Source organism: Rhizobium cauense, from assembly GCF_019511525.1.
GTDB classification, from domain to species: Bacteria; Pseudomonadota; Alphaproteobacteria; order Rhizobiales; family Rhizobiaceae; genus Rhizobium; species Rhizobium cauense.
Genome location: NZ_JAEUAT010000027.1, coordinates 1 through 57,671, shown reverse-complemented (window position 1 = coordinate 57,671; position 57,671 = coordinate 1). Strand labels below are relative to the sequence as shown.

Below are 57,671 nucleotides of genomic sequence, written 5' to 3'. Positions count from 1 at the left end.
TTTGGCGAGCTCTGCTGCAAAGTCCCGGTCCTCCAGCCATCCATAGAGCACAAGACGCTCATCAAAGCGGACATCGCCAATTGCCTGAAATCGAAAAGCCATGTTGCAGCCATAGGGGCTGAAGGGTTCGGACCATGTCGCATCCGCCTGGCCAGCTTCAACAAGCGCAACTGCCTCCGAAAACTCAATTCCGGGGCCCTTGATACCGTCGGCCAGCACTTGGCCTGTAAAGCCGATCACCTGACTTTCATCGCGAAAGGTCTGGATGGCGGTGGCCAGCCAGTTTTTGTCGGCAATGAAATCGTCATCGAAGAAGGTGACAACCTCCGTGCTAGGAGCAACATGCTTCAATGCAGTATTGCGTTGCGCGGCAAGACCCGCTGGTCCCGTGACAATCTTCACTCCTGGATGGTCTGCCAGATCGCCAGCATCTGAAGCGTCCACACAAGATACGATCACCGCGTCAGGCTTGAGGCTTTGCGTCATCAGGAGGTGACGCACGCTTTGCGCAACCATCTCCGGGCGTCCGCGCGTTGCAAAGATTACGCTGACACGCGGCATTGTCGGGTCAACCAGTCTGTGGCTCTTGACCTTCGTCGTCGGGTTCTCAAGGAGCTCGATGTAACCTTTCGCGGAATTTTCCCATGAGAACTGGCGAACCTGCTCGTGGCCTCGGCCCACCAGATCGCTTCGCAACTGCACAGAGGCAACAAGGGTACGGATCGCCTTGATCCACTCGCGCGGTTCAAATGGCGACGCGATGAGTGTCGCGTTACCGCAAACCTCCGGCATGCTCGCACAATGCGACGAAATCACCGGGCAGGATCGTGCCATAGCCTCCACGATCGGTAGCCCGAAACCCTCTGTCAGAGAGGGGAATGCAAGACAAAGCGCGCGATCAAAAAGATAGGCAAGGTCGTGATCGGACACGCGTCCGAGGAAATGGACATTCGATCGACGCTGAAGCTGATGCTCGGAAAATATGCCGTCACCGCCGCCCGCAATGACTATATCGAGGTCCATCTCATCAAGTTCGGGCGCGATATCAATCAGGAGCGACAGGTTTTTGTGACGTGCACGCGATCCAAGTGCCAAGACAAATGGCCGGTCACCCTTCGAAGCCAGCTTTTTCGGCGCCAGATCGGCGAGCGCGGGATCCCAGGCCAACGCGTGTTCGTGCCCATTCGGAAGAACAGCAATGTCAGACAGACCGACTGGGAGGTGTCGCGCTATCTGCCGCGCTGCTGCGTGCGACACAGAGGCTATGCGCACAGATCGCCGCGCAAGCAATGGCTGCAGATTATGATAGAGCGCACGAAACGACCGGCTGTAGCTTTCGGGTGCCGAAAAAATATTGGCATCGTGAATGCAAACGATCTGATCAGCTTTTGCGGCTGGAGCAGTGTTGCAAAGGCTAAGAAGCCTGCGATTGCCACTCAGATACGGAAGCTCTATTTGCTCCCAGGCGTGTCCCTTGAGGCGACCGCCCCGTTCAGCCTTCATCCGATGCACAAAGGACTCCGCTGCCGTCGTTGGCAGGATCAATGTTGTTCTGTCCGCCACGGCAGACTTGTCCATCGCGTCGACAATATTGCGCGCATAGCGCTGGACGCCTGTTACGTCCTGCGTCAAAAAGCGGCCATTGATTGCGAATTCCTTCGCGCTCATCGAAAATCTCCTGGCGTCCGCCAATCATTTGCGGTGCCGGTTGAATGCATAAAGCCAATTTGTGTTGTTGGCCTGCAACTCGAATGACAGGGCGCTAACCGCCCCACCTGCCTTTTGAGCACGCGCCAAGTCTCTGAAATCAGGTGGAGGGGCGCGGATATCGCGCCGCTTGAGTTTTCAGTAGCTGCCGCGCGAGCGCAGCACCGCCGGGACCGTCTTCAGCATGATCGACAGGTCGCCAAAAACAGTTTGCTCCTCGACATAGCGAACATCGAGTTGAACGCGCTCACTATAGCTCGTGTCGCTTCGCCCGCTGACCTGCCACAAGCCGGTTACACCTGGGCGAACCCTGATATAGTCGGCGTAGTGAATGCCATAAAGCTCAGCTTCACTTGTAACGATCGGCCGCGGCCCGACGAGGCTCATCTGGCCACGAATGACGTTAAAGAGCTGCGGGATTTCGTCGACACTGCTCTTGCGAAGAAGTGCCCCGAGCGGTGTCACACGCGGATCATCCCTCAGCTTACGCGTTGCGTTCCATTCCGCCCTGAGCGATGGGTTTGCCGCCAGATGACGGCCCAAGACCTCATCGGCATTCTTGACCATCGTTCTGAACTTCAAGCACGGGAACATCACGCCGTACCTGCCGATACGGCGGTGAGCAATGAAAATTGGCCGCCCCTGGAGGATCAGCAGGACTGCCACGAGCATCAACATCATGGGCGACAGAACAAGAAGCCCGATGCTCGAAAGCGTTGCATCAATCGCGTATTTTACGCCGTCCAGAATAGACGAGCGCTTTCTATGTCCGAACAGATCGGACCGTCGGGAAGTCGCCCTGCGAGTGTGCAGCGGCGCCTTGTTGAGCCGGTCGAAATTTCGACCAAGATCAATTTCCCTCATCTGCGTACTCCCCTCGGAAAAGACTTACACTTTGGGCACTTGCAGACAATGCCATCATGGCACGCACAAGAAAGCTAACAAGTATTAAACGATTTGACAATAAAATTATTGCGCTGCACTATATAACTGTGCAGCGCGGGAAATGGACGTCACTTGATGATCATATTTCTGTGTTAACTGCCTAATATAGTTGCCGATAGTCTGATTTTTAATCGGAAATTAGGCAAGAATTACGCCCGCAATGCACGCCACGATGATTCCGATTGTTTCAGTTCGAGGGACTTGGCGTGCGAGTAGCAATTATTCATTACTGGCTCGTTGGAATGCGCGGCGGCGAGAAGGTACTCGAAGCACTATGCGATATATTTCCAACCGCTGACATCTATACACATGTTTGTGATCTTGGCGCGATCTCCGACAAGATCAAACGGCACAAGATACAGACCACCTTTATTGGCGGCCTGCCCTATGCCAAACGCATGTACAAGCGCTACCTACCGTTGATGCCGATGGCCCTGGAGCAAATTGATCTTGGCGCCTACGACCTTGTCATCAGCAGCGAGTCAGGACCGGCCAAAGGCATCATACCGACGTCGCCAGCCCTGCATCTTTGCTATTGCCATTCCCCGATGCGTTACATCTGGAACATGTACAACAGGTACTATGACAGCTCCGGCCTGATGACGCGAATGATGATGCCGCCCTTGGCACACTATCTGAGGACATGGGACGTCGCGACTGCCAATCGTGTTGATGATTTTGTCGCCAACTCGACAACAGTTGCCCAACGGATCAAGAGCTATTATCGCCGCGAGGCGAGCGTCATCAATCCTCCCGTGGACACCACAGCATTTCGTCCGGTCGCCTCCTCTGATGTCGAGGACTACTATTTGATGGTCGGCGAACAGGTCAGCTACAAGCGACCTGACCTGGCGGTCGAAGCCTTCAACCGGATGAAGGCCAAGCTCGTTGTTATCGGTGGTGGCGAAATGCTCGACCATCTCAAGAAAATTGCCGGTCCGACAATCTCGATACTTGGACCGCAGCCCTTTGAGGCGCTCAGGCACCACTACGCACGTTGCAAGGGTCTGATCTTCCCGGGTGAAGAGGATTTCGGGATCGTGCCCGTCGAGGCCATGGCAAGCGGACGACCAGTCATTGCCTTTGGCCGCGGTGGCGCAACCGAGACTGTCGTAAACAACAAGACCGGGCTTTTCTTTGAGACGCAGACGGTTGAGGCGCTTATAGATGCCGTCGAACGGTTGGAACGTCTGGAGTTTAACCCCGCCGATGCCGTGTCCCGTGCTGCCGATTTTCGCCGCGATGTCTTTGTGGATCGCTTCCGTGCACATGTTGCGCGGGCTACCGGCGTCACATTGGCGGCATCCGCCTGATGCCAGCATGCCAAGGCAATTTCAAATGGAGTAGTAGAATGCGGTTTTTCTCCTTATGTGATTTGATGGAAGGACTGTCCGCTGGCAACAACGGGGTCGCCCAGAAACGCAAGGTCCCGGTTGCTACCGTAGTTTTGGCCATGGTTCTGGGTTGTGGTGCAGCCCATGCCGGCGAGGAATATGTTCCCGGGCCGCAGGATACCTTAAAGGTGCGCGTCTACGAATGGCGCCCGAGCACCGGCACAGCGTTTGAGTGGGCGCCTCTGACTGGGGATTTCGTCGTCTCTTCTGCTGGCAATCTGTCGCTACCAATTATCGGCAACGTCCCGGTGGCAGGCAAGACACTCGAGCAGATATCGGAAACAATTGGACAACGGCTTCAAAGCGAAGTCGGCTTGCAAAAGCGGCCAAGCGCCTCCGTGGAAATCTCGTCCTATCGCCCGCTATTCGTGACCGGGCTGGTGGCAAGCCCGGGCAAGTATAACTACAGCCCTGGCCTTACAGTCATACAGGCGCTCAGCATGGCAGGCGGTATTGGGTCAACCGACGCCAGCATGATCAGCCTGCAGCGCGATGCCCTGTCGAGCCGGGGCCAAGTGCGGGAGCTGGAAGCTGAGCGCCTTGGCCTTGTCGCGCGACAGGCCCGCGTCGAGGCCGTCTTGAACGGAGCTTCGTCCGTCGTATTTCCGCAAGAACTGACATCAAGAGGCAACGAGCCACGTTTTTCGAAAATGATGGCGGAGGAACAGTCCCTCTTCGAGACCAGGGAGCGCTCAATGATGACCGAGATCGATGCGCTAAACCGTGCAAAAGTCCTCGCCAACAATCAGATCGACGCATTGAAGGAGAAAGCAGCTTCGCTTGCAAAACAGATCGATCTGGCTGCCAATGACCTGAACTCCGTCAAAAAGCTTGTCTCACAAGGGCTGACTGTTTCTGCTCGGCAACTCGGCGCAAATCAGAACGTGGCCGACCTGGAAAGTCGCAATCTTGACGTGGCGCTGGCCAAGCTGAAGACCGAGCAGGATCTTACCAAGGTCGATCAGGATATTGCCGACGTCCGCAACCGATATCGTGTGAACGCGTTGACCGAGGCCGCAGAGCTGCGCGACCGTTTTGCCTCGAACACCGAAAAGACCAAGACCGCACGCGACCAGCTGAACAACCTTCAGGTGCGTGCGCCGTCGGCAATGGCCTCCCTGGCCGAGGGAAAGGATCCCTACACCTTCCTGATGACGGTCAACCGGGTCATCGATGGTAGCATGCAGACACTCGTTGTCACCGACAATGATCCTGTGATGCCTGGGGACATGATCCGGGTGGAGCAGCGGGAGGAGACGACAGGAGCAACGACAGACGTCAGCAGCAACTGATCTGCTGGTTGTTGTTGCATGTGCGAAATCGCAATTTGAGCTTGCCTCAGTATAGGAGATACACGATTATATCGGGTTAGGGGGAATTCGATTGGGAGGTCGGAGCACCGATGGGCTGGGCGCTTGTAATCTCATTTCTGATCGGCGCAATCTGCGGATTGCGTGTACCGGTCCTCATATTCACACTGATCGTCCTCGTCGTGATGGTCGCCTATGCGGTGGTCAGTTATTCGACGGGAAGCACCGTTGTGCAGGCAATTGCCTGGGGCTTTGTGCTCGCAGCAGTGCTGGAGGCGGGCTACGTCTTTACCCACGTCCTGCTTCATGCGTTTTATACACGACGGGCAAGCGACACTGAAAAGCCGGCGGCTCGCCAGTCGCAATCGAAGTATCCAGCCGATTAGACGGGACTATTCTGGCTGACCAGGTCGGATTGGGCGCCAGTCTTGGCCTCTTTCGCCAATCTCGCGAGCGCGAGCTGTTCGGCCTTCGCCATCCCGAATTTCAGCTGGTATCCCGCCCGCATGAGACGCTCGCTCGAAAAGCGCATGCGCCAGAGAGGGTTTCTGAGTGGCAGCGTGTGAAAACGCAAGAAATCGTGGAGCCAGTCAATCACCCAGGGGACACTGACGACACGGTAACGACGATCCCCGCTTGCAGCCAGGGCCTTGCGCATGAAATCGATGTGCCGGGGCATGTCCCGATCGTCTTCCGCCAGATTGTATACGTCCACCCGACCTGCTTCTCCCCTACCGGCCAGTCCCTCTTCGATTGCCCAGATCAACGCGTCGGAAACATCCCCAACATAGATGTGATGAGCATGGCGGTGTGAAGCCAGCATTCGCTTGAACAGGCTCCACTCGCGCACCCCGATAATCTGGCCGATGTCGACAACAACGGCAGGTCTCAGCACTGCGCATCGCATCCGCGCGGCGACCCGCATAATCGCTCGTTCGCCGGCAAGCTTCGTGCGTCCATATTCACGGACATAATCAAGCGCCCAATATTCGGAGGCGACGTCTTGATCAATGGATAGAACCGGTGAACTCTCCGAAATTTCCACCGAGCGACCACTCCCATAGACTGCGATCGAGCTCGCATAGCAGAAGGCCTTTACGCCGGCGTCCTCGGCAGCATGTGCCAAGCGCTCGGTGGCGCCTTCGTTGAGTGGTCTCATGCGGCTCTTCTTGCCGAGTTCGGCGGCAAGATGGATCACGCCGCTGCAGCCCTCGACAAGCCACCCAAGATCGCCATCCTTTGCAAGGTCGACCTCACGCCATTCAAGCCCCTGGTCGTCAGGCGGCGGATTGCGCGAGGTGGTTGCTCTCACGCGATAGCCGCGCTGAAGAAGATCAGTCACAACGAAGCGGCCGATCCGGCCCGTCGCGCCGGTGACCAGAATAATATCACCCGGCATGGGCCATAACCTCCTCAAGAAGTGGACGCTGCAGCCGGTCTTTCAAATGATCGGACAGCCGGATCGCCATGGCAACGATCATCTGTGTCGGATTGCAATGGCCCGCCGTCGGGAACACCGAGCTCCCGGATACGAAGAGGCCTTCCACGCCGTGAACCTGACAATCGATATCGACAACGCCCTTGGCGGGATCGCTGGACATGCGCGTTGTACCGGTCGGATGGGCAACGTCGACGAAGCTTTCCGGGATCGGTGCCTTGTCGCGAACCCAGTCGGCGATGACGGGAGCTGGAAACCCTATCCTGGAAAACTCGGCTGCGACCAGTTCGGCCATGCGGTGCATGGTGCGCGCTTCATCCGGATGGCTCCGCCAATCAACCTTGGGCAGGCGCATGCCAAATCGATCCCGGCGATCCGATAGGCTCATGCGGCTGTTTTCGTCAGGCATTTGCTCGCACATGCAATCGAGCGTGAGCTCCTGCAGCTTGCGCGGCAGGCCATTCCGCGCCCCGAAATAGTCCACAGCCCCCTGGACCATCAAGGGGGCATTCCGCACGATGCTAAGGACATCCTCAGGTAGCCTCGGTTTTCGGGCCGCCAGGCGCCGCAATGCGTCCCATGGATCGTCTGGCGCAAGGATTTCCCCCAGCCAGCCTGCGCAATTGAGCAGACGCTCCTCTCTTTGAATGTCCGGGCTTAGCCTGAGGCCAGCGCGGAAGAAACGACCGCGAACATTGTAGCGTCCAAACCTGCGACGCAGTGCCTTGGAATCTGACAGGGAGAAGAACGCAGTTGGCCCACGAAGATGGTCCATCAGGTGACGGCCTACCCGGTCACGATCGTTGCCGAGCGCAGGACGATCCGGTTCGTGAGAGTTGAGAAGGATGCGGGCGTTCTCAATGCCCCCAGCGCAGAGCGCAACGGATCTTGCCACAAGGCGATGCTTTTGTCCGTCGCTCGTCGCAAACTCCAGCCCACGGGTTTTGGTACGCGCCTCGTTTGCGAGCACTCTTAGCGCCGTCGCTCCGGTTACCAACGTCACATTTGGACCGAGGTGTTTGGCGATGTGCCGTCCAAACCGCATGTACTCGAATGGATAGGATTCGGCGTCGTCCCTGCTGAACTGCCAAAAGAAGGGCAAAAGGAGGTTCGCAGAGACCTCGGCTTTGGGAGCAGTTCGCCCCGCGATCGACCAGAAGCGCTCATCGCTATAGCCGCTGCCAAGCACAAGCCCAAGATGGTTGGCGCTGCGATCCATGAAAGGGTCGAGCTCATGCATGGCGATCGGCCACCCCGAGTGGTCAACCCATTCACGTTGCTCGAAATCGATCGCGTCGAAGGGGCCGCATCTGCCTCCCCAGGTGTGTGAACTGCCACCGAGGATACGGTTGCGCACCGACCACTGGTCGCGGACGCGCGGACGCCCGATGTTCTCGATATCGTTCAAGGCATCATTTTCTGGATCACGCCGATCCCCACCGCTCTCCAGGAGCACGACACTCAGGCCAGAGTGGGAAAGTTCGCGCGCCAGTGTCGCCCCAGCCGGACCAGACCCAACAATACATACGTCGCAATGAAATAACGGTACCACCGTCTCGCCAGGCTGCAGATCAATAGTTGGCATGGCCCATAACCCCTTCCGTCCCGAATTCAAAACCGTGCGTGCTTTGCTCGATCTCACGGGAGGTTGAATGACCCGATCTTCGATGCATTTTGGGGAGAGTTCTCTGTTTCATCTCAAGCTTGCTCGTATGGATGTGAAGCTTCACGCAACAATTACCCTCAACTTGACCCCCTGAACTGGGGCAAGTCGCTTTGCTGGCGTAGCGCAAGAAACGGAGCTGGGACCTCGGCCATAGCGTTCGGCCGGCTGGCCGCAAGACCGGCAAGAATAAAGAATAGGAGGCCAAGGTCGACTGTCGGGCCAACGACGAGCGAGCCGGTAAGAAGGCAAAGGCACCCGTTGCGCGCAGCAAGCTGGACATCGGCAACAAAGCTTCTTGCCGGGGCGCGACCGGGGCCGAGTGCCGTCAACATGAAGAGGAGAAAGAACAGTGCACCGGGAACACCGACATTTGACAAGACCGCCACCGGGAAGCTGGACGTCCTCGCCGTGCCGAGACCAACGCCCAGGCCATAGGTATCAATAAAATTCTGCAGCCCGTAGGTATTCCACGAGCCGCGTGCGACGGCCGAGCTGGAGGTCGATTTGCTAAGAATAAGCACGTCTACGTAGTTATGGATCGTGTTGAAAATATCCTGCTGCAACAGGACAATCAGTGCGACAAGTACGGTGAGGAGTGGCGCAAAAATAGTGACGGCAGTGCTGCTGCCGGTCCCTGGACCAACGCCGCTCCGCAGTACGGCCGTGATATAGAGGATCACGAGGCAGACCGGGGCGGCCAGAAGCCCAGCCGATGAGGTCGACAGAATGATCAACGCGAGAGAGATCACCCCGAGCGGCCCGGTCCATCGTGAATGGCGCTGGCAAAGCCACAGTGTCGCCGTGAATCCAAATGCGCCAAGCGTCGTGCCGGCAAAGGCCGAAGCCTCCGGCCACGAGCCAACGATACGCTTCATACCGTTGACTTTGTCATTGTCGTGAAAGGTGTATTGTGCGTTGCGCATGAATTGCAGCAGGTCTTGCGCACCAATGGCACCAGTGACGACGTCAAGGAGTGCAAAGATCACGTTGAGCGCGGCATAGGCAATAAGCCCGACAACGATGGCCCTAAAACCCTGTGGCGTTGAACCGATAGCCGTTACCAGCATGAAGCATACGAGATCTGCAGCCAGATAAACCGTCTGGGTGAGGTTACTCGATACCGGCCCAAGCGGAACCACACCACTTGTCAGGGGCTGAGCGGCAATTCCGAGTGGAATGATCGTTGTCGCATCGGCAAATAAGCGCGGCAGAAAATAGGCGGACAGACCACCATAAAGGACGAGACAGGCCAACCAGAAGCCGGGACGACCGAAATGAAGGCTTTCAAAAAGGGGTGCGGTTTGCCGCCGCCCGCGAAAGGTCGAGAGAGCAACAAACAGAAGGAAAAGATGGGCAGGCTGGACGCTGGATGAACCGAGGGCAAAAGCTGCCGCCGCCCCGAGCAACGTCAAGGCTACAAACGCCTTGATTGTCGCGTCCTGACCGAGCGCCAGGCAATATAGGCCAAGCGCTATCGTGACTATGCCAATCGGTTCAACGCCCATCGCCAGCCACACTTACCCGCGCGCCAGTGACTATCGATGGTGTGGCTGGTCGCGCCTTGCCGCTCTTTCCTGCGATCAGGCCCTTCAGTTTGAGAGCATGTTTTTCGACAGCATGCCATGAAAATATCGCAAGCAACATTGTGATCGGTAGCGCCAAAGCGATGTTGAGGTACCATTCCCTATGCTGGGGAAAGAGGTGAGCGACCGTTTGCTGAACCGGAAAAGCGTAGAGGTAGATTCCATAGGAATAGTCGCCGCTGGCGAGAAAACGATGCTTGGGTGGCCTCGTGAGGCCGAGGGCGACCGTGACATAGGCGACAGGAAACGCGGCGAAGTATGGCGCGTATGGCAGGTTCAGCATCACGAAGGATACGATAGCGGCAACAATCGCACGCAGGGGCGTAACCTTGATGTGGTCGCGGCATATAAACAAGACAACGCCGGCCAGAAAGCTAAGAAGCAAAATACGACCGGGCAATGCTCCGTCCATCGGCAACTCAGCGGCACCTCGCCACAGATCCCGCCCGATCACGGCGAGGTGAGCAAGAACGACAGCGGCGATCAACACCGCAGGTCGATATATAACGCCAATCACCGCAAGCGCAGTCAACGCAATGTAGCACTCCAGTTCATAGGGGATCGTCCACAGCGACACATTGACGGCCTGATAGTAAGGATTGTCCCGAAACAGCCCGGGAAGCAGGTAGTGAATATGGCCGACGATGTTCCAGAAATAGGCCAGGAACTCAGGGTCTGAAAAATAGCTCACAAGCGGCAAGGTCGTGAAGACCGGCCCTAGTAGCAGAGCGCACAATGTTACCTCGACCGCGAGTGCCGGTACGAGGCGAAGTGCCCGCAAGCCGAGGAAGCGGGCAACGTTGCGTGTCCTTAAAAGACTGGCGCTGACCAGAAAGCCACTCAAAGCAAAAAAGGCCGGCAAGACGAAGGTGATCAGCCCACGCAGCGGCGGCTCGAACAGGAAGACCTCTCCCACCTTCCCGTAAGAAACCGCAAAGCTGTGAATGCACAACACCGCGACCGCGAGCACCACCCTAAGGTAGTCGAACCCCGTGGCATACCCATTCGCAAACCGCTCTGCGATCGACATGGTCTTACTCCAGTCGTTAGCGTTTCAAACAGCAATGAATACTACGCTGCGGCGCACAATAGACGCGAAGTCAGTATTTGCAAAGTCACATATTGCGATGCGACAAAAATTAAACATGGAAATAAAAGTTTTGAGGGATGCCAACGCCGGAAACCCTCCGTCGGCCAATTTTCAGGCGAGCGTTTCGGTTCCATAGACATTATCGCATTGATTTTATTATTGTCACTTTCACGTAAGATTCCCAGCGATACTTCCCTGAAAAAGAGGGAAAATGCTGCATTGCGCCATTTTGGATCGGTGTTCTTCGGTCAAACAGCCGGTTTGCCGCAGGTGACACTCATTCATTTCTGTTGCAAAGTTCAATTGAACGTGAAACCATTACTACAGTCACTGGAAATAACCATGTCGCGTTTTGTCAAACTAATGCGTGCTCCTGGTATCTACTTTCGGATGCTGGTCGCTACGCTTGTGTTCGCGCTGATCACATATCTGCATTATAATTCCGTAACATTGACGATATACTATAGCATTATTTGCATATTTCTTATGCAGCTTGGCTATGTAGGCGGCGTTTTGTTCCTGATCTGGAGGGAAAGGGCAGAACGGAAAGCAGACTAAAGGTTGTATCGAGAGTTTGTTGTGTTGCTTTCCGGAAGGAGGAGAAGCCGGCCACAGGCACACACATTAAAGGGTTGATGTGTGATGAAATTCGGTACAAGTGGGCTGCGTGGCCTGTCTGTCGACCTCAAGGGTCGAGCCGCAGCGCTCTATGCGACAGCGTTTGGACGCTATCTCCTGGAGAGCGGCATGGCTCGTCCTGGCGATGCCATGCTGATCGGTCGGGATTTTCGGGATTCCAGTCCTGAGATCGCAGCAAACTGCGCCGACGCCCTGACGTCTCTCGGTTTCAAAGTCCGCGACTGCGGCACGGTGCCGACCCCTGCGCTTGCCCTGGCAGGGCTCCGGGAAAAGGCGGCGTGCCTTATGGTGACGGGATCGCATATTCCGGCTGACCGCAACGGCATAAAGTTCTATCGCCCGGATGGGGAAATCGACAAGACAGATGAAGCGGCGATTACTGCCGCCGCCACGGAGCTTGATCGCGCCGGCTTTGCCTTTGAGCCCCGCAATACAGAGCCGCAGGACCGCTCCGCCGAGTGTCTGGCTGCTTTCCGCGAACGGAACGCCAGCATTCTGCCATCAGGGTCACTGGCAGGGCTAAAGGTCGGTGTCTACCAACACAGCACGGTCGCCCGCGACTTGCTGGTGGACCTCCTGCAGCATTTTGGTGCCGCCGTCGTGGCCTTTGGCCGGTCGGAGGCATTCATCCCCGTCGACACCGAAGCCGTTTCTGAAGAAACGATCCTGAAGCTCAGGGAGATGGCGAGCCAGCATGGTCTCGACGCCGTGGTCTCGGCTGACGGCGACGGCGACCGTCCGCTAGTCGCCGACGAGACAGGTACGCCGCTGCGTGGTGATCTTCTCGGGCTGATCGCCGCAAACTTCCTCGGAGCCACAGCAGTGGTGACGCCCGTAACCTCAAATTCGGGTATTGAGACGGCCGGTCGCTTTCGCGTCATTCGCACCCGTGTCGGCTCTCCCTTTGTGATATCGGGCATGCAGGAAGCTCTGGCGGCCGGCGAGAACCGCGTCGCAGGTTTTGAAGCAAACGGCGGCGTATTGACCGCGAGTGACTTCGAGATCAACGGCCAGCGCCTGCAAGCGCTGCCAACACGTGATTGCTTCGTACCGATCCTGGCGACGCTCGCGCTTGCGGGATCGAGACGCCAACCGCTTTCAGCGATCGCCTCCTCCCACCATCTGGCGTTTGCCGCGGCCGATAGGCTGGAGAACTTTCCAGTCGAAACCAGTGCGCGGCTGATGGCGCATCTGCGTGCCGATCCTGCCAACCTTGCCGCGTTTCTGCAGCCGGTCGGCGAGGTCGCAAGCTTCAGCGATCTCGACGGGCTTCGTGTCACGTTGAAGAGCGGACGCATCGTTCATCTGCGCCCTTCCGGCAATGCTCCCGAGATGCGTTGCTATGTCGAGGCGGAGGATGAAGCCGCGGCGGTGGCGTTGCTGCAGGCCGGATTGGAGCGCATCCGCTGGTGGGCGAACGCAAATTGATTGACAAGACAAAGAGACATCCAAGGACAGTCCAGATGACACAGAAGATCGTTCCCGTGATCATGGCCGGCGGCAAGGGTACTCGCCTTTGGCCGCTTTCTCGTGCGGCAGCCCCGAAACAATTCATTCAGTTCATCGGCGACAAGACGCTGTTTCAGGAAACGCTGCTGCGCGTCTCCGATCCAACCCTTTACGAACCTCCCGTCGTTCTCACCAACGAAGAGTTCCGCTTTCTCGTTGCCGAGCAGGCGCGCGAGTTGGATATCGACCTTGCTGCCATCCTGCTTGAACCGGTTGCCCGCAACACGGCTGCTGCCGTTGCAGCCGCAGCGACACTCGTCCGCGATCGCTTTGATGAAGATACGGTCATGCACGTGCTCGGCTCGGACTACGAGATCCTGGCCGACGACACCTACTTCGACAGTGTCCGCATCGCAGCCGCCACGGCCCGTGAAGGCAAGCTCGTGACCTTCGGCATCGAGCCGACCGAGCCGGCAACCGGATACGGCTACATCGAAGGTGGGAAGACCTTGTCAACAGGCGCGCGAGCGGTAGCACGCTTCATAGAAAAGCCGCCGGCCAACAAGGCAGAGGACATGGTCGCTTCTGGAGGATTCTACTGGAACTCCGGCATGTTCATGTTTTCGGTTTCCCGCCTTCTCACAGAGATGCGGACCTTTGCGGCAGAAAGCTTGAAGGCAGCGGAGATGGCTGTTGCGAAAGGGTCGAGCGATCTCGACTTCATCCGCCTCGACAAGGCCGCGTTTGCCGCAAGCCCCAACATCTCGATCGACTACGCCATCATGGAGAAGACGAGCAACGCCGCCGTTGTTCCCTCGCCCTTCAAATGGTCCGACCTCGGGAGCTGGGATTCCGTCTGGAAGAGCGGTACGCGCGATGCCGACGGCAACGTGGCAGCAGCCAACACCACCGTCGTCAACACCAAGAATTCGCTGATCATGACCCACGGCGTGCACCTCGCCGTCCAGGGCATGGACGACATCGCCGTCATCGCGAGTGAGGACGCTGTCTATGTCGGCCGGCTGCAGGACAGCCAGGATGTCGGAAACATCGTCAAGATGCTCGCTGCCGCGCCCTCGACGTCGCAGCTGACCGAGACGCATCCTACCTCCTACCGCCCCTGGGGTGGGTACACGTCCGTTCTGAACGGCGACCGCTTCCAGGTCAAACGTATCTTCGTCACGCCGGGCAAGAAGCTGTCGCTGCAGAAGCACCACCACCGCTCCGAGCACTGGATCGTCGTCAAGGGCACTGCCGAGGTGACCATCGGCGAAAACGTGCAGATGCTCAGGGAGAACGAATCCGTCTACATCCCCCTCGGAGAAATCCATCGCCTCGCCAACCCCGGCAAGATCATGCTCGAACTCATCGAGGTGCAGACGGGATCCTACCTCGGCGAGGACGATATCATCCGCATCGTCGATGAGTTCGGACGCAGCTGATCGACCTATGGGCGCTCACCACCATTCAATTATCCGGAACAGGAGGGCAACGCGAGAATGGACAATAGCCTGCTAGACAGACGAACCTCGGTGAGAGCACGAACACCGGCATTCCAAGGATTTGTTCGTCGGATGCAACGTGAAAGGCGATTCTTCGGCGAGAGTGACTTCGAGCGCGACCTTGATGATGAGGGGGAAACGATTGAATCAGCCCCGATGCAGTGCCTCCGGATAGGCAGGGTCGATGCCTGACGATCGTGTCGCAAAATCGAGATCACGTATCTTCCACGGAGCCTGGACTGAATGCTCTCCTATATAAAGACGCCATGGTCGGCATTGTGCAGCGGAATGGAGCGGGGAGAGTCTGCAGGACATCGGTATCTCGGCCTGGACCTTTTGCGAGGTGCGGCCGCCATTGTCGTGGTTCTCAAGCACTTCAAGACGAGACTTGATCTTCCCTACCTGGCGCCAAACGGCTACCGGGCAGTTGACTTCTTCTTCGTCCTCAGTGGCTTTGTCATTGCAAGTGCCTACCAGCGTCAGTTGAAGGAAGGATTGCTGGCGGCAACTGCCTTTTTTCGCAAGCGGTTGATCAGGCTCTTGCCCCTTATCATGATAGGTACCACCGTTGCTGCCATACTGGAGATCGGCCGACGAGATCTGGATCAAATCCAGCATTTAACGGATGTGGCCATCGCCTTCGTCCTGGGATCGGCAGTACTACCAATCCTTCAAACGCCGGCGCTTCAAACGCCAACCCTCGAGCAGTCGGTGTTTCCACTCAATACCCCTACCTGGTCACTGTTCTTTGAAATTTTCGCGAACCTGGCCTTTGCGGTTCTCGCCCGGTTCAAACCATTGTCCGGAATACTTACGACTGTGGTTGCTCTAAGTGGCATCTGGCTGCTTTTTGCAATCTTCAGCTCCGGGACCGTAAATTTTGGTTTCAACCCCGCCGGATTTTGGTTGGGATTCCCTCGCGTAATTTGGTCATTCTCTGTCGGTCTGCTGATCTACAAATATCGTTCGTTCGCGCCTCACGGAACATTCATCCCGGCATCCATAATCTTGCTCGTCTTTCTCATGCTGCCGGACATGGGTATTCCAACGGCTACCATGGACACCATAGCCGTGATGATCATCATGCCCGCTGTCGTCTTTGGATGTCTCACCGCAGATCTCGGCCCATTTGCGCGCCGATGCGCGATATGGGGCGGAAATCTCTCATACCCGATATATGCTCTTCACTACCCGTTTGTTCACGTATTCAGTTTCTTGGCTAAAGGCATGAACCTGTCGCAGACCCTGCAATTGGGTGTGGCTCTCGTCGGAACCGCGCTCATCACCGCCTTCTCCGCAGTTGTCTACGTCTTTCTTGATCTGCCGATAAGACGCAGGCTGTCATGGCGCGCCAACCGCTTGTAGCTGCGTGAGGCCCAGGCGCACTTCTATCAACGCAAGAGATGTTAGTGCTGGTTTGATCTTGCGTGCCAGTTCCAGGCAGACCGGATGATCTCAGACAAATCGTACTGCGGCGTCCAGCCGAGAATTTCCCGCGCCTTGTCGTTGTTGGCGACCAGTGTGTGTGAGTCACCTTCACGGCGGCCGACATATTCCACGGGAAACGGCCGCTCCGACACGCGCTCGATCGCACCGAGCAGTTCTTTCACCGTCGTTCCAGTGCCAGTGCCGAGGTTGAGAGCAACGGAGTCCCCGCCGCGTAGCAGATGCTCGACAGCGCGCACATGCGCGTCGGCGAGATCGAGCACGTGGATATAGTCGCGGACACAGGTGCCATCACGCGTCTCATAGTCGGTGCCGAAGACCTTGAAGCCTTCACGGCGACCAAGTGCAGCGTCGATCGCCAGTGGTATGGCGTGCGTCTCCGGCTGGTGCCACTCGCCGATCCTGCCTTCGAAATCAGCGCCAGCGGCGTTGAAGTAGCGCAGTACCACCGATCGGAAGCCCGTATACCTGTCGTAGTCGGCAAGCGCCTGCTCGACGATGTATTTGGTGCGGCCGTACGGGTTGATGGGCACCTGCCGGTGCGTCTCATCGAGCGGCACGCTTTGCGGCAAGCCGTATGTCGCGCAGGTCGATGAAAAGACGAATGCCTTGACGCCGGCCGCCTGGGCGGCAGCCAACAGTGTCAGCGTACCGATGACGTTGTTTTCATAGAAGGCAACCGGATCCTTTACCGATTCTCCGACCTCGATAAGGGCGGCAAAATGCAGGATGGCGGCGGGTTGGTGCTTGGCCAAAACTTCGTCCAGACGAGCCCTGTCCCGGATATCCCCCACTTCCGCGGGTCCCCACTTTACGAATTCGCGATGACCGTTGGAGAAATTGTCAAAAACGACGGGCTTAAAGCCCTTGTTGGCGAGATCGAGACATGTGTGCGAGCCGATATACCCAGCGCCGCCCACGACCAGAACCGTTTCACCTGCCATGCACCACCTCAGTTGAGTTTTGTTTGCTCGCTGCCGACGCGCGGGCATTCAGTAGTTATTGCTTGTGGTCGGGCCCATGCTCGATCTCAACCACAATGCCATAGCGGGCTGCTTCTTCTCTCGTAGCCTCGATTGCCTGCTGCACGCGATAGACAACAATGTCCAATTCCGGACCCTCCCAAGAGGCAATTTCCCGAGCAACGTTCAATGTGAAAATCAACTGCGCGATTGTGCTCTTGTCCATGTGTCACCATCCAAAGAGGACGCTATCACGTTAGCTCTTTTTTGGAATTGCTGCAACGCACAATAGTGCAGGCAATTGCGGGCGCAAGCTATCAAGCGTTGCGACGTTAGCACGGGAAACGACAGCGTATTTGTCGAATCCGATCGTGAAATCCAACGCTGTTCGGCAGATAGAAAGGCAGCACTATTCCTTGTGCCCCGCTGGCAAGATAATCTCCTGAACTGTCGTACAGCTTTGCAAGGAGGTCGGCAGCAAGTTTTGCCAACCGTCAGCGATTGCTGACAAACACGTTCTAAGGCAGATCCTGGCAAGCGGGAGCCTGGAGGAAAAAAGCAGATAGAACTTCGCACCTTAGCGCTTCTGCTCACGACGAAGATGCTCAGGATTGCAAAGCTCCAGAGCGGGTCTAGCTCCTACCGTGGAACTTATGGAGTTAACAATGCTCGTCCTAGCTGACCATATGCCCACTTCGCTTACTTGGGAAGATGTAGCCATTCGGCTCCTAGCGACCGTCGTCGCGGGCGCTGTAATCGGCGTGAACAGGGAACGAGGCGGTCATGCTGCCGGCTTGCGGACTACTGTCTTGGTGGGAGTGGCGGCCTGCGTTTCGATGATCCAGGCAAATCTGCTGCTTTCGACCAGCGTGGCCACCAACGGCTCTATGGACATCCTGCGTTTGCCTCTCGGAGTACTTACGGGTGTCGGCTTCATTGGTGGCGGCGCGATTCTGCGTCGCGGCGATATTGCTACCGGCGTAACGACGGCAGCAACCTTATGGCTCATCACCGCGGTGGGATTGTGTTTCGGTGGCGGACAGCTCGTAACTGGCACTATCGGCACGGCCGTCGCGATTATCATACTGGCGCCATTCAAGTGGCTGGACCTTTGGTTACCTATTGAACAAAAAGGATCCGTCGGCGTCTTGATACCCGAAAGTAAGGTTCTTCCCGACATCAAAGACGAACTTCCAGCCCGAGTAGAGGCATGTTTTGTCGCAATTCGGTTGATTGATGCTCAACGGCGCGAAGCCGTTTACGAGCTGCGCTGGTTCGCGAGGCACGGGGCGTCTATCGCGAGCGACATCGTGAACGCGTTAAGTCGTGAGCACGAGCTCACCCATTTCGAACATCGACGCACAATGACCTAGTGTCGGGGTCATTTTCGTGGAGAGCGGTGATCCTGCCGAAGCAGCTTGCGGACCGGCTAGTTACACCTGACGTAGTCGAAGCCTGAGCTGAGCTCCCTCGGCCACATGATGGTCAAGGGATCATAAAGAGCGCCGGCTGTCAGCGCTGCGTCCTCATCTAGTTGGAAGTCGTCGAGGCGATAGGTTTTGCCTCTATGTCTACACTCTCACCTCAAATCTCGACACTGGCCCAGGCGATCATTGCTAAAATCAGTTCACAGACATCACAATCATAACTTGCTTTCCCCAAGGGCCTTGTCAGGCCCAATCGCAGTTTCCGAAACGGCGTGCCGGTCATGCTCAGTGTTCGCCAGGGTAACAACTTCAATAGCCGCCGACGATCGGAAGTATTTCCCCGGTGATGTAGCTGGACATTTGGGCCGATGCGAGGAAGACGTATGCAGGCGCGATCTCTTCCGGTTGGGCCGCCCGTTTCATCGCGGTCTTGCTGCCGAACTCCGCCACGTCGTCCGCCTGCTTGTCGGATGGGTTCAGGGGGGTCCAGACAGGGCCGGGAGCTACCGCGTTGACCCTGATCCCCTTTGGCACGAGCTGGCTCGATAGCGCCTTGGTGAACGCGTGGATGCCTCCCTTGCTCATCGAGTAGTCAAGCAGTTCCTTGGACCCGTCGATGCCAGTAACTGAGCCGGTATTGATGATGGCGGAACCAATCCCGAGATGCGGAATCGCAGCCCTGGCCATGAAGAAGTAGCCGTAGAGGTTCGTCTTAAGCGTTTCGTCGAAGTGATCGTCCGTCAAGTCTTCGATATCGGCGGTGTGGACCTGGAACGCGGCGTTGTTTACGAGAATGTCTAGCCTCGAGAACTGCATCACCGTCTTTTCGACTGCCTTGCGACAGAAATCGGGATCCTTGACGTCGCCGCGCATGACAAGACACCGACGCCCCTCCTTCTCGACAGCCGCCTTGGTGTCGGCCGCATCTTTCGCCTCGTCAAGATGAACGATCGCGACATCCGCGCCTTCACGGGCGAATAAAATAGCGATCGAGCGACCAATACCAGAATCACCTCCGGTGATCAGCGCCACCTTGCCGTTAAGCTTGTCTGAGCCTTTGTAGAACGGCGCGTCATACATCGGGGCGAGCGGAAGATCTGCTTCAAAACCAGGCTTGGATTGATGAACTTTGGGAAACGGCGGCTCCGGATAACGGCGGGCGCCTGCCTGCATCGCCCCACTGTCCTTCGGCCGCTTTTTATTATCAGCTTTCGCAACCTGTTCCTGGATTTCACGCTGTTTTGCGGACGTGGCTTCGGACGACATGAGTACCTCCCTTGAATTCGTATACAAAACGCAGGTGGAAGGAAAAGGTTACAACAGTCGCTCGACAAACTGTCGCTCGGGCCGCCTCTCATTGCGCCCCAAAAAATTATCCCGGCCCTTAAATTAGACATCCATGGCCGGCCAGCGTTTGAACAGAACATCGACAGACGGCACTTGTTTAGTGTTGCCCGAAGTGGCTGATTTGATGACTGGCTCACTGAAGCCGGGAACTTTCCGACGGCCTTACCGCTTCTAAGGGACATCTCAATCCCGGAGAACACCCATGTCGTCCATGACACTTGTAGATCTGTCGTCGCATCTAAGGAAGATCGACTTCTGCATGCTTTGCACCCACACCAGGTCTGGAGGGATCGCCACCCGACCAATGAGCAACAACGGAGACGTAGAGTACGATGGCGACTCGTGGTTTTTCTCCTATGATGCCACCCGAAAGGTCGAAGAGATCGAGAGGATCGACGACGTCACTCTGACATTCACGGCACCGCCGAGTCTCCTCGGAAAACCCGGCATCTTCGTCGCGGTTGAAGGGACTGCCTCCATTATCCGGGACAAGACCGTGTTTGAAGATCACTGGACGTCGGGCCTTGAACGTTGGTTTCCTGACGGCGTTGATACAGCCGGGCTCGTTCTAGTAAAGGTTTCAGCCTCTACTATCCAATACTGGGATGGCGAAGAGAACGGAAAAATCACCCTGTAGGCTTCGCAATCTCAGCTTGGGCGTGATGGCGTCACCTCAGCGCGCCATTGGGGCGCGCATTGCGCTCCAGGATTGGCCGTAGAACTGCTATTCGGTAGGGTTTGCTCGAATTTCCGATGGCGGGATATCAACGCTGCGCACCGGGAACAATGCGTGGGCAGAAGCATTGTGGGCCCGGAGGCATCTGCCTCCCGTCTCTGTGTCTCAACGGCAGCCGCCTTTGGCAGATCTCCTTGGTAAGCAGAGATGTCGCTCATGAAGGATGTTCGAATGTCCCGGAAAAATATCAGGCGTCGCGATGAACCGCTTAACCTCGACGACCTGCGCAAGTGCTACAGGGTCCTGGGTGGGATCTATTCGGATTTCGGAATAAACCCAGGTTCGGACGAAGCAGATCGCATAGCCGCCATTACAATCGAACTCTATCAGCAGGGCGTGCGCGACCCAAGGCAGCTAAGGCACATCGTGGATGCAGCGCGCGGTCTCGATCTTAGGGCGGAGGTTCCGGATACAATCGTGCACCCGATCAAGACGGATATCGCCGCAGTTGACGCGGCTGGAAACCTCTCGTGCAATTAAAGGTCGCACGTGAACGTATCTGCGGTCCGATCGGTCAAGTCGACCGGAACGCTGCATCGGTCAATCGATCGGACGACGGCCCAACAAACATGCTAGGCGGAGAAGGACTCACTCGCAATGACGGACCACAATTAATGCGCGAGTGACATGAATCGTCACTATCCGCTATTGGACGGGGCTGCCGAGCCTGGCGACCATTCCCATGGAAACAACGCAACAGCGAGAACAACCATGGGAACTGTCAAATGCCACATCGCCTATTTAGCACTTGCATCCGTCATCCTTGGGGGGGAGCTGCATGCTGAGACGCTTGTCGTCAACAGCTACGGCGGCCCCTACGAAGCCATCATACGCAAAACAATACTGGAGCCGTTCGAGGCTGAAACCGGAATCGATGTGGTCTACGACGCAGTTGGTTCTGCGTCGCAGGACTATGCCAAGATCAAGGCGACTAGAGGTCGTCCGGGCTTTGACGTCGCCATTATGACGGCGTCGCAATCGCTCCAGGGCTGTCAGGACGGCGTTTTGGAAAAGCTGGATGAGAAAGCAATTCCCAACCTTGCCCGGCTGGCGCCCAAGCTCGCTGCGACGGCGGGCCCCTGCGGCGCTGTGCACGAAGTCCAGTACATGTCGCTTCTTTATCGCAAAGACAAGATTCCGGCTCCGGACTCGTGGTCGGTCCTTGCCACACCCGAACTGGATGGGCGCATTGTACTCCCCACATTCCAGAACATCATGGCGCTTTACCTGGTCGAGATCTTCTCGGTGATGAACGGCGGCGATCTTGTCGACAACCTCGATCCCGGCTTCAGGGCGATGTCCGCGGTTGCTAAGCAATCTATCGGCTTCGAACAGAGTTCGGCAATTCTCGAGAGCTATATCAAGGACGGCACTGTCTGGGCGATGCCATTCTGGAACGGACGAGCCCAACTGCTTGTCGACAGTGGTCTGCCGGTGGAATACGTCAGGCCAAAGGAGGGAACGATACCCCTGGTTGCCACGCTCAATATTCCTGCCGAAGCCGAGCACAAGGAGTCTGCTCGCAAGTTCATAGATTTCTTCCTCGAGAAGTCAAACCAGGAGGCCTGGGTCCAAAGCTACAAGGTCGGCAGTGCACGAACTGATCTCGACATACCTAACGACGTTCGCGCCCGACAGATCACATCCGAGGCGGACCTTAGCTCACTCTTGTTGCCCGACCTTTCCCTAATCGCCGCGCGGCTGTCGAAATGGGCGGATCAATGGGAGCGCGACGTCGTCGCGCAGGCAAACTGAGGAGGCGTCATGAGCGTTACTGCATTGGACTTCCCTCGTTCACGCCCGGCCTGGCACCCGAATTTTCGCTGGCTCGGGCTGACACCAGCGACACTGCTTCTGGTGTTCTTCTTTGCTCTGCCTATGGGGATGATGGTTGGGATCAGCTTTCACGACCCCGCATCAAATAGAATCGGACTGCAAAACTATTCGCGCTTTATAACAGATGGACTATCGCTGGCCGGCCTCTGGCGAACGGCGGTCATGTCGGCGCTGGTGGCGATCTGCGCGACGCTGCTTGCCTACCCCGTCGCATATTTTCTCGCGCGGTCGAGAAGCAAGTGGCGATCGGTTGTATTCGCACTGGCCCTGGCTCCGGAGCTTGCCGGCGTCGTTTTGCGCACGTACGGCTGGCTTATCATTTTGGAGGACCGGGGTTTCATCAACGATCTTTTAATTCACAGTGGACTGATCTCCGCACCACTTCCATTGTCGAAAAATTTGTTTGCAGTGGTCGTGGGCCTTACACATGTCGTGCTGCCCTTCGCAGTATTGTCACTCACGACAAGCATCCAGGGAATCGATAGCAACCTCGAACGTGCAGCACAGATGCTTGGTGCTTCGCGCCTGCCCGTGATCCGGCATATTCTCGTACCACTTTCAATGCCCGGAATTGTCAGCTCGCTGCTCCTCTCCTTCACGATGGCTGCTAGTGCCTATGCAACACCAGCTCTCCTCGGTGGCGCAGGTTTCAAGGTCCTCGCGACGATGATCTCGGAACAGGTGCTCTTCTACGTCGACTGGCCGTTTGCGGCCGTCATGGCGAATGCCTTGCTGCTGCTGATGCTTGCGTTCTCCTATCTCGGCATCCGAATCGAAGCGCGCCAGCGTGCGCCGCGAGACACTCGACAAGGAGGTGTACGATGAACCGGTTAATCTCGGTATTGTTCTGGATTGCCCTTATGGCAGTTCTCACCTTCATCACTCTCCCCCTGCTGGTCGTCATTGCGGCGTCCTTTAGTCCCACTGCCGAAGTGACATTTCGACCGTGGGCATGGACAACTCGCTGGTATGCGGACCTTGCCTCCGAACGCTGGCTGCAACCCTTCTGGCTAAGCGTTCAGATTGCCCTCATTGTGTCGGCTGTCAGTGGAGCCATCGGCGTCGTCGCGGCGTACTTTGTTGCCTTCGAGAAGGTTCCCGGCCACGACGCGATCATGGCGGCACTTCTGTCTCCCCTTTCAGTGCCGCAAATCGTTAAGGGTGTGGCGATCGTATTGTTCATGTCCGTGATCGGTCTGCAGTCGTGGCTTGGAACGCCGGCACTCATTGCAGCCCATTGCGTACTCGCATTGCCCTTCGTCGTGAGAATGGTGGCGACATCAATTGCCAATTTTGACGGCAACCTTGCTCGAGCGGGTCAGATCCTGGGCGCAAATCGCCTGCAACGGGCGAGGTTTATTCTCTTACCGGCCATCAAGCCTGGTGTACTTTCCGGGATGACTTTCGCGTTCATCATCTCCTTCAACAACATCCCGCTCTCGGTATTCCTCGTCAGGCCGGGCGACACCACACTCCCGATCGCCGTCATCAACTACCTCGAGTACAGCCTTGATCCCGTCATGGCGGCAGTCAACGTCGCGTCGATGATCTTCATCCTCCTCGTTATTTTTGCGTTCGAAAAACTCGGCGGCTTCTCCGCCCAACTCCATGGTGGCAGCAAATGAGCAATCTCGACATTGAACTCGTATCCGTCAGCAAGGCTTACGGTCCGATCTCGGTTGTGAAAGACATCGACCTCAAGATCCCTAAAGGCGAATTCGTAAGCATTCTTGGACCGTCCGGATGCGGAAAGACGACAACCCTCAACATGATAGCCGGGTTTAGCGAACCATCGGACGGCGACATCCGAATCCGGGGACAGAGCCAGGCGCACGTCCCTCCTGAAAGGCGGAACATCGGCCTCGTCTTCCAGAACTATGCGCTGTTCCCGCATATGACGGTTGCTCAGAATGTCGCCTTCGGCCTGAAGATGAAGCAAATGCCAAAGTCGGACATTGCATCGACCGTCGACGCGTCGCTGCGTAGTGTCCACCTCGAGCAGCTTGCGGATCGGTATCCCAGGGAACTTTCTGGCGGCCAGCAGCAGCGCGTCGCGCTCGCCCGTGCGCTTGCCCCTCGGCCGTCCGTTCTGCTCTTGGACGAGCCTCTGTCCAATCTTGACCTCAAGCTACGAGAGGCGATGCGTGCCGAGTTGAAGGAGATTCAGCAAAGGCTGGATATGACCTTCGTTTACGTTACGCATGATCAGGAAGAGGCCATGGCGATGTCGGACCGTATCGTCGTCATGTGGAAGGGGGTCATCGCGCAGGAAGGCGATCCGGCATCAATCTATGGGAATCCGACGTCGACCTTTGTTGCAGACTTCATTGGCAAATCCAACATCCTTGATATCGAAGGCGTGACGTCACAATCGGATTTCACAGAGGTGAGGTTGGCCAAAGGCGCTGTCGTGCTACGCGCCTCACGCAACTCGGCGACCACCATGCCTCGCTATTGCGTCATTCGTCCGGAAGACGTCCAGGTTCTGTCCTCGACAGGCAGCAAAGTGCAGGACAGTGTCAACCATCTACATGGTCATCTCCGCAGGGTCGTCAACCTGGGAGCATCATTGGAGCTACTTGTCGAACTCACAGCGGACCTTTCGCTCAACGCACTCGTTCGTTCGGCGGAAGCAGACGAACTCCCCGCCATTGGAGACGCGATCAGAATCGCCATCGATCCGACCGCCGTGAAGATGTTGCGCGAATGAACCATGGGTTACATTGATCCGGCCCCGCGATCCGCAAAAGCCACACACTGTAGGTAGCCAGCCCTGCCGGTATGCCCGGGCGCCGGTGGGGCTTATCGTGACGATACCCATAGGATCGCTCACAGCGCCAGATCCAGACGGAAATATGGAAGATTCGAGCAACCGATCAAAGGCATCGCGTCAAAACAGACAAGCGGTTCGGCTGATGGGTCGCGCCCTAGGCTTTATGTCCCTCGACTCGGCCGTACGGGTTCGATCCCGTCACTCGCACCGCATTGAAGTTACATATCAAAGCCAGCACCCCTTCTTCGGGTAGCAATCCCGAACGCGGGGCAAGGGTGCAAGTCCTCCGTCAGAAGGTGTGGTCGACTGTAGAGCCGACCGACCCCGAGTCCGATATGCAGACATTGGCGCATTGGAGACACTTTTGACCGCGTGTTTTGGGCTTGTCACCACTGGACGATCCAGGAAGGGTGATACGCACTACACGGCGTCTCCACCAGCGCGTCGGTGATCTCGTCGATCGATCCCCGTCACTCGCACCAGACTAAAAATCGTTCTTGTCCAGAGCGACATTCTGATGCGCATTTCGGCCTGCGGTGGCCGAGGGCAACAGCCGAGTTTAGCGGGTTGGCAGCCGCCCGCAATTGATTGGCAGCCCAAAACAAACGGTCCTTCCGTTGGGTAGCTATTTGTCTCTCACCGAAGACGAACCCAAGGACTGCCAGAACATGATGCGTCTGCTTAAAACCACTGCCAAAACCGTTGCTTCTGTTTTGGCTGTTTTCGCATTGCTTTCTTCTACCTCCTACGCGGGCCAGAAGCCGCGCCACCATGAACAAACTGCCACCGCACTGAGGAAGGATTGCCGATGGGTTTTCCTCTTCTGGAGAAGCTGCACCTACAGCTATGTTGGCGCCAACCAAGTCTCTAAAATTCACGCAAAGCTTCCAAATTCGGAGATTGCCGTGGGCTTCTACACGGGTAGCGTTTCCGCCGGTCGCACCGGACGACCCACCAACAGAAGCTCCTCTGCTCGCTGGGGCAACACCTCTACCGACGTCGGATTCGCCCGTGGCAGCACCTTCGGATCCTCTCATGGTAGTGGCTCAGGCGGCACCACCGGCGGCTCCCTCGCGGTCAACAATGGTCAGCGGGGTAGCGAAGCCAGCAATCAGGGTGGAAGCCAAGGTGGCCACGAGGGCGGTAGCACCAACGCCGGCAGCACCCCTAGTGGAGAGGATCACCAGCAAGGCACAGGAAGCACGGCTGGCGGCAGCCACCCGGGTTCCGGGACCGGCGCGGGCGATACGCCAAGCAGCCCAAGCAATACTCCGGCACACAGTGATAACGGCAACGGCAATGACCCTGGCCACAGCGACCCCTCCAATCCAGGTCAGAGCACTGGGAACGGATCCGGAAATGGAGTTGCGAATGAGAATGGGAATGACAATTCCACACATGCTGATAACGGCCATGGCAACGATCCCGACCATACCGATCCGTCCAACCCTGGCCAGGGCGGCGGCAACCATGGTGCTGGCAACAAGGGCAAATAACGTCACATAGTTCAGATAAAAACCACCTGATCAGGAGGGCCGAGACCGATAACGGTCTCGGCACAATATTTTTTCCGCTCCCATAGCGACATCGGAATCCACACTTGCGATGCTTGTGAGGGTGGTCGACCACAATGGGAGGTATCCGTCGTGCTCTCGTTCCCACCTTCACGGACGGCCGTTGGCGAGTGCAGACGGTAAGGTACCACCATCGAGCCTGGCAAGCGGTACGCCACGCACTCGCTGCGCGCTTCGTTACTCCGTGAGGTCATGCGTATTCCGCATTACATTAGCCGAATTTGTCACAATATATTCTGATCGCTTGGGAGATATATTGCGACATAGGCATTAATCCGCTTATGGCTCCTGATGGAAATTGTTGCAATTGAGCGGATAAACGAGCGTAGCTTAGCCTTGTTTTCATGCCCAGCTGATTTGATTGCGCGTCACATGATACCTTACCTTGAACCGCCCTCCCCTAGCTCGATCCCAACACGTAGCCTGCATCAACGACTTGTAGAGGCGGGATTTAGGGGAGATATCGAATTCCGCGCCGGCGCGCGTACGGCGTTCGCGACCGACAATTCGATCTACCAAGTGGAGCCGGCGGGCATCCTTTTTCCGAAGAGCGCAGACGACCTCAAAGTCCTAGCGAACGTTCTCTCGGAGCCCCCATTCCAAACGATCGTTATCGCTCCACGCGGGGGCGGAACGGGGACAAACGGGCAATCGCTGACACAAGGCGTGGTCGTCGATTGTTCGCGGCATATGAACCATATCCTGGAGATTGATCCGGTTCGCAAGGTGGCCCGTGTCCAAGCTGGCGTAGTGAAGGATCAATTGAATGTCGCGCTCAAGCCCTACGGACTCTTTTTCGCGCCTGAACTGTCGACATCGAACCGGGCCACGATCGGAGGGATGGTATCCACCGATGCCTGCGGCCAAGGCTCTTGTCTCTATGGCAAGACTTCCAACCATGTCCTGGGACTTCGCGTCATTTTGACCGACGGTTCAGATTGGTGGTCACGCCCAATTGACGAACCTTTGCTAAACCAGATCATGGATCGCGACGATCGCGTCGGTGCTATCTACCGGACTGTCGACCGGATAGAAAAGGAGGAGCGTGAGCGGATCAAAGCGATTTTTCCCCAACTGACTCGCTATATGACTGGCTATGACCTTGCGCATATCCGCCGCGCGGATGGCCGGTTTGATCTGAACGCCATCCTATGTGGCTCCGAAGGAACGCTGGCAATGATTGCCGAAGCGGAACTAAACCTTCTTCCCATACCTGCCTGCGCTGCGCTCATAAACATTCGTTACAACGATTTCAACGCAGCACTCGAAGACGCACGAACCTTAACCGCGATCAATGTTGCGTCCGTCGAGACCGTTGATGAAAAGGTGCTTGGCCTTGCAAAAACAGACATCGTCTGGACAGAGATTGCGCACTTCTTCCCCGACGATAAAGGACATCCCGCGAACGGCATCAATATCGTCGAGGTGCTTGCCGATAACGACCAGGAGTTGGAGCTAAAGCTCCTCGGAATTAAGACTGCACTCGAGCGAGAGGTGAATGTCAGCCGGCTAGGCATGACAATTGCACGAACAAACAGAGACGTCGAGGCGATCTGGACAATGCGGAAGCGGGCTGTCGGTCTTCTCGGCAATGTCGAGGGCCCCGTTCGTCCCGTGGCCTTCGTAGAGGACACGGCGGTTCCACCCGAAAACCTTGCCGCCTATATCCGAGAATTTCGTGCACTTCTCGATGATACCGGGGTGTCGTACGGCATGTTCGGTCACGTTGATGCAGGCGTCCTGCATGTAAGGCCCGCACTCGATCTCGCTCGCGCAGAAGACGTTCCAAAGGTGAGGCACATTAGTGATGCAGTCGTGTCGCTCACAAGGAAATACGGCGGTATTCTCTGGGGAGAGCATGGAAAAGGCGTTCGATCCGAGTACGTGCCAGAGTATTTCGGCGACCTTTACCCATGCCTCCAGGATATCAAGCAGGTATTTGATCCGGAGAACCGACTTAATCCAGGAAAGATCGCAGGCCCGACCCCCGACTCGCTCTTAAGGATTGACGAGGTACCGCTTCGCGGCGATGCCGACCGTGTGATCGGAAACGACATTCGTGCAGCTTTCGACAACGCGCCTTATTGCAATGGCAACGGTGCGTGCTTCGACTTCGACGCGACCACTCCAATGTGCCCGTCCTATAAAGCGACGCGTGATCGCCGGTTTTCTCCCAAAGGGAGAGCCTCACTCATGCGCGAATGGCTACGTCTTCTGCGGGAACATGGCATTGATCCGCGAACGGACGCCCAACTTGTCCGTCGTTCAAATCCCATAATTGCATTCCCCAGACGCCTCTGGAACAGTCTAAACCCTAAGAACCGGGACGACTATTCACATGAGGTCCGGGAGGCAATGGATACGTGTCTCTCCTGCAAGGCCTGCGCCGGACAATGTCCCGTGAAAGTGAGCGTTCCGGCGTTTCGATCGAAGTTCCTCGAGCTCTATTACGGGCGCTATCTTCGCCCGCTAAAAGATTCGGTGGTAGGTGCAATCGAGACGACACTTCCTCTGATGAGTTATGTTTCGCCAATCTACAACCTCGTCGTCGGCACCCGGGTTGGCAGCGGATTACTAAGAGCTATTGGGCTTACCGCGCTTCCACTTTTGCCACGTCATTCGCTGTACAAAGAAGCTTCTCGACTTGGAGTAGCGATCGCAACCATCGACACGATCGGAGGGCTTTCACCTGACGAGAGACAGCGATCAGTGGTGTTTGTCCCCGACAGCTTTACCGCTCACTTCGAACCGAGCGTTGGCATCGCAGCGATCACGCTGGCACGGAAGATTGGGAAAGTACCGTATCTGGCCGTGAACCATCAGAACGGCAAGGCACTTCACGTCCATGGATATCTCGCCCGCTTCGAGACGACTGCGAAAAAAACGGCGCGGTATCTTCGAGCTTTGGCCAACACTGGGATTGACTTGGTCGGGCTAGACCCATCCATGACACTGGCTTTTCGAAGCGAGTACGACGCCGTGTGGGGGCCAAATGGTAAGGTGGCTGTTCTGCTTCCCCAGGAATGGCTTGGCGGCATCTTGGCAAACAGTCCCATTCCAGTCGATGGTGCTGTACAATACCGCCTTCTTCCCCATTGCACGGAACGCACCAACGCCCCTTCCTCTATCGCCCAGTGGAAATCGATCTTTGGAAAACTGGGTGTCCGTTTGGAAGTCGAAAACGTCGGGTGCTGTGGTATGGCCGGTACGTTTGGCCATGAGGTCCGCAATCGCGAAATTTCCGAGACGCTTTACGCGATGAGCTGGGCAGGTGCCATTGCCTCCGCTTCGGAAAGCAAAGTCGTGATGGCTACCGGATACTCGTGTCGATGCCAAGTGAAGGTGATTGATCGGCAGACAGTTCCGCATCCATTGGAAGTAATCGAAGGTCTTGTGGTTTAGTGACCCACCAGATCGATGCAAACATCTCATCAATGGCGTCAGGCGGATGAAACTCTCTCCCGTTGGGCGCGGGAAGTAGCTGATTGCCGCAAAAGGAAAGGCGTCGGTCAAGGCTACCCCCACTCGCTTACCCGAAAGCCCTAGTATCTGATTTCAGGGCGTGCTTTACGCGTATGACGGTGAGAAAAACCGCGAAGATAGTAATCGGAATACACAACAGCATAACCAAGGGGTCAACGTGAATTCCAGCGTGCTCCAACGCTTCGATCCCCGTCTTTACGAGGCTAAGCAGGTAGTAGCTGATCGCGATGATCGAGAACCCCTCGACTGCCCTTTGTATTTTAACCTGCACCGCCGCACGATCAGCCATGGCCTGGATTTGAAGGGAATTCTGGTATTCTATCTCGACCTGTATTCGGGTCTGCAGCAGGTCAATTAAATGCGTCGCTGCCATCGACAGCCGATCCAAACGCAATGCTGTCGCGGCGCAAGATCGAATTGCTGGCTTGAAACGCCGGGCAACGAAAACACCGAACCGTTGGAAGCCTTCAACATGGGTCTCACGCAACTCAGTTATGCGCTCCTCTACGATCTGAGCATAAGCAGCTGTCGCGCCGAAGCGGTTTCGAGTTGCGGCCGCCGCCGAGATGATTTCCGAGGATAGGGATGTGATCTCATCGAGGAGGCTCTTATGTTCGGATGGCGATGTTGCCAGGTTTTGCTTTGTAAGCTTTACAAGTGTGCCATCAAACGCGTCCAGATGTGGCGCGAGTCTGCGGGCCTCAGGCAGTCCGCGCAGGGCCATGGAGCGATAGGTCTCGATCTCGCATACCCGCCTCACCATCCTTCCAAGTCGATAGGCGTTAAGCCCTCTGTTGAACAGAACTATACGACTTGCCCGGTCGTCTCGCACTCGAAAATCGGAACAGATTGTCGCGTCCCCTCCACCGACTTGTGAGACAGCGGTGTCACCAAAATTAAGTCTCTCCAAAGCCTCTCCAAGGGATGGAGGCATGGCGCTGGAGATGAGGATAGATGTACGGCAAACAATCTCGGCGTCGGGAGCATCCGCCAGCAAGTGGATGTCATCGAGTGAGAGCTCACTGTTGGGCCATTCGGTGGCATCCTTATCCAGTTCCCGCACCACCGTCAGCGTGATGAACTCTGTATGATACTCGAGTTGGCTGCGAACTTTCTCGTTACCTTCCGTCACCACGACGGGATCCGTTCTACGCAGCCCCGCAAACTGCTGAGGTATAAGAGCAATATGATCGATGAATGCTGGGCCCGAGAAGTATATTGACGGTCTAGCATGGAGTTCAGCGTTGAAATCGAAATTCATCAATTTACTCCCCACCCGGCCCCGATTGTGTTCTCGACGATCTGACGTTGATATGTGCCATTTCGGACAGGAGGAACGGAGTGTAACGCAAGCGAGTGAGCGCGCGTGCTGCTGACAAGGCGATCATTGGTCTCATCGACTGTCTGGTACATGGCCCGTATCCCAAGTTCCCACTCCCGTTCTGGAACGGCTTATTCGCGAACTTTCGCTGGCCAACGACCAAATTGGATGACCTTTGTCCAGTGTAGACTGGCTCAGATGTGTTGGTTTTTGGCGCGACTTGAGAACTCTAATCGATTTTTATTTTCTTGGGATTGAACGGAATGTCGCAGACCGCGTGTGATATGCGGGAAACGGGGTTTCGTACGATGCAGTGGAATGCGCGACGCGTTTGTGACGCCAGTTTGCCTGCCACAGCGACCAATTCCAAGTAGGCAGCGCAGATCCCAGTGGCGGAGGTTGACAGAGCGAGCGCGACCCTCACGGCAACAGCGCACCGAGCCTGTCAATATCTTTTCATTCTGACCCCTCGCTTGCCCGCAGCGAACATCGCTTCCTTTATTGCTCCTATTGCTTCGTCAATTTTATGATTAAGACATCGTCAACGGAGATGACGGCGGCAGCGGGATGGTCCTACAGAGGCTCACCTCGGGCCACGCAATTTTCGATGAACTCGAGCGCCGGCGTAGTTGTCCTGGCGCGCCTATCCTTATTGTGTGCAGTATCGATCGCAGCTTCGCGGATGGGGCAGCAGTAACCCCCGGTCGACAAAGGTCGTACGAAAGTCGGAACTTTTGGCGCTTGTGGTGGGCCCTTTGTGCTGTCCCAAGATAGCACAGGCATGAGATACGCAGAATGTACGAAAGCGGACGAAAGCAACTTTTACAGGTATAAACGTCTTCCTTTTTTAGCTTCATGACATAATCTCAACCATAGGTTCGCTGGCCAACATCACCCATCGCGCCGTCGAACTGCGAAGCGCGCGCTTCCATTTATCCTAAGCCGAAGCCGGAGGCTCGGTTGGTGCAAATGGAGGAAAGAAAATGAAACGTTTGAAGACGGCCGGCTTGGTGCTCGGCTCCATCATCCTTGCGGTTACAACGCAAGCGAATGCTATTGATATCGGTGGCAGCAACGGTATCAGCGTAGGAAGTAGCGGCGGCGGCCTCAGCGTGTCAGTTGGCGGCTCAAATGGCGTCAATGCAAGCGTTGGCCAATCTTCAACTGGCGGTCTAGGCGTCAACGCGTCGGTCGGAGGCTCGGGCGGCGTAAATAGCTCCACCTCGGTTGACGGTACCACTTCGAATGGTGGGCTGGGCGCCGGAACGACAGCCAGCGTGGGCGGCTCAAGCGGCGTGAACGCCAATGTGGGCGCGACGGTCGGCGGTCGAAGCAGTCTTGCAAACGTCGACACCACCGCCAGCGTCGGCGGCTCCAGGGGGGTAAACGCGGACGTGGACGCGACAGTCGGTGGTAGCCGGCTCGCCACGGCGAACGCGAACCTTGGCTCAGGTGGCAACACTCTTCTCAACCTTATGCTCGGGATTCCGTCTACCTCCAATTCAGGGGCGAGCTCAAACGGGTCTGGCGGTGGAAGCAACGGTGGCAGCGCTGGTGGTAATAACGCCAGCAATGGCGGCAACAACAGTGGTAGCGGCAACGGGTCCAACAGCCTTAATTCTTCCCGCGCGATGATGGCGATCAACGACATGTCGCCTGCCGAGCGGGCGAAAGCTCGAGTTCGGTGCAAAGACGTGATCCGGTCAGGCGGCTACGACAGAAGCTTGGTCAAACTCTGCAAGATGGTGGTCGCAGCACGATAACAATCTTCGCTTGCCGAACGAGAGGTTTCGAAGACCTCTTGTTCGGTAGGCCGCTTCGGGTTCCATAGATGACTGACAACATTATCTATCTACACAACCTCAAGGTTCGAGAGCTGGCCGATAAATTGTACCGCCTGCGAAACCACGCCAATACCATCCACAACTGCGAGAAGGTTGTGTACTTTATCGACAAGGCGCTCGCGGAGCTTGATGCAAATGTTGCCGGTCAGCTTGCTGTGATATCCACGCAATCAAGCGACGAGGTTCATTAGACGGCGGGAGTGCGCACAACTCGGAATAGCGACAAGGAACAAAATGGGGACATCTGAGATGTACCACTAGCGTATGGAAGGCCCCGCAATGCTCTCACGCGGACTGGAGACTCTATTGGTTGGCGCACTTGTCAATGCGATAGCTATTTTCGAGGTGGGATGTACTTCGATTGGTTTTCTTGTCACCGAGGAGGAAGCTTGGACGCGTAGCACTTGTTATCTCCCCCGGCGATGACGCGGTCAAGCAAAGCTTAGCTCTCGAGGTTCCGCGCTTAGATGCCCAAGCCAAATCGAGGATGAGGCCCAGACTTATCTTCATCCTGCCCCACGAGGGCCAGCCGCATTAGCGTCTTTCAGGCAGCCGACTGATGGCCTCAACAACCTCTAGCATGGCCACCGGCTTTTGCAGTCGGAGAATTTCCGTCATGTCGTCCGGGATGATGTCGGGGTCGTAGCCGGTGAGGAACAAGAATGGAATTCCCCGCTCTTTGAGCCGTCGGGCGATTTCGAAGCGCGGCCCTCCGCCTCCGAGATTGAGGTCGAGTATGGCGGATGTTGGAGTTACGGTCTCAAGCAGCGCCTCCGTGGTGCCTTCGCTTGGACATGGACCAAGTACATCAGCTCCTGCTCCCCGCAGCGCGGCCATTATATCCGAAGCCATATAGTAGTCATCCTCCACGACGAGGATCGACATGCTGCTGAGATCGGGCGCATTCATCATGTCAAGACTTCCTCCGTGTATTGTCACTGGTGCGGGAGCATCCGTTTCGAGGATGCTCTCTGCATTGTGCAATGGAATTTCCACGTGGCAGTGCGCCTGTCCGTTATCAATCATGAGCCTACCTCTTCCTCGCAGCTCATAAGGGATTTTCATCTCGATCAGCTCACTCCCGAAGCCGCGGCGCTTCGGAGGTTCGCGCTTGGGTGCCTCATATTCCGTCCAATCAAGAACCAACCATGGCGCATCGCTATGCTCGACGATTTCCCACTCCACGACCACCTGCCCCTGAGAAACGGATAGGCCACCATACTTCAGAGCATTGGTGGCCAACTCGTGAAACGCTAGTGTGAGGACTTCGACGGCCTTAGGGGACAGAAAAACGTCTGGGCCTTTCAGCACATACTGACCGGCGTGATGCGCCTGAGCCGCGACCTCGCTTTCAATGACAACACGAAGCGACCCCCCTGCGTTCGCGTGCCGCGTTAACAAGGCCTGGACGCGGGCGAGTGCCATGAGGCGACCCTCTAGTAAGGAGCGGTAGTCTTCAACGTTCAATGGTCCGTCCGCACTGCGGTTAACCATTGATCGGATCATGGCCATGATGTTTCGGACCCGATGCTGCAGTTCAGAAAGCAGGATTCCCTGGTGCTCCGCGGCGATCTTCGCGTCCGTCACGTCCTCGGCAATGCCCCCGATGCGCGTAATTCTGCCGTCTTGGGTAAGTGGAAAATCCGTATTCTTGATCCACCGGAAGGCACTATCCGAAGGGCGCTGAATGCGGAACTCGTGCATAACCGAGCTACCGGCCCGTGCCTGGTTGAGGTGCTCGAGTGCGGTTTCACGATCTTCAGGAACGATCAAGGCGGCCCAACGCTTCACATCACCGAGGAGCGCGTTTGCATGGACGCCATAGATTTCCGAGACGGCAGGGCTGGTGAATTCCATCTCCAACTTCTCCGCATCCCTTATCCACAGACCGGAGGCGGACGCTTTCGCAAACTGGGCAAAACGCTCCTCGCTCTCGCGGGCGGCCACTTCAGCCCGTTTGAGGTCGGTTATGTCTAGTGTCGAGAGAAGGATACCATCGTCGGCCTTGGCAATTGTCTGCAGAAACCAGCCGTCGAATTGTTCATGGGAGTAATAATGCTCGTGCGTCATCGGGACACCTGTTTCTATAACCTTCAGAAACCTGTCCCAGACGCCGGACTCAACGACCGCTGGGTTCTCGTGCAATAAGCTCCGCCCGGCCCTCGGGCCCCATCGGTCATTCCACTGCTTATTGGTAAGCAACCATTCAAAGTCGACAATCGTATCCTGCTCGTTCCGCACGGCTTTGAAGAGCTGGATAATCTGCAGCGAGCTGTCGAAGGTGGTCCGCAGAAGTGCGTTTACCTTGAGCAGCTCCTGCTCTGCGCGTTTTCGCTCTATCACGTCGCGGAACAGTATGGCGACGCGACGTTGTTCGGGATCGCCTACAGCAAACGCATAGACGTCGTACCAACGTCCGAGCGCGTCAGCGCGGTCCTCAAATCGCTCCGGTGCTCGTGTTTCAGCAATACGGGAATAGCGTTGGAACCAGTGCTCTTCGTGATCGGGCTCCATTTCTCGCATCCGGCGACCGACGGCACACCGTAGTCCGGTCTGGCGTTCAAAAGACGCGTTCACTTCGAGGAAGATATAATCGAGCGGCTCATCTCCTCCTCCAATCACCTCAATCACGCAGAAACCTTCATCGATCATATCAAACATGTTTCGATATTTTTCTTCGGTTTCCAGGCGAAATAAGTCGGCGGCCGCACGATCTTTCAGCGCCGCCTCCGCTTGCGCGAGGCGAAGTTTCAGCTCTTCAATTTCAGCGTCGGTAGCCATGTTCCGAATATAGAGCAACCGGAAATTATGTCTGTAGGATGCAGCTTCCTCACTTGAATTAACGGCAGCCCGTAGTGCTTTTCTGACGTCTCGCCGGGCATGTCCCCGTTCTCGCTCCGCCTGAAAGCATAAAATCAATGTGGGAGTGGAACGGCATTTACCTTCGATTGAAAGCAGAGGCAGCCGTCAACGCACATGAAGCAGACCGCGAATGTCGAGCCAACACAGAACTGCAGCACAAAGCCGAACTACCAGGGGATGCTGCGTACGCTTTGCTACTAGCCCGTCGCGCTACCGAGAGATTGCCTTGTTGGATTGCCCCGAAGCTACGCCAGCCGAGGTCGCCCTGTTTGGCGCTCCCGAACGCACTGACGGGCGGGAAAATCAATGCTGTATCATGCGAGCTTATACGAAGAAACCACGGCTGGGGTAGGGCTGAAGCCGCGGTTTCTTCGCATAGGCGATGGCGGAGGGGCCGCCCGCGCTCAATCACGATAAGTCGCTTTCGCATTGTGCGAAAGCTAGACTGAAGTCCCATCGCCGTGGGAAAGGGTAGTGGAAAGCCTGCGCCAAAAAAACCAATATATCAGTGACCATCTGTGCTACACAATGGGGGGGTTTATCGACGGCACGGATGCCTGCCCGCCAAGTTCGGCATCGTCGTCATCTTGAGGAAGGCGGCCGTCCGGGGTGAGACCGTCAACGGCGGCCGGAAGATCACGGCTCAAACGGGCAAGAATTTCATCCTCGGTCAAGCCTGTACGGCTCGCGAGGTCGGCGAGTACTTCCGGCCCTAGAACTTCGGAGAGCTGTCGGTCGTCTATGGGTTTATTCTCCCCCGTCTGGACCCAGGAGTTAGCTGTTTCGCCCTGACCCTTCTGCTCGAACTGTCGCAAAAGATCGCCGAGACTTCCCGCAAGTCCACCTACGCCGCCGCCGCCAAAACGGCCGCCAAGTCCGGCCCCGCCGTTGCCAACCAGCCCGCCCAGGATATCGCTAAGCCCTCCAGACTGCGCCTGGCCTTCCGGGCCTGCCTGCGACGGATTGCGGAGGCCGCGAAGGATTTCGGCGATCTTGTCCCTGTTCTGATACCCGGCGACGGCGAGAACTCCGAGAAGGGCTTTCAATGCATTGCTTACCATGGTCGTTTCCTTTCAAAAGAAGACCGGAAAGCCCAGAGCCTCCGGGTCGGACTAAACAATGTTGGAAATCAGACGCGATGCGTCACTGTCTCCGAGACGACGACGTTTCGCTTCGTTCCGAACGAACCACCGAACCACCCGTCGCTCCCAATGGGAGAGTATCGCGGCCGTCGAAATGGCCGCGGTCGCTATCTCGGCCGCTTCGATTGGTAACGATCTGGAACATAACAAGTTCCAGCGTCGCTCGCCTCAAAGGTCGAGTTCGGTGGAGCGGGCGGATTTGTTAACTGCGCGACATCTCGAAGGCTCGGATGACAATCGCCTCTTGTTCGAGCCGTTACTCCAGTTCCCGGCGATACTCGGCCGACCATTCGCGGTCCATGTGCTAGACCATAATCGCTGCAACGACTCGGCGTCCATCGCTCCCCCGAACCGTACAAAACGTTGCCCCCGAAGGGCGACTAGACGAGCCGCACTTATCCTGCCCCGCGAGACACTCCGATGGAAATCCAAGGAATGTACGCGGCATTGGCGACCACTGATATCAAGCGTGCCGAGGAGTTCTACTCCTTTCTGTTCGGCAGGGAGCTGGACAATCGTCCATCGCGGCAAATTGGCGTGAAACTGAAAGCAACAAGTATGCAGTAGCGCGATGGCTCTTTGGTAAGCCTTTCGCGGTCGTAGCGGCTTTATATTAGCCGTCCTTCTCTATTTCCTCGGAAGGCCCGGCCCTTCCGCAATCAACCGGCTGGACCAATAGGCATCACTTATCAATGCCGGCGCTTCTCTATTGGAGACGTTGCGAGCGAACGTCCTACGATTGTTGCACCTCCGCAGAGAGGTTCAACAGGAGTTGGAAGATGCTTATGAAAGAAAGGCTTAGAGCCGTTCAGCACGATAGTAATGTATGCGCGGACATCGAAGGATTTGACTTCGATCGTTATGACCAGCGAGACATTGAAGAGATCCGGAAGTATTGGCTCCAGTACGGTGTCATCCGCTTCAAGAAGACCCAGATAACCGACGATCAGCAGGTTCGATTCTCGCGCCACTTTGGGGAGTTTGTCATTCACCCCAAGCAGCTTCAGGAGGGTGGACATCCAACCCATCCGGAAATTCTCGTCATCAGTAATGCAATGAAGGATGGCAAGCCCAGCGGAGCCATGGGCAACAGCGAGGCAACTTGGCACACGGACACCTGGTTCTATGAAAAGCCCCCTGCGGGCGCGATCCTACGGGCGGTACAGATCCCACCGACCGGCGGTGATACCTATTTTCTGTCAACCTACATCGCCTATGACACCCTTCCCGGAGCCCTGAAAACGCTGGTGGATGGGCGGCAGATCTTTTTTCAGAACGTCTATGACAAGACCGGAAAGCTGAGACTCGGAAAGTCGGCCCCGAAGAGCCAGGACTTCCGCGAATGGAGCGGCATCGTCCATCCGCTCGTGCGAACGCACGGAGAAACCGGTCGGAAGGCGCTTTACCTCGGCGGCACTTCGGAGGGTGCCTGGATCGTTGGGATGAGCCGAGACGAAAGTGAAGCGCTCCTCGCAGAGCTCTGGGACCACACGACCAACTCGAAGCATGTCTTCGTGCAGAAATGGGACGAGGGCGACATCATGATGTGGGACAATCGTTGCACCATGCATCGCCGAGACTCTTTCGATCCGGCCTTCGTTCGCGTCATGCATCGGACAACGACGTCCGGTGAGCGTCCTATCTAGTCTTCCCTTCCTCTGAAAAAGGCATCTACTCATGGCAGCGCCATATCACCTGATGGATCGCCATCCACCTCTCGATCCTGACCTGGTCGAACTGCTGTCGTCAGTAGAGACGGCGACGATCGGTCACGTCGAGCATCTGGGGTTTGTGGGAGACAACGTACGCCCAATAGCCCCTGCCCACGTGGCCGGCATCGCCGTTACCGTCGCGGCACCTGGCCGCGACGGTAACATCATCTACAAAGCCATTGATACGCTGTTGGCGGGCGACATTCTCGTGATATCACGCGTTGATCGCGATGATATTGCCTGCGTGGGCGGTGGCGTTGCCACTGCCGCGAAGGCGAAGGGCGCCGCTGGCATCGTTATCGACGGCCCATGCACCGACATTGATGAAATTGCTAGTATTGGCCTTCCCGTTTGGTGCCGGGGCGTTTCATCAAGAACCACAAATCGAACGCAAAGCGTCGGAGGCTCGCTGAATGTTCCCATCGCCTGTGGCGCGGCTGCTGTCTTGCCAGGCTATGCGGTTCTTGCCGATAGCGCAGGCGTATTCGTGGCCGAAATAGCGCGGATGAGATCTTTGGCAAAAGCAGCCCTTGAGCGGCAAGAGAGGTCTGCGGCAGTTCGTGCTCACCTCGCTCGAGGACAATCCATTTTTAACTTTCGTCAGGAGCCCATACCGTGAAGATCGCCTTGATCCAGATGAATTCGCAGCCGAACCGGGATCATAACCTGGCACAGGCCAAACGCCTGATGTTGGAAGCAATGGTCGGTAAGCCCGACCTCATCGTGCTGCCCGAGCATTTTGACTGGATGGGAGGTACGGCGGACCAAAAGAGGGCAGCGGCCGACCGTGTTCCCGGTGGTGAGGCATACAGCCTCATCCAGTCATTCGCCAAGGACAACAGTGTCTGGATCCATGCCGGCAGCCTCATGGAGCGCAATAGCAGTGCGGGAACCATTCACAACACAACCATAGTGTTCAATGCGCATGGCGAGCACGTGGGGCTCTACAGGAAAATCCACATGTTCGACATCACGGCGCCGAATGGTACTGTCTATTCCGAATCTGCCATTGTGACGCCGGGCGACGATCTTCTTGTCTACGAATTCAATGGCTACAGGATCGCCTGCGCAATTTGCTACGATCTACGCTTCTCCCGTCTCTTCGACCGCCTGGCGTCGGAAGAAGTCGACATCTTTATCCTCCCAGCGGCCTTTACCCGACAGACCGGGCGCGCTCATTGGGAAGTGCTATGCAGGGCAAGAGCCATCGAATACCAGGCATATTTCGTTGCTTGTGGGCAATGCGGAACATACTCTATGCCAACGGGTAAGCGTCGCGAAACCTTCGGAAAATCGCTTGTATGTGATCCATGGGGTGCAGTCATCGCACGCGCCGGCCACCACCCTTGCGTCCTCCATGTGGACATAAGCCCTCATCGCCTGACAGAGGTCCGGCGTTTGATACCGATGGCGAGCCACCGGGTCTCAATGGACGGCAGGAAGGTGCAGGTAAGGGCAAAGGGTCGCTAGCCCAGTGACTGTCGAGCGACACCAGCCACGTTATCTATAGTTTTATCAAAGCTTCACCCTGCGGTTTCCAACAATCCCATACGCTCGTATCCGAGTAGGGATCGGAGGAAACCGTAATGCCAAAATGTTTGGAGCCGACGACAGAGGTCTTCTTTCTGAGTGCCCAGCACCTCTTCGAGGTGGGGGCGGACCTGACAACGGCCGAATTGCTGGAGGCGATGGGTACTGCGTGGAGGGATATTCGGGCCGGCTCATCATTTGGAGGAAAGGCTGTTCTCTCCCTGCCCGAGGACGCCTTCTGGGCATCAGGAACCAAGCTGCCGTTCAGGACCCAATATGTGAACGAGCGCCTCGGCTGGAAGCTATCTTGCCTCTACAGCGTCAACGATCACTATGGCGGCGTCAAAGTGATCGGGGCAAATGCCTTTAACCGAAATCTCGGACTGCCCCGATCCACCTCGACAATCCTTTTGCTGGAGAAGCAAACACTTCGCCTGCTGGTCGCCCTGGACGGAACGCTGCTTTCGGCCCGTCGGACGGGAAGCTATGCAACAACAGTAATGGAGTGTTTTCTCAATCAAGCGGAACCGTTGGACGTATGTATTTTCGGCACAGGTCCGATAGCGCGTGCCATCATCGAATGTCTGGACTTCGGCTTCGGGGAGAAAATCACGCAATTCATCATTCGCGGACGCTCGGAGGAAAGTGCAGAGAAACTGCGCGAGGACCTGAGCACGTCCGTATCCGCTCCGCTGGTGGTTGCGAAGGACAACAGCGCGTTGCGCGGCTGCGGATATGTAATTACAGCCACAAACGCACGCAGTCCTGTGTTTGCAGACGATGAGCTTGCTAGAAGTGCCGTAACGCTCCATCTCGGTGGCGATGAAGTCCCGGAAGCCTATCTGCAGCGCGCCCTGAGGACCGGGATCGTCGTCTGCGATGACATAAAGACCGTATCAAGGCGGAACTCTCAAAGCGTTTCGCTGCATTTTTCGCGGCGGGGCCTCTCGCTCGAGGAAATCGGCCCCCTTGTCGGAGTAAAGGAGCTATCTGTCCAAGACAGCTGGGACCAGACAGGCGGTGGGCCAATCTGCGTCACCTGTGTCGGCCTTCCAATGCTCGACCTCTATGCGGCACAGGCAAGCTACGAGAAGTATCTATCCCTCACGTCAAGTCAGCACAGTGGCGCACGTGGATCGTAGGGGGCTGCGATGCATCTGACGAAGAAGCTTGCCGAGCACATCGCCACGATCGCGCGGATCGGTCCTCCACCAGAAACGCGAGACATCGTTTTGCGATCGATACTCGATCTTATCGGCGCGGCGGCTGCTGGTCGAAGTGCCAATAGCTCAATCGCAGCTCTTGCCATGGCGCCTGCTTTGTTTGGCGTGGGAAACGCCCCTATTTGGCTGAGCGGTAAAAGCTCGACTCTGCTCGGTGCTGTCGTCGCCAACGCAACCGCCGCTTCCGCCCTCGACATTGATGATGGGCACCGCGCTGCGCGTGGCCATCCCGGTGCTGCAGTCGTTCCGACGGCTCTGACCCTTGCGGCAACTCATCACTGCGGTTCGCAGGCAGTCATCGCGGCGATTGTTGCGGGCTATGACATTGGCGTCCGGGTGGCAGCCTCTCAGAACCCGCTCGGTATCTCCACGCGCCAATCTGGGCGCTGGGCAAGTCTGGCGACTGTGGCAACGGCAGCAGTGCTTTTGAAAGTTGATCCACCCACCATCTCGCAAGCACTCTCCATTGCCGGGGTCCTGGCTCCCAATCAGCAGGCAAACGGGAGCTCGGGCTACTCCAAACTGACGGGAAACGACGTGAAGGAAGGCATTGCTTGGAGCAGTGCGACTGGTTTGATGGCACTGGAGCTTGCGATCCACGGACATACGGGACCGGAAGATCTCCTCGATCATCCAGATTTCTATAAGGCGGAGCGCATCCTCGCGGATCTCGGATCGCGTTGGGAAATATTGGGGACGTATTTCAAACCTTACGCCTGTTGCCGATACATCCATCCATCTCTGGACCGATTGTTCGAATTGATCGAGCGGCATTCGCTTCGCGCTTCGGATGTCATCGCGATCGAGGTGGAGACCTTTGAATGGGCGCTAAAGCTCGGCAACAAGACCAATCCGACCAATCTGATCGAAGTGCAGTATAGTCTGCCCTACTGCCTTGCCATTGCGTTCGTCGATGGACGGGATTCGTTGCTACCGCCTACCCACCAGTGCCTCGACCGACAAGATCTGAGCGAACTCGCAAACAAGGTGAGACTATCGACCCGTACCGATATTGATGGGATCTTTCCGACCGAGACCCTCGCTCGTGTTACGGTCGAGACCAAAAGGTCCAGATTTGCCTCCGATCTCGGTGGTCCACTTGGAGATCCAAGACAACCATTGCTCTGGCATGGGATAGAAGAGAAATTTCGGCGTCTGACCAGAGATCATCTACCGCCTCGCAAGCAGCAGGGAATTATCGACGGCGTGGTTTCGATGGCCTCTGGTGATACTGGCCCGATGTTGCTTGAGTTAGAGAGCCAGGAATACTCGAGGTCCTGACGCGCGGTTTTGCTTCCGGCACCTGCGTTGTATGTCCTGCCGTCCTGGCTCCTGATTAAATTAGTATTTTCTGAAAAAGGCGCTATCGTAGGCACTTCCGCATGTCGAGGCTAGTGATTCGGAGACGAGCCTACATCTTTTGAGGGGCAATCCAATCCCTTTTGCCGGATGTGCGTACCAAGCCTTTTGGTTCACTCTTGCCGCTCGACCTAAGGGGGAACCAAATGGCGAGCAATTACCGTCTGCATGCTAGCGACGCTACGTGGACCATAATTGACAAGGCGACTGACGCACCTGCCCGACTGGATGGCATCCCACTTGTAACCATGGAGGCTGTGGAGGCCAAGCACATGCTCCGCATTCTCGACGGCATTGATCGAGTTCAGGCAAGCTCGAAGTGGTGGGCGAAGCAAGCCAGAAAGCGCGCGAGGATGCTGACATCATCTGAGGCTGACGAACCTGTCGAGTTCCAGTCGTTGCGGCCGTTCCGTTGGTTTAATTGGACAGGAGAAAATGAACCACGTCAGTGAAGCCGAAAAGCAACTCTGCAGGCCAGTCGGTCGCCTCCTGGGCGTAATCGAGCGTGAAGAGGGTATTTATGAAGGCTACGTTCTTCCCTCGTTTGCAGGAGAGGATCGCGGCATGGTCTTCATCAAGCGGCCTACGCGGCTCGACAGGTTTCTCAGGTTTTTCGGGATGACACGTGAACCTAGATTTTGGCCGCCATCAGAGATTGGTCAGACGGCGTATGAAGCACACTCGTGCAAAGTCGTCACATCAGGCGGTTCTGGCGCGAAAGAAACTGTCGATGACTCATAGGATGGCAATCTATTTTCGTCGTAATTGAGAGTACTCGTCGGCTGGGCGGTTATTAAGGACAGTCAGAGCGTTTCAACGATGACAAACCAAAAGGGCGACTGCACCCGCCAAGTGCCCAGCCAAAACTACTCTGGCGGCCTTGATGCAATCTCGTGCGCGCCCGCTTCAGAATATGGACGTCAATGCCCTTGAACTCACGCAGTTCAGAACTCTCATAGAGTGGCATTGTAAGATTAATGACGCGCACAATCATTTCTGCTTCTCAACAACGATTACCTGGATCAGGCCACCTTTTGAGCCCAGCATCATATCGCTGACCGACGTTACGCCCACTATCCTTCCTCCGACAGACATGATGCCCTCCAGCACCCCATCTATCCATGCGGTATTCTCGTCCTCCGTGGCAAAGTCTGCCTGATGACGTTGCACTTCACCTCCGTTTCGTCCTGCCCGTATGCCCTGTTCCTTCCCCAGGTCATACCAGTCTTTGTATTTCGTGGCAGGTTTCATATTGGGCTCACTATCTCCGATCGTTCTTATTTAGCATTGTCATCTGTGCGGCTTTCCCGCTGGGGGGATCCATTGAGACTGAGGCAAGACGGAAGGAAATGCTACCCTCTCAAATCTGAAGGAGTCCAGGTCCTTCTTACGCCGTTGAAAACCACGGGCACCCCGTTTGAAAACAAGTGTCTGACCCGGGCGAGATTATGGCTCTCCACAATGGCGACGTCAGCACGCTTACCCTTGGCCAACAAACCGCGATCGCCGGCAACCTCGGGAAGGATCCGCGATACGTTGCCGGTCGCGAGCGCGACTGCTGCGGGCAGGCCAAGCTGACCGAGGTGCACGATACGCTGAAGCGCCGCCAGAATGCTGTCGAAATCGCCGCCTGCATAGTCGGTGGAAACCGTGTCGACCACACCGGCTTCAATCAGGGCGTCGAAATTCTCGGGACCGTTTCGCCATTGGGTCGAAATGCAGTCGAGGGTCGAGACATCGATCGCAACCCCGCGCGACTTCAGCGCACGGGCATGCCGGACACATTCCTCCGGCTCAAACGATGGGTGATTGGCGTGAGCCGCAACCATTCGGGCTCCAGGATAATCCTCGGCCAGGCGCAGAAGTGTCTTGGCCGTGGGTACAGCGTGATGATAGATCCCCGCCAGTCCGAAACGCTTAGAAGCTCGGGCCAGTTCCTCAAAACCGTGCAGTGACAGGCTGACTGGCGGCATGACCGTCGTGACAATCAAACTGGTCAGATCTTCGGCGCTTATCTGGTTATCAAGGCCGCAGCTGCGCAGTAGCTCCTCGAGAAGTTCGGGTGAAGCGGTGGTGCCATCAAGCTCCCGGCCAAGGACGGCTTCCTTGAGGGCCCGCGCAGATTTCGGATGAATTCTCACACCAGTGGCTGCAAGAATTGCTTCGGGTATGAACCGGTAGTCCTGCGCACCGCCTCCGAGTGTCTGTCCGCCCCCTGCCTCACCGAACGCCTTTGCACCCTGCTCGATCGTCTCCTCGATGGTTGCGTTGAGGTGACGACCGGTCAGCCCCTTGCCGTCAATGGCCATTGCAGCTCCAAGGTTGCTGGGTGTGTGAGCGGTTGTCACATGTACGTCGAGAGGATGGTCCAGGTGCCCTCGGTCTTCGATCTCGTCGGGAAGTGAGAGGCCGCAAACGTTCAATAATGTCGTCGTACCCGAGAGGAGATGCCGGTTCCGAAAATACTCTACGTCGGACGCCGCAAGCGGCAGCGATCCACTCGGCATGGAGGGGCCGTGCACACATCCATGCGCATGACCATTGATGACGCCAGGCATGACAGTGTGGCCAGCTGCGTCGACGACATTGTTATTTTCTGTGCGCTCGGCAGTACCAGCGGCTACATCGATGATCGTGCCGCCACGCATGCGGACGCTTCCGACGTCGAAAACCGTTGAGCCATCGCCGGTAACAACGCGACCGTTGATGATGAGTATGTCGTCGGTAACGGTCATCGCCATTCTCTCGCCTTCGACACGACATCGAGCCCGTATCCAATGCCGCGCACAGATCGGATCGGATCATCTCTCCCATCTGCGGTCAGGTGTTTGCGCAATCGCGCGATATGGACGTTGACCGTCCGAGGTTCGACATGAATACCTGATGGCCATGAGCGGGCGATGATCTCCCTCCGAGCAAACACGCGCTCGGGATTAAGTAGGAACTGTTGGAGGATCGCGAACTCGATCGTTGTCAGATCGATTCTTTGTGTCCCTCGCCAGACGCGTCGTGCGGCAACGTCCATTTCAATGTCGCCATGAACCAGGCGGCCAGTTGACGAGCTAGTCAACGCGCGAATGATGAGGCTCGGCACCATCGGCCGGGTAAAAACCTCATTGGCTCCAGCATTGATGAAGTCCAAGGCTTGCCTGTGTGCTCGGGGATCGACGAGGGCTACGATACGGATGCGCGTTGTTCCGACCAATTCGTGCACTCTTTGACAGACCGCGATGGCATTTCGGACCCTTCCGTCGATCAGCAATGCGCACACATTGTCGTTGCCGGTCGCTGCGATAATGTCGGCGGACCTTCCCTGCAAGCTTGCCGCAAAGCCTGACTGCTCAAGTACGTGGCGGGCTATGAAGCACAGATCGACATCCCTTGAGCCGATGACGATGGTCGGTCTCATGGCCTAAACTCACAATCGTTATTGTCGTAATTTCGTACAGATACAATCGCACGTAGTTGCGACCGGTTCAAACGATCTTTTTGCTCGGACCGTTAAGAAATGTTTCGGCGTCGCGGGTCCACGATTAAGACAATTGCCGCATCAATCCGGTGCTTTTCTCGCCATTGATAAGCCTGGCGGAAAAATGAGCAAACGCGGTGATTGGAAACGTGGAGTGTTGTGCTGCGATGATCGACTTAGTCAACAGCCAAGTGGAAAACGATCATGTGCAAACCGCCTCTTTCACTCGATGGTCGCCATCAATTTTCTCTACCCTCGCCCCCGGCCGAAGGCACCACCTTGGGTCTCGACCGTGGCCCATGCACTCGATGCAGTCGGGGGAAATCGAGATGTCCTTTCCTTGTCAGCGAAAAGCCCGTCGCCACCCCTGCTCCCCGTGCTCTTCATCCTGCCGTCAAATATTCCACCGATGAAGACGGATGATAAACGACCCATGGTTGCGCGGTGAAGCATCTTGTCCGTCAATGTCGAATACCCGCAATTGTGACAGTTGGCACACTCAAAAAATGCCGCAACTATAGGTTCATTCGGCAAGATGAGTAGTGTACTAACTGATAGGGGTCTAGTTTGGCATGCGACGCGCTGGTGTAACACCCCCGATTGAGATTGTAGTTGCAGATCGAAGCAGTCCGCAGCTCGAGCCATTGCGCGAAGCGATCGAGCGCGAGGGGATGCACGTCTCGCTGGCGACCTCCACACTGCAATTGCGTCGCCTTCTCATGATGCGATCCAACCTCGTGATCCTTGATGCCCATGCCAATTCCGAGGAAGCACTCAGTCTCTGCCGCCAGATCAGGGCCAATAGTACGGTCCCGATCATGCTGCTCCTGCCACCTGAGCGGCCGGACCTGATCTTGTCTGCTCTTGGTGCGGGAGCCGACGATTGCATTTCAATACCGCCCGCGCTGGCGGAATCTGTCGCCAGAATACATAGCTTGCTCAGGCGTGCCGCTTTCTCTTACGCGCCCAGACGTACCGACAATCCGGTCCTGACCTTCGCGTCCTATACGCTCGATCCCGCAGAACGCGTGCTGCTCGACCCAGACGGCGTGGTTGTCAATCTCACGGCGGCAGAGTTCGATCTTCTGCTGGCGTTCTGCAGAAACCCGGGCCGAGTCATGGGTCGCGAAGAATTGCTAGAATTAACCTATGCCGGTCTTGGTGGTCCCGTTCGGCGGAGCATCGACGTACACGTCAGCCGACTACGTCAGAAGATCGAGCGCAATCCGAGAAACCCAGTCCTCCTAAAAACTGTCCGTCTTGGTGGGTATGTGTTTGTCGCAGATGTGAAGCCTCTGACTGACACGTCGTGAGCAATCAGCGCAGGATCCATTCATGGAGAAACACCGAAATGCTCAGACACCCTTGCGCAGCTGGGATTACCTTAACAACTCCGCAGTCCACGCGCCAGGTTCTGCAGGTCCTTGAAACCTTGGTAACGCAGAGTATGAAGGTCTGCTGGCGCGCCTGACGTGGGCTGATAGGTTCGCTCGGCGCCTGAAAGATCCCTCATGGCGATGCGCATGTCCGGGAATGCACCACCAGCGACGGCGCCAAGGATGGCAGCGCCGAGCAGGACCGGTTCCTCGGCCTTCGTTGCGATCACCGGCCGGCCGCTCGCGTCGGCGAGGAGCTGACGAACGAAATCGTGCTGGCCGGCGCCACCGCTGATCACGACACTGTCGATAAAAGCTCCCGCTTCCGCCTGCGTCTCGATGATCTGCCGCAGCCCATAGCCAATCCCGCAGAGCCCCGCGACATAGAGCAGGACCAGACTATCGAGATCTCTGTCCATACCGAGGCCGGCGATAATCGCGCGTGCGTGCGGATCTGCAAAGGGAGCTCGGTTGCCGAGAAACTCCGGTACGACGTGGAGCCCGGTCACGAGGGTTACGGCTTGCGTTGCAGTGACGGCGCGGTCTGCCGCCATGTCGGCAAGGAGAACCGGAAGGGCCACGCCCATGCTCTTTGAAAGCTCCCGTGCCTCAGAGGCGGCAGGATGGAAGGAGAGGAGATGGTCGATGGCGGCGCCCGCTGCACTCTGTCCGCCCTCGTTGAGCCAGAGCCCCGGCACCATCGCCGAATAATAGGGTCCCCAGACGCCCGGCACGAAGACCGGGTCGGTAGTCGACGTCATGGTGCAGGATGACGTCCCGAAGACGTAGGCAAGGTTGCTTTGCGGCCCGCTGCCGATCCCAACCGTCCCGATCCCGCCCGCATGTGCGTCGATCAACCCGGCGGCTACCGCCGTACCGGACTGAAGCCCGAGCTCGCTTGCCGCGGATGCTGTCAGCCCTTGCCCAAGAGGTGTTCCCGGCTCGACGATCGTCTGGCCGATGCGCGCGAAACCCTCATCCGCAAGGCTGCCGAGGCCGGTCTGCTGGAAATAATCCGGATCCCAGCGCTTTTCATGGGCAAGGTAGGTCCATTTGCACGTAACGGTGCAAGTGGAGCGCGAAAGGTCTCCTGTCGCCCTCCAGGTGAGGAAGTCGGCAAGATCGAAGAATTGCCAGGCGGTGTCGAAGATGTGGGGACGGTTTTCCTTAAGCCACAGAAGCTTCGGCGTTTCCATTTCCGGAGAAATGCGCCCGCCCACATATCGAAGGACATCGTGACCGATCTCGTTGATGCGCTCTGCCTGAGGGACAGCGCGGTGATCCATCCAGACGATGATGTTGCGATCCGGATCTTCCGATGGCCCGACAGGGAGCGGCACACCACCTTTTCCGAGTACAACAAGCGAGCAGGTTGCGTCAAAACCCACGCCAACAACGCTAGCTGCATTGACGCCCGCGTTCGAAACAGCTTCACGAACCGCTTCGCAGACCGCGGTCCAGATCTGCGCACTCGATTGCTCAACCATCGAGCCGGGTGCGTTAAACAGCGTGATATCGCGCTTGGCGGACGCAAGCATTCGCCCGGTGAGGTCAAAAATGCCCGCGCGGGCACTTCCGGTGCCGACATCGACGCCAATGACGTGTTTGCCATCGGCTTGCGGCTTGTCAGGTGTGTCGCTCATGGTCTCGTTTCCACTCGGCATCAACAGGGGCGAGCTCAAAGGGCTCAGAGATCGACGCTATTGGGCAAAATCACCAGATCGCGAACCGTTACGCTTCGTGGCCGCGACAGCATGAAGAGCACGGCCTCAGCAACTTCCTTAGGCTGCATCAGGCTGCCATTTGCAAGCGCTTCGTCCAGCTTTGCCTTTGGCCAGTCGTCGAGCAATGCGGTGACAACAGGACCTGGCAAAACTGCGCCGACGCGCACGCCATGGGGCGCTACCTGGCGACGGGTGGAATGCACGAAGGCTTGAACCGCGAATTTCGAGGCCGTGTAGATCGGCTCCCAGACAACAGGTACGACGCCAGCGATGGAACTCGTAAAGAGGATGTCGCCAGATTTCTGCTCGATCATGTGCGGCAATACTGCGTGCACCGATCGAAAAGCTGCGTTGATGTTGAGATTGAGCATGCGATCCCATGCATCCGGGTCGCCTTCCGCAACTTGGCCGCCGATGTATGCGCCGGCATTGGCGTGGAAAATGTCGAGCCTTCCAGCGATCTCCAGAATGCGCGGCAGGATGCCGGAAACCTGCTTGCCGTCGAGAAGGTCGACGACGAGCGGCAGCGCACCCTCGCCAATCTCCTTGCAAAGCACGTCGAGCTTCTCTTTCGCACGGTCGATGAGCACAACGGTTGCGCCCTCGGCATGCAGGGTACGGGCGCATTCCAACCCAATGCCCGATGCAGCGCCGGTGATGGCGGCAACCTTGCCCTTCATGAATTCGGTCATGACAAATACTCCTTCAAGGAATGTGGATCAGGCGCGGCCGTGGCTGACACGAGAACGGCGGGCAAGTGAATCGACGATAACGGCGATTGCAAGGACGCCCCCTGTGATCATGTAGCGCAAAGACGAGCTGAGATTGAGCAGCGTCAGCCCATTGGAAATCGCCTGGATGACGATGATGCCCAACAGAGCTGAATAGGCGCTTCCACGGCCACCGAAAAGGCTGGTTCCACCGATCACGGCTGCAGCAATGGCGTTGAGGTTGACGTCGCCGGTGCCCGCCTGCTGGCTGGACGAGGCAAGACGCGAGGCCGAGAGAATGCCGCCGATGGTCGCCAGCGTCGAGCAGAGCATGAAGGCGCTTAGATAAATGCGGCGAACGTTGATGCCGGCGCGCCGTGCCGCCTCCCGATTGCCGCCAACGGCAAACATTGAGCGTCCCCATTGCGTGCGTGTCAGCGCATAGTTCAAGACGACAGCGATCGCAACAAAGAGGCCGAACATCCAGGGAATGCCGCGGCCGAGGTTGAGGTAATAGGCGGCGAACTCCAGGGCCGCAGTCAGCACTACGGCCTTGATGACCAATGCGCCGAACGGCTGCGGCGAAAGGTTGACAGCCTGGCGCTGCTGGCGCTTGCGCATGCCGTTGACGACCATGATAAGGCCAGGCAGTAGCGCCAGGAGATGGGAAAGCCAGGATGGCATCACGAGGATCTGGCCGAAGCGCACGAGCGGTGAGGCAAAGGGCAGATTGATGCTTCCCGTCGGCCCCAGGATATAGAGTTGCATGCCGAGCAGCGCCAGAAGTCCAGCAAGCGTCGCAACGAAACTCGGCATCCCCAACCTGTTGTACAGTACCGCGTAAAGGCTACCAACCACCATCCCGGCGATGATCGCGACGACGATTGCCAGCGCCAGCGGCCAGCCGCTGTTGACCCATAGCACGCCAAGAATCGCCGAGGACAACCCGCTCATCGAGCCGACTGAAAGGTCGATTTCGCCGAGCATCAGCACGCAGACGATGCCGAGCGAAATGACGCCGACTGTCGCACAGTCAAACAGCAGATTGACGAGATTGTTTGGCGCAAGGAATACCGGATTAAGGATTGAGAAGACGGTCGAGATGACGATCAGGCCAACGGCGACCGGCAGCATGCCGAGGTCACCCGAGCGCACGCGATCAAAGAAAGCCCTTATCATCGCACCGATGCTGTCGTCGTGGCGAACGCGTTCGTCGCTGCGGTCGAGAGCAGCGCCGGCGGCGTTCAGTGTATCGGATGGTTTCTGGCTCATGCCGGTCTCCCGCTATGTTCCTGGGCAGCACCGCTCTTACGCTCAAGCCGCCGGGATACGGAGTTTTCGGTCGCGCCGGTAATGGCGGCGACAAGTTCCTGGTTGGAGGCGTCAGGCGTGAAGACGCCGTTGTTACGCCCAAGACGAAGAACGACGATACGGTCGGCGACTGCGCGCACATCTTCCATGTTGTGGCTGATGATGATGACCCCAAGGCCGCGCTCACGCACCCGCTCGATCAGATTGAGCACTTCGGCAGTCTGGGCAACACCAAGGGCAGCGGTCGGTTCGTCAAGCATGATGATCTTCGGGTCGAGTAGCAGCGAACGCGCGATCGCCACCGTCTGGCGCTGACCGCCGGAAAGCGAGGCGATGGGCTCGCGCACGGACGGGATGCGGGCTGCAAGCTCCCGCAGCAGCGTCCAGGCACGTACCTCCATTGCCACTTCGTCGAGGCTCCAGGGGGAAAGCTCGTGGCCGAGGAAAAGATTGGCGACGACATCAAGATTTTCGCAAAGCGCCAGATCCTGGAAAACTGTCGCAATGCCAAGCTCCAGAGCCTTGCCCGGGCTCTCGAGCGTAACGTTCTGGCCGCAGAACTCGATTGTACCTGATGACGGCTGGTGTACGCCCGCAAGCACCTTGACGAGCGTCGACTTGCCGGCACCGTTGTCGCCAACCAGCGCCACGACCTCACCGGCTTTCACCTCGAGCTCGATGTCGGTCAGCGCCGAAACTGCGCCGAAATTTTTGGAAACATTGCTGAGCCGGAGGATCGTCTGTCCCTTCTCCGGCATACCCTTATCGGTGACCATGGCTGAAGCCCTTATTGCCTGGAACCGTCCGGCCGCGAACGACGCGGCCGGACCGATTAGGCAGTTTTAGTTGGTGATGCCGAGCTTCTTGCAGCCTTCGGCATATTCGCCGGTGCAGATCTGCTCGGGGGTTTGGATCTTCTTGTCGAAGATTTCGGCCTTGATATTTTCCGCAGTCACGACAGCCGGGACGAATAGCTCGGACGGCGTGTTGTAAAGCGTTGTCTTCGCAGGCGGGGTCTCACCCTTCAGCATCTGTACGGCGACGTTGGCCGCAGCCGCAGCAACAACCTCAGAAGGCTTCGAGATCGTGTTGTACTGATCACCCGAGATGACCAACTGCAGGGCTGCTATCGTTGCGTCATTGCCTGTCACCGGTGGAACCGGCTTCACGCCTGCCGCCTTGAACGCAGCGATCGCACCACCACCGGTGCCATCATTGGCAGCAACGACGCCCTTGATGTCAGCGCCGAAGCGAGTGATCTGGCCGGCCGCCCATTCCTGAGCCTTCGGCGGCGCCCATTCGGGCGTGTCGTATTCGGCGAGCGTTTTGTAGGCCGACTCCTTCAGGCCGCGATGAATGCCGTCACGGATCAGGCCGGCGGCTGCATCAGTCGGGGAGCCGTTGATCTGGAGAACACCGGCGCCATCTGCGACGCCCGACTTCTTCAGATGCTCGACGAGCGATTTGGCGATCGCATAGCCAATGCCTTCATTGTCGAATGAAACGTAATAGTCGGCCGGCTTGTCCGGGATCGGGCGGTCATAGGCGATCACCTTGACGCCCTGCGATTGCGCAATCTCCACGAGACCGGCGGCGGCCGCGGAATCGACCGGATCGAGCACGATCACCTTGGCGCCCTGGGCAATCACCGAGTTGAACTGCTGCTGTTGCAGCGAGGCATCTGCGTTGGCGTTCTGGTACACGACGGTGCATTTGGCGCAGAGCTTTTCCATCTCGGCCTTGAAGCCTGGAAAGTCATGCTGCTCGTAGCGCGTCGATGCCTGGTCAGGCATCAGGAAAGCAACGGTCGAAGCCTCCTGCGAGCAAGCCGCACCGGCAAAGCCCACGACGGCGGTCGCCGAGGCCATTAATAAATTCCGATAGTTCATTTTCTCCTCCTTGGTGTGTTCGAAGACAGGCCCAGGCATTACTGCCAGTCGCCACGGTCTCCACCCATTTGCCACCGCTATCGCCCCCCCGAAAAAAGACAGAGCGAAACACCCCTGCAAAAGGACCAAAAGTCCGCAGCTTCTTAGAAAGACCTCCCTGTGCCGACTGCTATGCCGGCTTGTATCATCGATTGAGCTAGCTTGCTCAATCGATGAAGCAAGAATTGCCACTTCTCTCGATTGGTGTCAAGTTACACCGAAACGGAGAAGTGAATTTTGAATCATGTAAAGCAGTCGAAGAGGACGACAATATACGACCTGGCGGAGCTTGCAGGAACATCTGCCAGCGCCGTCAGCGCCGTCCTCAACGGCAACTGGAAGAAGCGCAGGATCAGCAGTCAGCTCGCCGACAAGATCATGAAGATCGCCGAGGAGCAGGGTTACGCACTCAACATGCAGGCGAGTCTTTTGAGACGCGAAAAGTCCCACATTATCGGGATGATCGTGCCGAAATATGATAACCGCTACTTCGGTTCAATCGTCGAGCTGTTCGAAGATATGGCGCGCGAACGTGGGCTATTTCCCATCATCACCTGTACGCGGCGCGACCCCGAACTGGAGATGGAAGCTGCACGCACCATGCTGTCCTACCAAGTTGAATGCCTTATCGCGACGGGCGCCACCGATCCCGATAGGATCACGGAGATGTGCACAGGAGCCGGCGTCCGCAGCCTCAATCTCGACCTTCCCGGTGCGCTGGCTCCCTCTGTCATTTCCGACAATTTCGCGGGCGCCCGCGAACTGACCCGTCGCATCCTGATGAATTGCGATGAGAGGCTTGGAAAGAAGGGGCCATTGCTCTTCATCGGTGGCCGCGGCAGCGATCATAATACAAGCGAGCGTATCAGGGGGTTTCGCCAAGCCCATGCTGATTTCGGCCTACCGGTCGAGGAGGATCACATTCTCGCCTGCGGCTACGCCCCGGAAAAGGCCGAAAGGGCGCTCGATGACCTTGCACTCAAAGGCAATGCACTCGCCTACGGCATGTTCGTCAATTCGACCATCTCGTTGGAAGGTGTGATCCGCTGGATCCGCCGCTCCGGCCGTCTCGACGACCGCGATCTGGTGCTCGGCTGCTTCGACTGGGATCCCTTCGTTTCCTTGCTTGGAAACGGTATCGAAATGGTACGCCAGAATGTTCCTGGCATGCTGCATAAAGTCTTCGAAATGATCGAGTCGGGCGCAAGCAAGCCCGAAGTCATTCAGGTGCCCCCGCTCATGTTATAGCGCTGAACGGCATTACAGACGAGATCGCAGTTTTCGCGATTACACTTGGCATTGGATCATGCCCGATTTGTACTGCTCGCCCTGGGGTTCGCGCGGTCGTTCGACGAACTGGAAAGGCCCTATCACTAAGGCAACGCGTCCGGCCATTGCTGAGCGCCATGTAAGACACGCGGATAGTCGTCTCCGTCACAGCATAGGCGACGACATAGGATGTGCCGGCTATGACATCTCGCGGGTCCCGGCGCCCCGGACGGCCGCCTTCTGGAAAGTCCAAAAGGCGGTAAAGCGAGGCTGGCGATCGAACCTCCGACTATTGCCACCTTCCCGAGCCAACAACCGCTTTCGAAGGACTGCTGGACCAACTGTAGACCTCTCTCCCCCATAAGAGCGCGCCAAGAATTCCTTGGGTTGGCCGCACCACGCGGGTGTTAGCCTTGTCTTTGCTCAAGCCGGATGCTGCAGCACGCTCAAACCGCCATCGACTGTCAGGCACGTGGCGTTCATGAAGGGGCATTCGTCGGAGATCATGAAACCGCTGCCATCGCGATTTCCTCTGGCGCTGCAATCCGGCCGCCCGGATGCAGCCTCATCGTTTCGGCTTTGGCGACCTCTGGATCGGGGAAACCGTTCCAGTAGTCAATGACCTTCTGCGTCGCGACGTAGCCCGGCGCCAGCGCATTCACGCGGACGCTATTCGGCGCATATTCCAACCCCAGTGACTTGGTCATTGCCAAGAAGCGCATGCTTGGCGAGGGGATAAGGGAACGTGTGAGGAATGATCGTGAAGGCATGTGTAGATGCGATGTTCAGGATGACCCCGCCGCCTTGGAAGAACCGCCTTCGAAGAATGGAGTCGGGCCGATCTCGAGTTCCACACGGCGATCATCAATGCGAACGGCAACTGGGTCTATCGTCGATTCGCGAGCGCAATTCGCGCTGCGTTGCTGGCAAGCTTCCGGCTGACGAACCGTGCAAGTCAGTCACACGAGCAGGCGATCCAGAAACATCAAGACGTGCTTGAAGCCATACGGATGCGAAAACCACATGACGCCAGGCGCGCAATGGAGGTGCTGATCGGCGTGGCCCGCATTGAGATACCGATGCTCTCAAAAAATAGGGTTGATCGGACCGACAAAACGCACTCCGCATTCGGTTCACGCTGATTAGCTTGTGGGAGTAGAGACGACGCCAAGCCGCGTTGGGATAAGTCGCTCTCCAACACGGAGCAACCCCAACACATGCTTGGCTCTTTTATCCCCGGGTGGCAACGCTCATTGAGTTCTGCTTCAACGGAACCTGACGCCCCTCGGGTTTCGCAATGGGCAAGAATTGTTAAGTTTTGTTGCTGAGAGCGTGGCCCGATTGCCGTGCGCAACTTCTATCCATAAACATTATTCAGGTTCGGCTGTTGCTTTAGCTGAATCATGAGCTGCCGCAGCGGCAGTGACATTCGTTCAACTGTGGCTGGCGGTCGTCCATCGATGGCTTTGGGCAGCGCATAGCGGAGTAGAAACCGGATGAGCACACGCGCCCTGTTTTGCGAAATAATCGATTTGGCCTTTTCGGTATCGGCAAACGATAGTCTTCGGGGCGCTTTGGCAAATGTGGTGCGACGTTATGGATACGAAAATTTCGCCTACCTCAGCTTGAATGCCACAAGCGCCAACAGCTTTGCGGTCTCCAATTATCCAGAACAGTGGCAGTCGATCTATTTTGGCCGCTCTTACATGATTGTCGATCCGGTGGTGACAATGGGGAAGCGTCTCATGCGCGCGTTTCCCTGGTCTGTTGATCGGCAGCGAAAAGTAGCTGGCGATGACGAGAAGGGCTTCTGGGATAACGCCTCCGATTTCGGGATCCGTGCCGGCCTGACCATTCCAATACCCTGTGAGTTTGGCCAAGTAGCCATGCTGACCTTCGCAGCAGCAACCGACCTTGGCCACGCCCAATTTGCTGAGGCCGATGCGACAATCGCGGCTGCGACCGTCGCGCATCTCCATTCTCGCCTGACAAACACCGATCGCCCAACACGACTGCGCGAACCAGGCCTCACGGACCGGGAAGTTCTTTGCTTGAGGTGGCTCGCGGCGGGAAAGCCCAAGCACGAAATTGCTCTCTTGACCGGCCTCACCTACCACACGATTAGATTTGACATTGAAAACGCGCGAGCAAAGCTTGGTGCCAGGAACGGTCTGCACGCGGTCGCTATCGCCACGGCGCTTCGATTGATTTGAAAGCGTCGTCGAATATTATGATCGGGTAACCCGACTTTTAAAGAACACGTCTACATCCACCGCTCGGACCTCCTTAAAAGGACCGTCCGTTATTTTTGAGCTGAACGGGTTTGCTTCGGCCCCGGCGGGAAGACCTCGTCAGCATCCATCCGAGAAGCTCAATCCGTAGCGCGTTGACCGAAAATTTCATTGGAAACATGCGTTGAAAATCGACCTTCGCAAACGATGCGATACCTCAGCCTTCGTGAGCGTCCGGTGAGCTGTTTTTGCTGATCGGGCAAATCAGGCGATGTTCTGGCATTCGAACCAGCATTAATGCTGACATTAATACCAGAACAAAGAGGTTTCATGGCTCGCATGGAGATCATGTC

General features: G+C 56.9%; 47 protein-coding genes and 2 pseudogenes (1 of these 49 running past the window's edge). 27 read left to right on the top strand and 22 right to left on the bottom strand.

Translation table 11 applies throughout. The features are described from left to right. Together JNB88_RS30825 and JNB88_RS30820 are read right to left on the bottom strand one after the other, a co-directional pair. Window positions 1–1,668, bottom strand: the 5' portion of a protein-coding gene (locus JNB88_RS30825) for a glycosyltransferase (RefSeq protein ID WP_220358768.1). Its footprint begins 342 nt before the window's first position; the window shows 1,668 of its 2,010 coding nt (coding positions 1–1,668); its start codon is at window positions 1,666–1,668; its stop codon lies off the left edge, out of view. Between the two features lie 177 nt (window positions 1,669–1,845). Further along, window positions 1,846–2,571 carry a sugar transferase gene (locus JNB88_RS30820; protein WP_220358767.1) on the bottom strand — a complete coding sequence of 242 codons (726 nt, stop codon included), beginning with the start codon at window positions 2,569–2,571 and terminating at the stop codon, window positions 1,846–1,848. A 323-nt stretch (window positions 2,572–2,894) separates the two neighbouring features. Between JNB88_RS30820 and JNB88_RS30815 the strand changes: the two genes are divergently transcribed. The 3 genes from JNB88_RS30815 (at window position 2,895) to JNB88_RS30805 (ending at window position 5,742) form a co-directional block, all read left to right on the top strand. After that, window positions 2,895–3,965, top strand: a complete 1,071-nt coding sequence (locus tag JNB88_RS30815; RefSeq protein WP_220358777.1) for a glycosyltransferase — start codon at window positions 2,895–2,897, stop codon at window positions 3,963–3,965. Window positions 3,966–4,105: 140 nt separating this feature from the next. Then, a complete protein-coding gene (locus tag JNB88_RS30810) occupies window positions 4,106–5,338 on the top strand; it encodes a polysaccharide biosynthesis/export family protein (RefSeq protein WP_420832236.1) in 1,233 nt (410 codons plus the stop codon). Between the two features lie 110 nt (window positions 5,339–5,448). After that, complete coding sequence (locus JNB88_RS30805) at window positions 5,449–5,742, top strand: hypothetical protein (RefSeq protein ID WP_037137370.1); 294 nt, start codon at window positions 5,449–5,451, stop codon at window positions 5,740–5,742. Here the strand turns inward: JNB88_RS30805 and JNB88_RS30800 are convergent. The 4 genes from JNB88_RS30800 to JNB88_RS30785 all read right to left on the bottom strand — a co-directional run bounded on the left by JNB88_RS30800 (window position 5,739) and on the right by JNB88_RS30785 (window position 11,073). Beyond that, on the bottom strand, window positions 5,739–6,755 hold the full coding sequence (locus JNB88_RS30800; RefSeq protein ID WP_220358765.1) for an NAD-dependent epimerase/dehydratase family protein: 1,017 nt from the start codon (window positions 6,753–6,755) through the stop codon (window positions 5,739–5,741). The genes JNB88_RS30805 and JNB88_RS30800 overlap by 4 nt on opposite strands. Beyond that, window positions 6,745–8,379: a GMC oxidoreductase gene (locus tag JNB88_RS30795; RefSeq protein ID WP_220358764.1), complete on the bottom strand. Its 1,635-nt coding sequence runs from the start codon at window positions 8,377–8,379 to the stop codon at window positions 6,745–6,747. The genes JNB88_RS30800 and JNB88_RS30795 overlap by 11 nt, the downstream gene beginning before the upstream one ends. A 158-nt stretch (window positions 8,380–8,537) precedes the next feature. Next, on the bottom strand, window positions 8,538–9,965 hold the full coding sequence (locus JNB88_RS30790) for a hypothetical protein (RefSeq protein WP_220358763.1): 1,428 nt from the start codon (window positions 9,963–9,965) through the stop codon (window positions 8,538–8,540). Then, window positions 9,955–11,073: an acyltransferase family protein gene (locus JNB88_RS30785; protein WP_220358762.1), complete on the bottom strand. Its 1,119-nt coding sequence runs from the start codon at window positions 11,071–11,073 to the stop codon at window positions 9,955–9,957. The genes JNB88_RS30790 and JNB88_RS30785 overlap by 11 nt, the downstream gene beginning before the upstream one ends. A 702-nt stretch (window positions 11,074–11,775) precedes the next feature. Here JNB88_RS30785 and JNB88_RS30780 point away from each other — a divergent pair. The 3 genes from JNB88_RS30780 (at window position 11,776) to JNB88_RS30770 (ending at window position 16,088) form a co-directional block, all read left to right on the top strand. Then, window positions 11,776–13,200, top strand: a complete 1,425-nt coding sequence (locus JNB88_RS30780) for a phosphomannomutase (protein ID WP_220358761.1) — start codon at window positions 11,776–11,778, stop codon at window positions 13,198–13,200. 35 nt (window positions 13,201–13,235) lie between these two features. Continuing rightward, window positions 13,236–14,663, top strand: a complete 1,428-nt coding sequence (locus JNB88_RS30775; protein ID WP_220358760.1) for a mannose-1-phosphate guanylyltransferase/mannose-6-phosphate isomerase — start codon at window positions 13,236–13,238, stop codon at window positions 14,661–14,663. Between the two features lie 303 nt (window positions 14,664–14,966). After that, the gene (locus JNB88_RS30770) at window positions 14,967–16,088 is read left to right on the top strand and encodes an acyltransferase family protein (protein ID WP_220358759.1); all 1,122 of its coding nucleotides are present in this window, start codon (window positions 14,967–14,969) and stop codon (window positions 16,086–16,088) included. A gap of 41 nt (window positions 16,089–16,129) precedes the next feature. Here the strand turns inward: JNB88_RS30770 and galE are convergent, their stop codons facing one another. Further along, a complete protein-coding gene (gene galE, locus JNB88_RS30765; RefSeq protein ID WP_220358758.1) occupies window positions 16,130–17,113 on the bottom strand; it encodes a UDP-glucose 4-epimerase GalE in 984 nt (327 codons plus the stop codon). Window positions 17,114–17,168: 55 nt separating this feature from the next. Further along, window positions 17,169–17,357: a hypothetical protein gene (locus tag JNB88_RS30760; protein ID WP_220358757.1), complete on the bottom strand. Its 189-nt coding sequence runs from the start codon at window positions 17,355–17,357 to the stop codon at window positions 17,169–17,171. 427 nt (window positions 17,358–17,784) lie between these two features. Between JNB88_RS30760 and JNB88_RS30755 the strand changes: the two genes are divergently transcribed. Continuing rightward, window positions 17,785–18,504: an MgtC/SapB family protein gene (locus JNB88_RS30755; protein WP_420832235.1), complete on the top strand. Its 720-nt coding sequence runs from the start codon at window positions 17,785–17,787 to the stop codon at window positions 18,502–18,504. A gap of 363 nt (window positions 18,505–18,867) precedes the next feature. Here JNB88_RS30755 and JNB88_RS30750 read toward each other — a convergent pair whose 3' ends face one another. Further along, on the bottom strand, window positions 18,868–19,824 hold the full coding sequence (locus JNB88_RS30750; protein WP_220358755.1) for an SDR family oxidoreductase: 957 nt from the start codon (window positions 19,822–19,824) through the stop codon (window positions 18,868–18,870). A 283-nt stretch (window positions 19,825–20,107) separates the two neighbouring features. Here JNB88_RS30750 and JNB88_RS30745 point away from each other — a divergent pair, with 283 nt between their 5' ends. The 8 genes from JNB88_RS30745 to ydiJ all read left to right on the top strand — a co-directional run bounded on the left by JNB88_RS30745 (window position 20,108) and on the right by ydiJ (window position 30,226). Continuing rightward, window positions 20,108–20,542, top strand: coding sequence for a pyridoxamine 5'-phosphate oxidase family protein (locus JNB88_RS30745; RefSeq protein WP_220358754.1), 435 nt, complete (start codon window positions 20,108–20,110; stop codon window positions 20,540–20,542). A gap of 270 nt (window positions 20,543–20,812) precedes the next feature. Continuing rightward, the gene (locus JNB88_RS30740) at window positions 20,813–21,121 is read left to right on the top strand and encodes a hypothetical protein (RefSeq protein WP_223217398.1); all 309 of its coding nucleotides are present in this window, start codon (window positions 20,813–20,815) and stop codon (window positions 21,119–21,121) included. A gap of 231 nt (window positions 21,122–21,352) precedes the next feature. Then, window positions 21,353–22,396 carry an ABC transporter substrate-binding protein gene (locus JNB88_RS30735; RefSeq protein ID WP_220358753.1) on the top strand — a complete coding sequence of 348 codons (1,044 nt, stop codon included), beginning with the start codon at window positions 21,353–21,355 and terminating at the stop codon, window positions 22,394–22,396. Window positions 22,397–22,405: 9 nt separating this feature from the next. Next, complete coding sequence (locus tag JNB88_RS30730) at window positions 22,406–23,302, top strand: ABC transporter permease (protein ID WP_220358752.1); 897 nt, start codon at window positions 22,406–22,408, stop codon at window positions 23,300–23,302. Beyond that, window positions 23,299–24,102 (top strand): ABC transporter permease, encoded by an 804-nt coding sequence (locus JNB88_RS30725; protein WP_220358751.1) that lies wholly within the window; start codon window positions 23,299–23,301, stop codon window positions 24,100–24,102. Before JNB88_RS30730 ends, JNB88_RS30725 begins: the two co-directional genes overlap by 4 nt. After that, window positions 24,099–25,187, top strand: coding sequence for an ABC transporter ATP-binding protein (locus JNB88_RS30720; RefSeq protein WP_220358750.1), 1,089 nt, complete (start codon window positions 24,099–24,101; stop codon window positions 25,185–25,187). The genes JNB88_RS30725 and JNB88_RS30720 overlap by 4 nt, the downstream gene beginning before the upstream one ends. Before the next feature lie 731 nt (window positions 25,188–25,918). After that, window positions 25,919–26,746, top strand: coding sequence for a hypothetical protein (locus JNB88_RS30715; RefSeq protein ID WP_220358749.1), 828 nt, complete (start codon window positions 25,919–25,921; stop codon window positions 26,744–26,746). Between the two features lie 450 nt (window positions 26,747–27,196). Next, window positions 27,197–30,226: a D-2-hydroxyglutarate dehydrogenase YdiJ gene (gene ydiJ / locus JNB88_RS30710; RefSeq protein WP_220358748.1), complete on the top strand. Its 3,030-nt coding sequence runs from the start codon at window positions 27,197–27,199 to the stop codon at window positions 30,224–30,226. A 127-nt stretch (window positions 30,227–30,353) separates the two neighbouring features. Here ydiJ and JNB88_RS30705 read toward each other — a convergent pair whose 3' ends face one another. Beyond that, window positions 30,354–31,568, bottom strand: coding sequence for a DUF3422 domain-containing protein (locus JNB88_RS30705; RefSeq protein ID WP_220358747.1), 1,215 nt, complete (start codon window positions 31,566–31,568; stop codon window positions 30,354–30,356). A 1,043-nt stretch (window positions 31,569–32,611) separates the two neighbouring features. On the opposite strand from JNB88_RS30705, the gene JNB88_RS30700 reads away from it, so the two are divergent. Continuing rightward, window positions 32,612–33,391, top strand: coding sequence for a hypothetical protein (locus JNB88_RS30700; protein ID WP_220358746.1), 780 nt, complete (start codon window positions 32,612–32,614; stop codon window positions 33,389–33,391). A 68-nt stretch (window positions 33,392–33,459) separates the two neighbouring features. Then, window positions 33,460–33,663 carry a hypothetical protein gene (locus JNB88_RS30695; RefSeq protein WP_220358745.1) on the top strand — a complete coding sequence of 68 codons (204 nt, stop codon included), beginning with the start codon at window positions 33,460–33,462 and terminating at the stop codon, window positions 33,661–33,663. 343 nt (window positions 33,664–34,006) lie between these two features. Here the strand turns inward: JNB88_RS30695 and JNB88_RS30690 are convergent, their stop codons facing one another. Next, the gene (locus JNB88_RS30690) at window positions 34,007–36,253 is read right to left on the bottom strand and encodes a PAS domain S-box protein (RefSeq protein WP_220358744.1); all 2,247 of its coding nucleotides are present in this window, start codon (window positions 36,251–36,253) and stop codon (window positions 34,007–34,009) included. A 602-nt stretch (window positions 36,254–36,855) separates the two neighbouring features. After that, window positions 36,856–37,395, bottom strand: coding sequence for a YidB family protein (locus tag JNB88_RS30685; RefSeq protein WP_220358743.1), 540 nt, complete (start codon window positions 37,393–37,395; stop codon window positions 36,856–36,858). A 501-nt stretch (window positions 37,396–37,896) separates the two neighbouring features. Between JNB88_RS30685 and JNB88_RS30680 the strand changes: the two genes are divergently transcribed. The 6 genes from JNB88_RS30680 to JNB88_RS30655 all read left to right on the top strand — a co-directional run bounded on the left by JNB88_RS30680 (window position 37,897) and on the right by JNB88_RS30655 (window position 43,222). Next, window positions 37,897–38,043, top strand: a complete 147-nt coding sequence (locus JNB88_RS30680; protein ID WP_220358742.1) for a hypothetical protein — start codon at window positions 37,897–37,899, stop codon at window positions 38,041–38,043. Between the two features lie 212 nt (window positions 38,044–38,255). Further along, window positions 38,256–39,122 (top strand): TauD/TfdA dioxygenase family protein, encoded by an 867-nt coding sequence (locus JNB88_RS30675; RefSeq protein ID WP_220358741.1) that lies wholly within the window; start codon window positions 38,256–38,258, stop codon window positions 39,120–39,122. Between the two features lie 31 nt (window positions 39,123–39,153). Beyond that, window positions 39,154–39,807, top strand: coding sequence for an RraA family protein (locus JNB88_RS30670; protein WP_220358740.1), 654 nt, complete (start codon window positions 39,154–39,156; stop codon window positions 39,805–39,807). Then, window positions 39,804–40,658 (top strand): carbon-nitrogen hydrolase family protein, encoded by an 855-nt coding sequence (locus JNB88_RS30665; protein ID WP_220358739.1) that lies wholly within the window; start codon window positions 39,804–39,806, stop codon window positions 40,656–40,658. The genes JNB88_RS30670 and JNB88_RS30665 overlap by 4 nt, the downstream gene beginning before the upstream one ends. A gap of 116 nt (window positions 40,659–40,774) precedes the next feature. Continuing rightward, window positions 40,775–41,860, top strand: a complete 1,086-nt coding sequence (locus JNB88_RS30660; RefSeq protein ID WP_220358738.1) for an ornithine cyclodeaminase — start codon at window positions 40,775–40,777, stop codon at window positions 41,858–41,860. Between the two features lie 9 nt (window positions 41,861–41,869). Further along, window positions 41,870–43,222, top strand: a complete 1,353-nt coding sequence (locus JNB88_RS30655) for an MmgE/PrpD family protein (protein ID WP_220358737.1) — start codon at window positions 41,870–41,872, stop codon at window positions 43,220–43,222. A 1,068-nt stretch (window positions 43,223–44,290) separates the two neighbouring features. Here JNB88_RS30655 and JNB88_RS30650 read toward each other — a convergent pair. The 3 genes from JNB88_RS30650 to JNB88_RS30640 all read right to left on the bottom strand — a co-directional run bounded on the left by JNB88_RS30650 (window position 44,291) and on the right by JNB88_RS30640 (window position 46,709). Next, window positions 44,291–44,551 carry a hypothetical protein gene (locus JNB88_RS30650; RefSeq protein WP_220358736.1) on the bottom strand — a complete coding sequence of 87 codons (261 nt, stop codon included), beginning with the start codon at window positions 44,549–44,551 and terminating at the stop codon, window positions 44,291–44,293. Window positions 44,552–44,652: 101 nt separating this feature from the next. Beyond that, window positions 44,653–46,035, bottom strand: coding sequence for an amidohydrolase family protein (locus JNB88_RS30645; RefSeq protein ID WP_220358735.1), 1,383 nt, complete (start codon window positions 46,033–46,035; stop codon window positions 44,653–44,655). Beyond that, window positions 46,032–46,709: a winged helix-turn-helix transcriptional regulator gene (locus JNB88_RS30640; RefSeq protein WP_220358734.1), complete on the bottom strand. Its 678-nt coding sequence runs from the start codon at window positions 46,707–46,709 to the stop codon at window positions 46,032–46,034. The genes JNB88_RS30645 and JNB88_RS30640 overlap by 4 nt, the downstream gene beginning before the upstream one ends. A 632-nt stretch (window positions 46,710–47,341) precedes the next feature. Between JNB88_RS30640 and JNB88_RS30635 the strand changes: the two genes are divergently transcribed. Next, window positions 47,342–48,082 carry a response regulator transcription factor gene (locus JNB88_RS30635; protein ID WP_220358733.1) on the top strand — a complete coding sequence of 247 codons (741 nt, stop codon included), beginning with the start codon at window positions 47,342–47,344 and terminating at the stop codon, window positions 48,080–48,082. Window positions 48,083–48,153: 71 nt separating this feature from the next. On the opposite strand, the gene JNB88_RS30630 is transcribed toward JNB88_RS30635, so the two are convergent. From JNB88_RS30630 to JNB88_RS30610, 5 genes are all read right to left on the bottom strand, one after another. After that, window positions 48,154–49,788, bottom strand: coding sequence for an FGGY-family carbohydrate kinase (locus JNB88_RS30630; protein ID WP_220358732.1), 1,635 nt, complete (start codon window positions 49,786–49,788; stop codon window positions 48,154–48,156). A gap of 44 nt (window positions 49,789–49,832) precedes the next feature. Continuing rightward, the gene (locus tag JNB88_RS30625) at window positions 49,833–50,561 is read right to left on the bottom strand and encodes an SDR family oxidoreductase (protein WP_220358731.1); all 729 of its coding nucleotides are present in this window, start codon (window positions 50,559–50,561) and stop codon (window positions 49,833–49,835) included. 27 nt (window positions 50,562–50,588) lie between these two features. Beyond that, window positions 50,589–51,851, bottom strand: coding sequence for a sugar ABC transporter permease (locus JNB88_RS30620; RefSeq protein WP_220358730.1), 1,263 nt, complete (start codon window positions 51,849–51,851; stop codon window positions 50,589–50,591). Then, window positions 51,848–52,666: an ATP-binding cassette domain-containing protein gene (locus JNB88_RS30615; protein WP_197066753.1), complete on the bottom strand. Its 819-nt coding sequence runs from the start codon at window positions 52,664–52,666 to the stop codon at window positions 51,848–51,850. Before JNB88_RS30615 ends, JNB88_RS30620 begins: the two co-directional genes overlap by 4 nt. A gap of 66 nt (window positions 52,667–52,732) precedes the next feature. Then, window positions 52,733–53,758: an ABC transporter substrate-binding protein gene (locus JNB88_RS30610; RefSeq protein WP_420832234.1), complete on the bottom strand. Its 1,026-nt coding sequence runs from the start codon at window positions 53,756–53,758 to the stop codon at window positions 52,733–52,735. Window positions 53,759–54,055: 297 nt separating this feature from the next. Between JNB88_RS30610 and JNB88_RS30605 the strand changes: the two genes are divergently transcribed. Beyond that, window positions 54,056–55,066 carry a LacI family DNA-binding transcriptional regulator gene (locus tag JNB88_RS30605; RefSeq protein WP_220358728.1) on the top strand — a complete coding sequence of 337 codons (1,011 nt, stop codon included), beginning with the start codon at window positions 54,056–54,058 and terminating at the stop codon, window positions 55,064–55,066. A 444-nt stretch (window positions 55,067–55,510) separates the two neighbouring features. Here the strand turns inward: JNB88_RS30605 and JNB88_RS30600 are convergent. Next, window positions 55,511–55,894 (bottom strand): annotated as a pseudogene (locus JNB88_RS30600) (SDR family oxidoreductase); the annotation flags it as partial. Between the two features lie 14 nt (window positions 55,895–55,908). Here JNB88_RS30600 and JNB88_RS30595 point away from each other — a divergent pair. After that, window positions 55,909–56,229 (top strand): annotated as a pseudogene (locus tag JNB88_RS30595) (FadR/GntR family transcriptional regulator); the annotation flags it as partial. 354 nt (window positions 56,230–56,583) lie between these two features. After that, complete coding sequence (locus JNB88_RS30590; protein WP_220358727.1) at window positions 56,584–57,300, top strand: autoinducer binding domain-containing protein; 717 nt, start codon at window positions 56,584–56,586, stop codon at window positions 57,298–57,300. Between the two features lie 158 nt (window positions 57,301–57,458). On the opposite strand, the gene JNB88_RS30585 is transcribed toward JNB88_RS30590, so the two are convergent. Then, a partial coding sequence (locus JNB88_RS30585; protein ID WP_220358726.1) for a hypothetical protein occupies window positions 57,459–57,671 on the bottom strand: 213 nt, incomplete at its 5' end.

Bases quoted from the DNA above. Each gene is read 5' to 3' on its own strand.
- JNB88_RS30780 (WP_220358761.1), top strand. From the start codon at position 11,776: ATGAAATTCGGTACAAGTGGGCTGCGTGGCCTGTCTGTCGACCTCAAG.
- JNB88_RS30815 (WP_220358777.1), top strand. From the start codon at position 2,895: ATGCGCGGCGGCGAGAAGGTACTCGAAGCACTATGCGATATATTTCCA.
- JNB88_RS30810 (WP_420832236.1), top strand. From the start codon at position 4,106: ATGGTTCTGGGTTGTGGTGCAGCCCATGCCGGCGAGGAATATGTTCCC.
- JNB88_RS30640 (WP_220358734.1), bottom strand. From the start codon at position 46,709: ATGAGACCGACCATCGTCATCGGCTCAAGGGATGTCGATCTGTGCTTC.
- JNB88_RS30820 (WP_220358767.1), bottom strand. From the start codon at position 2,571: ATGAGGGAAATTGATCTTGGTCGAAATTTCGACCGGCTCAACAAGGCG.
- JNB88_RS30620 (WP_220358730.1), bottom strand. From the start codon at position 51,851: ATGAGCCAGAAACCATCCGATACACTGAACGCCGCCGGCGCTGCTCTC.
- JNB88_RS30730 (WP_220358752.1), top strand. From the start codon at position 22,406: ATGAGCGTTACTGCATTGGACTTCCCTCGTTCACGCCCGGCCTGGCAC.
- galE (WP_220358758.1), bottom strand. From the start codon at position 17,113: ATGGCAGGTGAAACGGTTCTGGTCGTGGGCGGCGCTGGGTATATCGGC.
- ydiJ (WP_220358748.1), top strand. From the start codon at position 27,197: ATGATACCTTACCTTGAACCGCCCTCCCCTAGCTCGATCCCAACACGT.
- JNB88_RS30715 (WP_220358749.1), top strand. From the start codon at position 25,919: ATGATGCGTCTGCTTAAAACCACTGCCAAAACCGTTGCTTCTGTTTTG.
- JNB88_RS30680 (WP_220358742.1), top strand. From the start codon at position 37,897: ATGGAAATCCAAGGAATGTACGCGGCATTGGCGACCACTGATATCAAG.
- JNB88_RS30695 (WP_220358745.1), top strand. From the start codon at position 33,460: ATGACTGACAACATTATCTATCTACACAACCTCAAGGTTCGAGAGCTG.
- JNB88_RS30650 (WP_220358736.1), bottom strand. From the start codon at position 44,551: ATGAAACCTGCCACGAAATACAAAGACTGGTATGACCTGGGGAAGGAA.
- JNB88_RS30795 (WP_220358764.1), bottom strand. From the start codon at position 8,379: ATGCCAACTATTGATCTGCAGCCTGGCGAGACGGTGGTACCGTTATTT.
- JNB88_RS30610 (WP_420832234.1), bottom strand. From the start codon at position 53,758: ATGGCCTCGGCGACCGCCGTCGTGGGCTTTGCCGGTGCGGCTTGCTCG.
- JNB88_RS30735 (WP_220358753.1), top strand. From the start codon at position 21,353: ATGGGAACTGTCAAATGCCACATCGCCTATTTAGCACTTGCATCCGTC.
- JNB88_RS30740 (WP_223217398.1), top strand. From the start codon at position 20,813: ATGTCCCGGAAAAATATCAGGCGTCGCGATGAACCGCTTAACCTCGAC.
- JNB88_RS30720 (WP_220358750.1), top strand. From the start codon at position 24,099: ATGAGCAATCTCGACATTGAACTCGTATCCGTCAGCAAGGCTTACGGT.
- JNB88_RS30685 (WP_220358743.1), bottom strand. From the start codon at position 37,395: ATGGTAAGCAATGCATTGAAAGCCCTTCTCGGAGTTCTCGCCGTCGCC.
- JNB88_RS30705 (WP_220358747.1), bottom strand. From the start codon at position 31,568: ATGAATTTCGATTTCAACGCTGAACTCCATGCTAGACCGTCAATATAC.
- JNB88_RS30690 (WP_220358744.1), bottom strand. From the start codon at position 36,253: ATGGCTACCGACGCTGAAATTGAAGAGCTGAAACTTCGCCTCGCGCAA.
- JNB88_RS30700 (WP_220358746.1), top strand. From the start codon at position 32,612: ATGAAACGTTTGAAGACGGCCGGCTTGGTGCTCGGCTCCATCATCCTT.
- JNB88_RS30800 (WP_220358765.1), bottom strand. From the start codon at position 6,755: ATGCCGGGTGATATTATTCTGGTCACCGGCGCGACGGGCCGGATCGGC.
- JNB88_RS30725 (WP_220358751.1), top strand. From the start codon at position 23,299: ATGAACCGGTTAATCTCGGTATTGTTCTGGATTGCCCTTATGGCAGTT.
- JNB88_RS30655 (WP_220358737.1), top strand. From the start codon at position 41,870: ATGCATCTGACGAAGAAGCTTGCCGAGCACATCGCCACGATCGCGCGG.
- JNB88_RS30615 (WP_197066753.1), bottom strand. From the start codon at position 52,666: ATGGTCACCGATAAGGGTATGCCGGAGAAGGGACAGACGATCCTCCGG.
- JNB88_RS30790 (WP_220358763.1), bottom strand. From the start codon at position 9,965: ATGGGCGTTGAACCGATTGGCATAGTCACGATAGCGCTTGGCCTATAT.
- JNB88_RS30785 (WP_220358762.1), bottom strand. From the start codon at position 11,073: ATGTCGATCGCAGAGCGGTTTGCGAATGGGTATGCCACGGGGTTCGAC.
- JNB88_RS30635 (WP_220358733.1), top strand. From the start codon at position 47,342: ATGCGACGCGCTGGTGTAACACCCCCGATTGAGATTGTAGTTGCAGAT.
- JNB88_RS30745 (WP_220358754.1), top strand. From the start codon at position 20,108: ATGTCGTCCATGACACTTGTAGATCTGTCGTCGCATCTAAGGAAGATC.
- JNB88_RS30760 (WP_220358757.1), bottom strand. From the start codon at position 17,357: ATGGACAAGAGCACAATCGCGCAGTTGATTTTCACATTGAACGTTGCT.
- JNB88_RS30770 (WP_220358759.1), top strand. From the start codon at position 14,967: ATGCTCTCCTATATAAAGACGCCATGGTCGGCATTGTGCAGCGGAATG.
- JNB88_RS30625 (WP_220358731.1), bottom strand. From the start codon at position 50,561: ATGACCGAATTCATGAAGGGCAAGGTTGCCGCCATCACCGGCGCTGCA.
- JNB88_RS30645 (WP_220358735.1), bottom strand. From the start codon at position 46,035: ATGACCGTTACCGACGACATACTCATCATCAACGGTCGCGTTGTTACC.
- JNB88_RS30660 (WP_220358738.1), top strand. From the start codon at position 40,775: ATGCCAAAATGTTTGGAGCCGACGACAGAGGTCTTCTTTCTGAGTGCC.
- JNB88_RS30775 (WP_220358760.1), top strand. From the start codon at position 13,236: ATGACACAGAAGATCGTTCCCGTGATCATGGCCGGCGGCAAGGGTACT.
- JNB88_RS30670 (WP_220358740.1), top strand. From the start codon at position 39,154: ATGGCAGCGCCATATCACCTGATGGATCGCCATCCACCTCTCGATCCT.
- JNB88_RS30805 (WP_037137370.1), top strand. From the start codon at position 5,449: ATGGGCTGGGCGCTTGTAATCTCATTTCTGATCGGCGCAATCTGCGGA.
- JNB88_RS30750 (WP_220358755.1), bottom strand. From the start codon at position 19,824: ATGTCGTCCGAAGCCACGTCCGCAAAACAGCGTGAAATCCAGGAACAG.
- JNB88_RS30590 (WP_220358727.1), top strand. From the start codon at position 56,584: ATGAGCACACGCGCCCTGTTTTGCGAAATAATCGATTTGGCCTTTTCG.
- JNB88_RS30630 (WP_220358732.1), bottom strand. From the start codon at position 49,788: ATGAGCGACACACCTGACAAGCCGCAAGCCGATGGCAAACACGTCATT.
- JNB88_RS30675 (WP_220358741.1), top strand. From the start codon at position 38,256: ATGCTTATGAAAGAAAGGCTTAGAGCCGTTCAGCACGATAGTAATGTA.
- JNB88_RS30755 (WP_420832235.1), top strand. From the start codon at position 17,785: ATGGAGTTAACAATGCTCGTCCTAGCTGACCATATGCCCACTTCGCTT.